Below are 55,149 nucleotides of genomic sequence, written 5' to 3'. Positions count from 1 at the left end.
ACCAGAACATCGCCCAGTACACGCACTCGGGTTCCAAGCCCTGCAACATGGCCTCGGCCGGCGAGTTCGTGGCCGGCATCTCGTTCGAGTACCGCGGCTACACCAACAAGGCCAAGGGCGCGCCCATCGAGCTGGTGTTCCCCAAGGAAGGCCTGGGCTGGGACCTGGAAGGCTTCGCCATCCACAAGGGCACGAAGAAGCTGGACGCGGCCAGGAAGCTGGCCGATTGGGCCTCGTCCAAGGACGCGATGCTGCTCTACGGCAAGAACTTCGCCGTCACCGCGCAGCCCGGCGTGGCGCCCAAGCTGGCCCACATCCCGGCCGACTACGAGGCGCGCCTGATCAAGATGGACTTCGACCAGTCCGCCGCCAGCCGCGACCGCGTGCTGACCGAGTGGACGAAGCGCTACGACGCCAAGAGCGAAGCGAAGAAGTGATGCACGCCGCCCGCGACGATGGGGCCGGCATCCGGCCCGCCGCCGTGCCCGCCCCCAAGGCGGCGGCCACCGGCGCCGCCTACCTGCGCCTGGAAGGCGTGCACAAGCGCTTCGGCGGCTTCACGGCGCTCCAGGCGATCGACCTGGACATCCCGCGTGGCGAATTCGTCTGCTTCCTCGGCCCCTCGGGCTGCGGCAAGACCACGCTGCTGCGCATCATCGCGGGCCTGGAGGTGCAGAGCGCCGGCCGCCTCCTGCAGGCCGGGCGCGACATCTCGGTGCTGCCGCCGGCGCAGCGCGACTACGGCATCGTGTTCCAGTCGTACGCGCTGTTCCCCAACCTCACCATCGCCGACAACGTGGCCTACGGCCTCGTCAACCGGCGCCAGCCGCGCGCGCAGATCGCCGCCCGCGTGCAGGAGCTGCTGGCGCTGGTCGGCCTGTCAGGCAGCGGTGCCAAGTACCCGGCGCAGATGTCGGGCGGCCAGCAGCAGCGCGTGGCGCTGGCGCGCGCGCTGGCCACCTCGCCCGGCCTGCTGCTGCTGGACGAGCCGCTGTCGGCGCTGGACGCCATCGTGCGCGTGCACCTGCGCAACGAGATCCGCGCGCTGCAGCGCGAACTCGGCGTGACCACGATCATGGTCACGCACGACCAGGAAGAGGCGCTGTCCGTGGCCGACCGCATCGTGGTGATGAACCACGGCGTGATCGAGCAGGTGGGCACGCCCACCGAGGTCTACCGCGAGCCGGCCACGCCCTTCGTGGCCGGCTTCATCGGCAAGGTCAACCGGCTCGACGCCGTGGCGGACGGCGGGCAATGGGTCCGCTGCGGCGACCAGCGCTGGCAATGCGCGCCGCAGCGGGGCCCCGCTGTCCGCCCCGGCCGCCCGGTGGCGCTGTACCTGCGGCCGGAAGACCGCGTCGTCGGCCCGCTGCGCGAGGATGACCCCGCGCTGTGCGAAGGCACGGTGCTGGGCATCGAGTTCCTGGGCGGCAATTGCCTGGCCGAGGTGGCGGTGGACGGCCTGGGCGGCCAGCGGCTGCAGCTGCAGTACTCGCTGAACCAGATGGACGAGTTCCACGTGCGCCATGGCGCGCGCATGCGCTTTGCGCTGCGCACCGACCGCCTGCGCGTGTTCGAAGCGCAGGAGGCCAGCGCATGAGCACCGCCGGGCCGCCCCAAGGTGCTCAGCACCGCAGCGCGCAGCGCGAAGGTATGTCATGAATACGTTGGCCGGCGCGTTGAACCCACCGGCGCCGCGGCTGCGCCAGGGCTGGAGCGACCGCCTGCCCCAGCTCGGCTTGCTGGCGATGGCGCTGCTGCTGGTGGTGGGCCTGCTGGCGCCGCTGGCCGCCATCCTGGCCCAGGCGCTGCGCGGCGATGCCGCCCTGGCCGCGTTCGCCGCGTACCTGGCCTCGCCGGCGCTGCTTGGCAGCCTGTGGAACAGCCTGTGGGTGTCGCTGCTGGTCACGGCCATCGTGGTGCCGCTGGCCTTCACCTTCGCCTACGCGCTCACGCGCAGCTGCATGCCGTGCAAGGGCCTGCTGCGCACCGCCATGCTGCTGCCGCTGCTGGCACCCTCGCTGCTGTCGGCCATCTCGATGATCTACTGGTTCGGCAACCAGGGCATCGCCAAGGCGTTCTGGCAGGCGCTGGGGTTCGAGAGCATCTACGGCGCCAGCGGCATCGTGCTGGCGCAGTGCTTCGCCACGTTCCCGCACGTGCTGATGATCCTGGTCACCGCGCTGGCGCTGGCCGACGCGCGGCTGTACGAGGCGGCCGACGCGCTCGGCACCTCCACCGTGCGCAAGTTCTTCACCATCACGCTGCCGGGCGCCAAGTACGGCCTGGTTTCGGCCGCGATGGTCTGCTTCACGCTGGTCATCACCGACTTCGGCATCCCCAAGGTGGTGGGCGGCAACTTCAACGTGCTGGCCACCGATGTGTTCAAGCTCGTCATCGGCCAGCAGGACTTCCAGCGCGGGGCCGTCGTGGCGCTGCTGCTGCTGGCGCCGGCCGTGCTGAGCTTCGGCATCGACGCGGCCGTGCAGCGCCGCCAGACCGCCACGCTCACGGCGCGCGCCGTGGCTCTGGTGCCGCGGCCCCGGCGCGGCTTCGATGTGGCGATGACGCTGTACTGCGGCCTCATCGTGGCGCTGGTGCTGGCCATGTTCGGCATGGCGGTGTTCGCCTCGTTCGCCAGCTTCTGGCCCTACAACCTCACGCCCAGCCTGAACCACTACGTCTCGGGCCTGCTCGATGCGGGCCTGGGCGGCGCCATGCGCAACAGCCTGCAGCTGGCGGCCTGCACCGCCGTGGTGGGCACGGCCATGGTGTTCATGGGCGCCTACCTGCTGGAGAAGACGCGCGGCCTCGGCCCGGTGCGGCCGGCGCTGCGCCTCATGGCCACGCTGCCCATGGCCGTGCCCGGGCTGGTGCTGGGCCTGGGCTACATCTTCTTCTTCAACGCGCCAGGCAACCCGCTGGGCGGGCTGTACCAGACGCTGGCGCTCATGGTGCTGTGCACCGTGGTGCACTTCTACACCACGGGCCACATCACCATGGTCACGGCGCTCAAGTCCATCGACGGCGAGTTCGAGGCCGTGTCGGCCTCGCTCAAGGTGCCGCTGCTCACCACGCTGCGGCGCGTCACGCTGCCGATCTGCCTGCCGGCGCTGCTGGACGTGTCGCGCTACTTCTTCATCAACGCCATGACCACCATCTCGGCCCTGGTGTTCCTGTACGCGCCCGACACGCGGGTGGCCTCGCTCGCCATCCTGAACCTGGACGAAGCCGGCGAGACCGGCCCCGCCGCCGCCATGGCCGTGCTGATCGCCGCCACCTCGGCCGTGGTCACGCTGTTCTACCTGGCGGTGGGCAAGCTGGTGGAGCGGCGCACGCAGGCATGGAAGACGCCTGCGCGATGACGTCACGGCTCGCCCTGTTCGACCTGGACAACACGCTGCTGACCGGCGACAGCGAGGTGCTGTGGCTCGACCACCTGCGCGCCCGCGGCCTGCTGGACGCGGCCATGGCCGCGCGCAACGCCGAGATGGACCGCCGCTACCACGCCGGCGAAGCCACGGCCGAGGAGTTCTGCGGCTTCTACGCCGCGCTGTTCGCGGGCCGCACGCCGCAGGAGTGGCAGCCGCTGCGCGACGACTACTTCGCCACCGTGCTGGCGCCGCGCCTGCCCGCCGCCGCGCACGCGCTGGTGCAGCAGCACCGCGCCGCCGGCGATCGGCTGGTGCTGACCACCGCCTCCAGCCGCATCCTGGCCGAGCCCAGCGCGCAGGCGCTGGACTTTCCGCACCTGATCGCCACGGAGCTGGAGACTGCGCCGGACGGCCGCTTCACCGGCCGCACCACCGGCACGCTGAACATGCGCGAGGGCAAGCTCGCGCGGCTGCGCGACTGGCTGGCCGCGCGCGGCGACGATGCCGACGCCGCACTCGCCAGCGCCGCCTTCTACAGCGATTCCATCAACGACCTGCCGCTGCTGCTGGCGGTGGGCCACCCCTGCGCCGTCGACCCCGACGCGCGGCTGCTGGCCCACGCGCAGCAGCGCCACTGGCCGGTTCTGCGCTTGCTGCGCACCACACCATGAGCACCTTGAACGCCTCCACCCATTTCGACCTGGTCGTGGTCGGCGCCGGCATCGTCGGCCTGGCCCATGCCTACACCGCCGCGCGCCGCGGCCTCAAGGTCTGCGTGGTCGAGCGCGACGCCGCCTGCGTCGGCGCCTCGATCCGCAACTTCGGCTTCATCACCGTCACCGGCCAGGGCGCTGGCGACACCTGGCGCCGCGCCCGGCGCGCGCGCGAGGTCTGGGGCGAGGTGGCGCCGCAGGCCGGCATCGCCACCGTGCACCAGGGGCTCTACCTCACGGCCTTCCGGCCGCTGGCCCGCACCGTGCTGGAGGCTTTCCTGCGCACGGAGATGGCCGCCGGCTGCGAGCTGCTGGACACCCAGGAGGCAGCACGCCGCGCCCCCGCGCTGCAGCTGGAGGGCGCGCAGGGCGTGCTCTACAGCCCGCACGAGATGCGCGTGGAGTCGCGCACCGCCATCGGCCTCATGGCGCGCTGGCTGGCCGAGGTGCATGGCGTGGTGTTCCGCTTTGGCGAGGCGGTGCTCGAAGTGGCCACGCCGCACGTGCGCACGGCGCGCACCGTGCTGCACGCCGAGCGTGTGGCCGTGTGTACCAACACCGAGCTGCACGGCCTGTTCGCCGAGCGGCTGGCCCCGCACGCGCTGCGCCTGTGCCAGCTGCAGATGCTGCGCGTGCAGCCCGAGCCCGGCTTCAAGCTGCCCGGCTCGGTGATGGCCGACCTGAGCCTGGTGCGCTACCACGGCTACAGCCAGCTGCCCGAGGCGGCGCCGCTCAAGGCGCAGATGCAGCGCGAGGAGGGCGAATCGCTGGCCCACGGCATCCACCTCATCGTGGTGCAGAGCGCCGACGGCTCGCTTGTCGTGGGCGATTCGCACCACTACGGCGCTGCGCCCGAGCCCTTCGCCGACCAGCGCGTGGAGACGCTGATCCTGCGCCACCTGCGCGAGACGCTCCGGCTGCGCAGCTGCGAAGTCACCCAGCGCTGGGTGGGCACCTACCCGTCGTCGGCCCAGGCCGACTGCCTGATCGACCGGCCCGACGACGCCACCCGCGTGGTGCTGGTCACCAGCGGCACCGGCGCCAGCACGGCCTTCGGCATCGCCGAGGATGTGTTCGCCGCCTGGTGAGCCTGCAGCCATCACACACACGCAAGACAGCACCATGCAACAGACATCCCCCGCACCGATCCCCGCACCGGTGTCCACCGCCCGCGACCGCCTGAGCGCCGTCGTCTTCGACTGGGCCGGCACCATCCTCGACTTCGGCTCCTGCGCGCCCATGGGCGCCTTCGTGCGGCTGTTCGAGCAGTTCGGCATCGCCCTCAGCATCGCGCAGGCGCGCGGCCCCATGGGCCTGGCCAAGTGGGACCACATCCAGGCCCTCACGCGGCTGCCCGATGTCGCCGCGCAATGGGAGACCAGATACGGCCACCTGCCCACCGACGCCGATGTCGACCGGCTGTACGAGGTCTTCACGCCGCTCAACGCCGCCGTGGTGCCCGACTTTGCCGCCTTCATCCCCGGCGCGCTGCAGGCCGTGGCCGCCGTGCGCGCGCGCGGCCTCAAGGTGGGCTCCACCACGGGCTACAACCGGCCCATCATGGAGGTGGTGACGGCCATCGCCGCCAAGGGTGGCTACGTGCCCGACAACCTGGTCTGCGCCGGCGACCAGGCCACCGGCCGGCCCACGCCGCTGATGATGTGGCGCTGCTTTGCCGACCTGGGCATCTGCTGGCCCGCCACCGTGGTCAAGGTGGACGACACCGAGGTCGGCATCGAAGAAGGCCTGCACGCCGGCACCTGGGCCGTGGGCGTGGCCGTGAGCGGCAATGCCATGGGGCTGCCGCTGGCCGATTGGCAGGCGCTGCCGCCGGCCGAGCACGACACCCGCCGCGCCGAAGCCACCGCCCGGCTGCGCGGCGCGGGCGCGCACTACGTGGTCGACTCCGTGGCCGACCTGCCGCCCGTGCTGGACGCGATCGCCGAGCGGCTGGCCCGCGGCGAGCTGCCGGGCTGATGGGACGGGCGCGGCGCGGTCTCCGGGGGCATACCTTCACGGCGGACTGGCAGGGCGCGTGCATGCAGGCGCGTCGCGCCCCGGAGCCGTCTGCCAATGCGCGGCACAACGCCCGCGTGCGGCTGTCGGCCTCTGCCGGCATGCGGATGCGCTGCATGCCGACCCGGCCATGCCCCGGCGCGCCATCCACTCAACGAGTTGGCAGGGCACATCCGGCCGCTGGCAGGGCCTGGCGCGCGGGCTGCGCAGGCCGCGCAACGGCATGCAATTGGAGGGCATCCCATGATCACCGTCACTGCCATGAAGTGGGCGCCGCCGTTCGCGGCCGGCCAGGTGCGCGACCACCGCGTGCGCTGGATCCTCAACGAGGTCGGCTGGCCGTACGACGTGCGGCTGGTCGACGCGCCCACGATGAAGTCGACCGGCTACCGGGGCAGCCTGCAGCCCTTTGGCCAGCTGCCCGTGCTGGAGGAAGAGGGCCGGCCGCCATTGTTCGAAAGCGGCGCCATCGTGCTCGACGTGGCCATGCGCGCGGGCCGCTGCATCGGCGCCGAAGGAACGCCCGAGCGCGCGGCTGCGCTCCAGTGGGTCGTCTGCGGCCTCAACTCCATCGAGCCCTTCCTCTTCAATGTGGCCGAGGTCGAGTACTTCATGGACGACGCGGCCGCCCAGGCCGCCCGGCGGCCCGTGGTCGTGGCGCAGGCCAAGGCGCGGCTGGCCATGCTGGAGCAGGCGCGCGGCGGGCGCCCATGGTTCGTGGGCTATGCCTTCTCGGTGGCCGATCTGTTGCTGGCCTCCATCCTCAAGATCGCGCAGCGGCTCGGCCTGCTGGACGATCTGCCAGCACTGGCCGCCTGGCAGCAGACGATGCTGGCGCGCCCGGCCCATCTGCAGGCCGAGCGCGACCAGATGGCCGAGATCGCGCGCCACTCGGCCGCCGACATGCGCTACGACGCCGTGCCGAAGTCCCCTGCGCCCTGAACGAGGCGGCCGCACCATGCGGCCTCCGGGCCTTGGCAGGCGGTGTCAGGCCGGCTGGGCGGCCGAGGCCGGCAGCCCGAACACCCGGTCGAAGCCCCAGTTGAAGACGAAGGTGTAGACCAGGAAGAACAGCAGCAGTGCGGCGTCGAACAGCAGGGCCTCGTACAGGCCGATGTCCAGCCACCACGCGAACAGCGGCACCAGGATGGCCGCCAGCCCGCCCTCGAAGCCCAGCGCATGCGCGATGCGCCGCTGCACTGAGCGCCCGCGCACGGGCTGGCGCTTTTCCCACGCCTCGAACAGCGTGTTGAACACCAGGTTCCAGATGACGGCGATCACGGAGCACACCGTGGCCAGCGCCGTGGACGTGCCCGCGCCCTGGCCGGACAGCAGGGCCAGCCCCACGCTGGCGCACAGGATGGCGATCCCTTCGTAAAGGGTGACGTAGACGATCTTGCGTTGAATGCCTTGCATGGACCGCACTGTATGAGCGGTGTGCTGAAAGAAAAAGTCAACTCATGTCAGCGTGGCTGATAGATTGGCGGCATGGCATTCACCTCCGACACCGTCCTGCTGTTCCTGGCCGTGCTCGACCAGGGCTCGTTTTCCGCTGCCGCGCGTTCGCTGGGCCGCGTGCCTTCGGCCGTGAGCATGGCCATCGCCAACCTGGAGGCCGAGCTGGCCATCCCGCTGTTCGACCGCAGCGGCCGCGAGCCCCAGCCCACCGCCGCCGCGCGCGCGCTGGAGCCGCAGGCCCGGCAGCTGGCGCAGCAGCTGCGCGCGCTGGACGCGCATGCGCTGGCCCTCACGCAGGGGCTGGAAGAGCGGCTCACGCTGGCCATCACGCCCGAGCTGCTGTCGTCGCGCTGGACAGGCCCGCTGGCGCAGCTGGCGGCCGAGCACCCGCTGCTGGACGTGGAGGTGCTGGTCTCGCCCCAGGCCGACGCGTTGGCCATGCTGCATACGGGCCGCGCGCAGCTGGCGCTGGTGTTCGAGCGCCCCCGGCTGGACGGGCGCGAGGCCTTCCGCCAGGTCGGCAACGAGACGCTGCTGGCCGTGGTGGCGCCCGGCCACGCGCTGCTGGACGAGGCCGGTCAACCCACCGGCCTGGGCGCCCTGCAACTGGCCAACACCCGCCAGGTGGTGATCGCCGGCCGCGACGGCGGCGTGGCCGACCCGCGCGTGGTGTTCGGCCGTCACGTGTGGCACACCGACAGCCCCGAGGCCGCGATGGGCCTGCTCGAAGCCGGCCTGGGCTGGGGCTGGCTGCCGACCAGCCTGGTGCAGGAGCGGCTGGACCGCGGGCGGCTGGTGGCCTTGCCGCTCAAGACGCTGGACAACGGGATGGCGCTCTGCGTGGACGTGGTGTGGTCGCGCGAGAGGCCGTTGGGGTTGGGGGGGAGGTATTTGGTGGAGGGGATGGAGAGGGCGCGGGCGGGGTGAAGGGAGTCAGCAGCCGCCGTAGTTTTTCTTGCCGCTACGGGTGATGGTGTAGGTGCCGCCGCGCGGGCCGACGAAGCAGGTTTGGCTGGAAGAGGTTGGTGCTGCGCGGGCTGAACTTGGCATGGCGGATTGGCCGCTGCCGATTGCCGCAAGCGGCTGCGATTTCCGCGGTTTCGAGGCGGCGCCTGCCGCGGCCTTCAGGCAATCGAGCCGCTTGCTTGCGGGCTCCAACTGGTTGCAGGCTTCCAGCAATATAGTTGGAACCTGTGCCGACGCGGAGGTGCCGATGAGCACCAAAAGGACTAAGGATTTTTTCATTCGCCGCGCTCGTTGTTGATGATTTCTGGCGCTGGATCTGCAGATCGAATATTTTGAATATCTTGAGATGAAATCCCGCTTTATTTGCTTCGCGCCCAAAGCGTGTGTATTTTGAAAGAGGCCCCCCAATGTCTGACTTCAGCGGCGCCGAAGGCGTCCGCTGGAATGAGGGTTAGGCGTCACGAGATCAGAGAATGAATGTCTTGACGAAAACATCCCCGAGCGCAGTTTCTTGTTTCCCGTCTAGGTCTGCCTTCAAGCCTGGCGCATTTGTTATAAGACTGTCCGATTAATAGACGACACACCAGAGTGTCTTGGATTCAGAACGCTTCCTGTAGTTTTCGATGTCGATAATAAGTTCATCGTCCACTCGCTTCGAATGCGCACGATCTCTGACGATTTTTATCTCTATCACCAGCTGATGTGCAGGCAAGAGAGAGTCCATGCGTGTACTTGATCCGGCATAGTTAGGAGTGAGTTCCTCCGGCCGGATATCGCTAATCCAGGGCCGTAGCAGCGCGTGCAAGAGATCTTGGACGCCGTACTCTTTGCCAAAGTAGAGCAGCTGGGATCCTTTGCGACGGTGTGTCAACGGATGCATAGCTTGCCGCAGCCCTCGGACGACGACTTCAAGAAGTTCCTCGATATTACTGGGCATCGCTGGCATCGCTGGCATCGCTGGCTGCGGTGCAACGGTGGTCATGCGTGCTGGAAGTTCCCTCTCTTCCGGCGTGTTGCCTTGGGGAAGAACGCGACCAAATCTAAAGTATCGAAGGCCGTTTTCTTCGAGCGCGGCGTCTACTCGCACGCGTTTTTTTCTCCATTCCGGTAGATACTCCGGATCCTTCGGCGGAAGATCCATGAACTCTTCGAGAAGATTTCCGAGCAACGTAAGACTTCCCAAATTCTGGTCTTGACCACAACGGATAACCAGCTCTTCCACGTTGAACGTCATAGAGGTTCGGTGGTTCGCCGGCTGCGCCCTACCATATGAACAGTTCTTCGAGAGACGCGTGTGAGCCGGTGCTCGCGAGCACCTCTCCAACAACTGCGCAGAGAGACTTTGATAGCCACATCAGGACTTTCTCTGATGCCCAACGTCGGAGGTCAGCCGCACACAACGGCAACGCGCCGCGAGGCGTACGACCACCCACACGCTCCGCACGCCTTGCCGTTGTGTGTCGGTCTCGACCGACTTGTTATGTCGCCAATTATGGTTGCACCTGCCAATCTTAGAACTATAAGGAATAGAGATCCAACCGCTTTTTGCTAAGATACTTTGACTGATTTCGCCGTTGCGGCGAGGTCAGGAAGAGACTTTGCAGTTAGCTTGACAATTCTGCTGTTGATCTTGCTATCGATCTTTGCAAGGAACTTGGAGGATCTCAGGGTACTCTTAAAAGACCCATATTGCTCGCGGTCATAACTGTCAACCGCCGCGTCGTAGAACATTTCAACCGCCTTCTTTACATACTTTCTAAGCGAATTCTCAAATTCGTTTGCGCGCATTCTTTGAACCGTAATCTGGGGCGACGATAGATCGGAAAGCTTTGCGAAAATTTTGAACGTACAGTACGTTATCCAGTAAGTGCTTGTGACGCCAAGCAGCGGCGCATTCTCGTCTTCCCCTAACCCTTCAAGGTGCTTCTGTCGCTCCTCGTCGGCAAATTGGCCCACGAGCCAAGCCAAATAGACGGATGGCGCACCAATGCCTTTCTTGAAAAGCTTCTGGTAAGGCTCGTCGAATAACTCGCTCTTGTTATCAATCGCTTGGATCAAGTATGCGGGCTCCGCTGAAGCAAGATACTGCGTTACCTTATCCAGTTCAATTGTGAGCGCGTCTCGCCTGCGGCGAGAGCCGGCCTGTTTAGGGGCGTAAGTGACCCCGACTTTCTGGAATTCTTTTCGCAGTTGCTCCTGAATTTCATCGGCAGCGCGCACCGTCCAAATCTTTACCGCGTTCTGTGAGTTGTTGTACCGGACAATCTCATTCTTCAAGCCGACTTTCGCCGCGATCACCCGAGCAAGTACTTTCGCCTTCTCCTTCGCGTCAGCGCGGACGAGACTTGAAGTGGTCTGGCAGCCATTAACTATGCTGAATCGCTTGAGCTGAAGGCCAGAACCCTTGGCCTTACCAATTGGAGAGGCGCTGTCCGCGACGATGGTGATGCCATTGTTCAAAGCCCAAAAGTTACCCGGCGACGTTTGGGCAGTTCTTATAATCTGCTCGTTGATTCCGCCCTTGCGTGCTCCAAGAAAAAGACGAATGTTGCCAGCGAAAAGTTTGTCTTGGTGGGCCGTGTGGAGCCGTTTCAACTCACCCGCACTTACTGATCCCACCCAAGCGCGCCCGTACTCTCCGGAATCTTCAAAGTAGTTTCCGGAGAACTGCAAATGGTCCTCGGGTATCCCAGCCTCCGCGTCCATGAGGCTTTGATACTTACCTAAGACTCCGTCTTGGGCATAGTGAAAAAAATTGATGCCTGCGCAGGCAGGATCCTTCGAATGAGCGGTTACAGACCGATCAATTTGGTCCGATTTCTTCCCAAGGGTAATCAAGCCAACGGTATACGTATAAGTTGGATTTGCCTTCTGGAGCGACTGGAGTTGCTCCGCCAAGTCAGGGCGACCAGCATCAGAAAGCAGCTTTGGCTTTCTAATGTAGGGAATCGCAGCTACAACAGCATCCCATTTGGCCTTTGGCGTGGTCTTGGTGAAGTTTTCAGGGCAGTGCGCTTGGAGAATCATAATTTCCTCGCTGCTCGCGTCAGCGAAGGCGATGTCGATTCCCTGATCATTCCCGCCATCCGCTGCAGCCGATTCGAGCGCATCATCCTCCTCGATATCGAAGAAGGTGATCGCGAACCAAGCTGCAAATGCGCGACTCCTGGTGAGTGATCCCCGGTGCGCCAATTCGTCGATCGAGTCAAGAATATCTTTCAAATCCGCCTGCATTTTTTCTCCTCAATTTAATGTTTTGAACAATAGAAAATCAGTAACGAGCGCTAACTTGCATATACGTCAAGTCCTCCATCGCAACTTCGCCCTGGGTCTCGGAGCAGACGGTGCTTTAAAAATCCAGGAAAAAGGGCTGGTTTCCGGATTTGGTGCGCTTCATTAAACACAAGCGACATAACGCTTAAATTAATACGTTCCGCGCGAAGCGGCGTCGGATTGAATGAATTGTTAGGCGTCACTATCGTATAGGTCCACCGCTTCTTCCTCTGTGACAACTATTTCGACGATACGCAGCAACCCACCCGATATTGCGGGTTGAAATTCTGCGAACAAACGAGAGAGTTGGCTTGGCCTCGCCTCTTCACCGGGTAGGTTCACAAGTACGAGGGACATGAAAACATTAGTCTTCTTTAACGCCTTGTAGTGACTTAGCTTGGTAAGCATCACGTATAAGCGATCCCTGATGAACGAGGCGTTAGCAAAGCGATTGCTGCTCTGAACCTCAATAAATATTTCGGCGTCCAGACTCGTGAGATAAGCATCAAATATTGGAGAAGACGTGCTAACTTGATCAATTATTTCAATCTGTGCAGTTAGCTTTGCTTCGTGAACAATCGGAAATTGAGATAAATCATTTTCCTTTAGAAAACGGTCAACCGCTAAATTCTCAAGTCTTCGCCGGTCGAGTCTTCGAGGGCGAGGCACTGGTTGTTCTTGCGCAGGTGCTTGATGATCTTCTGCTTGTTTCTCTTCTACTTCTGCCTCCCCAGCGGAGGTGATGGTGAACATCCTCGCGAGGTCTTGAGGCAGTCCGAGAATGTTTGTGCTTGTTTGTCTTTGGGAGACGTTGGTTGCGATGGAGATAACTTGTGATCTCAATTCGCGATTTTCTGTCTTTAGCTCAGAGACCTGTGCTTTCTTCTCGGCGACTTCCTTGCTCATGGAAAGCAAGGAGCCAAGCGAAAAGTTGTTAAAGCTTTCGCTCAAAACGAGGATAACAAGCAACGCAAGAACCACTAGAACCCCTGCGCCGAGGTCCTCGACCGGAGCAACGTATACGAATCGATAGAAAATTCCTACACCTAAGAACAAGCATAGCGCAATTATCAAGCTACGAACGAACCAATTCCCTATGCTCACGCGAGATCTCCACTGTGACGTCTAATGAGTTATATACGGGTTGTTAACGAATTTCGATCAAAGTTTGAGCATGTGTCGCCACGTGGACTAGGGTCATCAACGTCCGCGTGGTCGAGAGCGGAAGGAAAATTTCATTACAAAGCGCTCCAGCTTTTAATTCCTCGCACTCTGCTGTCATTCGATGTCCCGAGTTCCGCGACACCCGGTCGAATACGCTGAGCATCCCCAAAAACCTTTTCCCGTGGCCGCCCCTTTTTTTGCAACGCGCCGAACCATGGGTTTTGAACATCGTGGGCAGTTCGGGTTGCCCGTGGGTTCCGTAGACGAGTGGGGCTGCTCGCGTTGCGCAGCCGGGGTTTGCTGTCCATCGGAAGCCGGGTTGTTCGGCGAGCTACGTTCGGCGGTGCGGGCCTTTGCCGTTTGCTGACTGCGACCCTCCCGCAGCAACTGCGCCAACGCCCGGCCATCGAGCAGCTGGATATTCCGCCCGCTCGCAAACCCTGCCGCATCCTTTGTGAACTGTCCGGACGTGACAGCAAAACCACCGGCCACGCCCTCCGCCGCCATCACCCCGTACAACTCCCGCACCGTGGAGACGCCCACCTTGAACGCTTTCCACTGCTTGCACTGCACGAAGAACCTCTCGCCGCCCTTGGTCAGCACAAGGTCCACGCCACCGTCTGCGCCACCCCCACCCGTTTCGCGCACGGTGTAGCCGCGGCGCTTGAAGCCTTCGCCGACCAACATCTCGAACTCCTGCCATGACATGCCTTGCAGCGCGTCGGGACCCGAGGCCTGTGAAGCGGTGTCGAACAGCGCCTTGCGCTTGCGTCGGCGCAGGAACGACGCCAATGCGCCCAGCAGGCAGATGAAGGGAATGAGGTATTGGCCGCCCGTGGCGAACCCCTGCCAGAGCATGGTGGGCAGCGCCTCGCTGAGCTGTTTTCCTGTCTGCACGGTCGGCAAAGGGCGGGTGGCGACGGCATGCAGCAACCAATACGACACAGCCGCCAGCGCCACGCCGCCCCACCAGGGCAGCAGCGCTACCAGGTCCATCAGATCGTCCGCCGTGCTGGATCTGCGCCGTCTTCCCATCGTCTCCCTCTCTCGTACAGATGTCGATTCAGAAACCTTCTGAAACAATCCTATGAGGGATTCGCGCAGGCGTTGAAATTTAGGCGCGCGCGTCATCCACCAATTGGTGGAAGGGCTGCTTGCCAGCGCGTCAACGACGTCGCACGGGACGGTCTCACCTGAGAGTGAGCGTGGTGCCAGGACCGCGGGCTCGAGCTGCTGGTGTCAGAAACTCCCGAACACCGTCCCCAACCCAATCACCACCACCAGCGCCGTCACCGGAAACACCATCGTTACCGCCGCGATGTTGAGGTACGACTGCCGGTGCGTCAGCTTGCAGATCGCCAGCAGCGTGATGATGGCGCCGCAGTGCGGCAGCGTGTCCATGCCGCCGGCCGCCAGCACGGCCACGCGGTGCATGAGTTCGGCGCTGATACCGGCCTCCTGCGCCATGCGCAGGTAGTCGGCGCCCAGGGCCTCCAGCGCGATGCTGAGGCCGCCCGACGACGATCCCGTGATGCCGGCCAGGATGTTCATGGCGATGGCTTCGGAGATCAGCGGGTTGTTGGGCGATACGTTCAGCACTGCTTCCTTGATGATCGCGAAGCCCGCCAGGCTGGCCACCACCGCGCCGTAGCCCACCTCCGATGCGGTGTTGAACAGCGGCAGCATGAAGCCGAACACGCCCTTGTTCACGCTGGTCTTGAGGTCGGCCCAATGGCCCAGGCGCATGAGCACCAGCACCGTGCAGGCCACGGCCAGCGCCACGATCAGCGACCACAGGCCGGTGCTGGTGGCGGTGTTCAGGTTGGGGAAGGCCTCGCGCATGAAGCCCAGGTCCATGTGGGGGAACACGGCGTAGGTGAACAGGGCGTTCACGCCCACCACCAGCAGCAGCGGCAGCAGGGCCTGCCAGACCGGCATGGCGCCGGCCGTGTGCACGGGGGCGGCTTCGGCGGGGGCGGGCGCTTCGTCCTCGTGTTCGCCATAGCCTTCGCCGGCACGGCGCGCCGCGGCCACGCGCGATTGCAGCCACCACAGGCCGCCGCTCAGCATGATGGCGGCGGCGATCAGGCCCAGGCCCGGCGCGGCAAAGCCGTTGGTGCCGAAATACTTGATCGGGATGGCGTTGATGATGGCCGGCGTGCCGGGCAGGGCCGTCATCGTGAAGGTGAACGAGCCCAGCGCGATGGCGGCCGGCACCAGCCGCTTGGGGATCTGCGCGGCGCGGAACAAATCCTTGGCGATGGGGTACACCGCGAACGCCACGACGAACAGCGACACGCCGCCATACGTCAGCAGCGCGCAAGCCGCCACCACGACGACCACGGCATGGCGCTGGCCCACCACGCGCACGATCCAGTTCGACAGCGTGTGCGCCGCGCCCGAATCGGCGATGAGCTGGCCGAACAGAGCGCCGAGCAGGAAGATCGGCAGGAAGGCCATGGCGTAGTTGGCCAGCGCGGGCATGAAGGTGCTGGTGTAGATGGGCAGCAGCAGCGCCGCGTCGCCCGACAGCAGCACGGCCAGCGCGGCCATCAGCGGGGCCAGCAGCAGCACGGTGACACCGCGGTACGCGAAGTACATCAACAACAACAGCGACACCACGATTGCCAGCATTCCCGCCATGCCCAGTCCTCCCTTGCCAAAAATGCGGCGGACTCTAGCAAGCACCAGGGTTTACACCGATCTGGCAAGGGGATAGCGCAGGGTGGCTGGGCCCCGGCCACGGCAAGGCGCTGGCCGACACCGGCCCCGGGCGCAGGCCGCCAGCCGCAAGGCCTGCCGGCGGTGGGGCACTGGCCCCGTGTCCCACGGCGCAAGGGTGCGCCAGCCGGCGCCGGCTGCGCGGCGCGCCGCCTACAACAGTGGCACGCGGGCTGCCAGGCTGCCCTGGGCCCGGCCCCCCGCAAACCAACCAGGAGAACACTGATGCAACACCCCGAAACCCCGACCCCCATCACCCCGCCCGCAGACGGCGACCTCGCCGCGCAGGCCCGCCCGGGCTACGGCGTCCCCTCGCAAGACCCGCGGCCCGGCGCGCAGCAGCCGCTGTCGCCCGCCGAGGCCGAGCGCGAGGCCGGCAGCGCCTTCACGGCCGGCGGCGTGCTGGCGGGCGCTGCGGCGGGCGCGGCCGTCGGCGCTGCCGTGGGCGGCCCGGTGGGCGTGGTGGTGGGCGGCGCCGTCGGCGGCGTGGCCGGTGCGGTTGGCGGCGCGGCGGCCGGCAAGGCCACGGCCGGCGACAGCGTCGACCTGCACATCGAGGACACCGGCGGCAACGGCCGGCCCGTGGTGCTGATCCACGGCTGGCCGCTGTCGGCGCAGGCCTGGGAGGCGCAGGTGCCGCTGCTGGCGGCGGCCGGCTACCGCGTGGTGGCCTACGACCGGCGCGGCTTCGGCCGCTCGGCCAAGCCTGCCAGCGGCTATGGCTACGACCAGCTGGCCGACGACCTGGCGCATGTGCTGGAGACCTGTGGCCTGCAGCAGGACGTGACGCTCGTGGGCTTCTCCATGGGCGGCGGCGAGGTGGCCCGCTACATCGCCCGCCATGGCGAGGCGCGGCTGCGCAGCGTGGTGTTCGCCGCGGCGGTGCCGCCTTTCATGATGAAGGGCCCCGACAACCCCGAAGGCCCCCTCACGCCCGAGAAGGCGCAGGAGATGAAGCAGGGCCTGGAGCAGGACCGTGAGGCCTTCTTCGAGCAGTTCACGCGCGACTTCTTCTCGGCCAACGGCGAGCTCAAGGTCAGCGAGCAGCAGCGTGCCGACGCCGTGGCGCTGTGCCGCCAGTCCGACCAGAAGGCGGCGCTGGCCTGCATGGAATCGTTCGGCACCACCGACTTCCGCGACGACCTGAAGAAGGTGAAGGTGCCCACGCTGGTGCTGCATGGCGACGCCGACGGCATCGTGCCTGTCGAGGGCTCGGGCCTGCGCACGCACCGCGCCGTGCCGCACAGCAAGCTGGTGACGGTGCCCGGTGCGCCGCACGGGCTCAACGTCTCGCATGCGCGCGAGTTCAACGACGCGCTGATCGCCTTTCTGCGCAACGGCTGAGGCCGGCCAATCTGGCAAGGGCCGTGGGGCCATGGCCCCATGTGCCGCCACGGGCCGCCGTGCGCATCTAGACTGCGCGCCCATGCCTTCCTGCCACCACGTCCGCCCGCACGCACGCCAGCACGCCGAAAGGCCGTGCTGCGCGCGCCGCGTGCCGGCCCGGTGCGCCGCTCCGCGCCGAACCGCCGGCCATTCCTGAGCCCGGCGGTCCGCACACGAAGCTTTCCCCTTCCTCGCTGCCGATCTCCGGGCCCATGTCCTCCAAGGCCCCGTTGCGCCCTGTGCGCCGGGGATGGTCGTTGCGTTCGCATCCGATGCGATGAAGGAGTTCCCATGCAATTGCGGCACATCGTGGCCGTTGTCGATTCGTCCGCTGCCAGCGTGCAGGCGGCCTGGCGCGCTGCGCGCCTCGCGTGGGCGCATGGCGCCGCGCTGAGCCTGGTGGCGCCGATGGCCGTGCCCGGGCGGCACCCCAGCGCGCGCCACGGGCCGAGCGCGCCGCCGGTGCGCATGCGGGCCGCGCTGGCCGACATGGCCGACACGATGGCGGCGGCCATCGGCATCCGGCCGGCGGTGGCGGTCGATCTGGAAGGCGAGGACGGTGCGGTACTGCGCCGGCACGCGCAGGTGGCCGACCTCGTGGTCGTCCCGGCCGCGCTGGCCCCGGGCGGGCCGGCGCCCTGGTGGCGCGGCAGCCTGGCGGGCCGGCTGCTGCACGAGGCGGGTGTCGCCGTGCTCATCGCGCGCCGCCCGCCCGGCACGGCGCACCGCTGCGCGCTGGTGGCCACGGGGCTCGATGCCGAAGCCGCCGGGTTGCTGCTGCGCGCGGCCGGCTGGCTCTGCCAGCCCCGTGCGGTGCTGGCCTGCCATGTGCTCGACCCGGCCATCCAGCGCCACCTGCACGCGGCCGACCTGCCCTTGCCGGCCGTGCAATCGTGGCTGGAGACGGCCACCCGCCGCGCGGAGCTGGCGCTGGGCGAGCAGCTCGTGCGCGCCGGCCTGCCGGCCGGCCAGGCCATGGTGCTGCGCGGGCCGGCGCCGGCCCGGCTGCTACAGGCGCTGCAATCGCGCGGCGCCTCGCTGCTGGTGGTGGGCAAGCCGCGGCGCGGGCCCTGGGCCGAACGGTGGCGCCCATCGCTCGCGCAGCGCCTGGCCGCGGCCACCCGCTGCGATGTGCTGTGGCTGCCCACGCCGCCCACCAGCGCGCAGGCGGCGCGCCAGCGCCTGGGCTGGCTGGACGCCGCGGCGCCCTGATCGCCCCGGGTGCCGCGGCGCCGGCGCAGCGCAGGGCCCACAAGCGCACCGCACTGTTCCCATCGGAGCCGGGGGCCCTGATGCGCACCGTACGGTGCCGGTCGCAGGCCCGGGCCCGCGCATGCACGGCACGGTGTTGCGCATCAGCCGGTGGCGGTGCCGGGCGCGCCGCTCGGCGCCACGCGGCGCGTGCGGCTGGCTGCAGGTTGGGCCGCGCCGCTTTCTTCCATCGGCTGGAGGACGCCGCAGGCGCGTTGCAGCAGTACCCTGTGCGCAGCCCATCCGGGCGGCCACGGGAGGAACCATGGTGCAACGTCTTCGCTCCGCCTGCGCGCGGCGGTTCTTGCAGCTTCTTTGTGCAGGCGCATGGGCGCTGGCCGCGTTGGCTGCCGCTGCCGACGCGCCCGCGCCAGTGCCCGAGCCGCCCGCCTGCCAGGCCTCGGCGCCGCGGCCGCCAGTGCGGCCCGGGCCCAGGGCCGTGGCGATCCCCGAGCCCAGGGGCATCCCGATGCTGCTGCAGAACTACGTGTATTGCAGCCCGGCGCCTGTGCCTGTGGCTATGGCTGCAGCCAGCGCCGCTGCGCCACCGGCCACCGTGGCACCGCCGGCTTGCCCGGCACCCGCACCGCCGCAGGAATGCAAGGTCGATCCTTCGATGGTGCCCACGTCGATGGAGATCAACCTGGGCAAGGGCATCGGCGTGAAGTTCCAGTCTGCCGGCGTGCTGGCCTGGGTGCTGGCCATCGCGTGCGTCGCTGCAGTGGGCGTGGTGCTCTACCGTCTCGTGAGGTCCGCCGCCAGCGCGGCCGCCGACACGGGTTCGCCGGACACCACGCGGTCGTGGCTTGCTGTCGCGCTGGCGCTGGTGGCGGGTCTGGTCATCGGTTTCCTCGTCGCGCCGGGGCCGCAGCTGTCCGACGCGCAGTTGCGCGAGCTGCGTGACTCTGCGCAGTTCAAGGCGGCCGTGGTCGAGCTGGTGGAGGCCAAGGCCGAGGCAGCCCGCCTGCGCGAACGCGTGGCCGCGCTGGAGCTGGCGGCCCGGCCCGCCGTGCCCGTGGCGCCCGTGTCCGTGCCCGTACCCGTGCCGGTTCCGGACATCTCCCGGCCGGGCGGCATCGACCTGGTCAGCCTGTTGCTGGGCGCGGCGCTGGCCTTGGCCGCTGGCCTGGCTGCGTTCACGCGCTGGATGCGGGACCTTGCGCAGATGCGCGGAGTGCTGCGCGCCATCGGCGCTGCGCTGGCGGCCACCGGGCTGCAACGGCCGCCCGCTGCCAAGCCGGAGTCACCGCCGCCCTCGCCCGAGGCGATTGCCTTGCAGATGGTGCGCGAGCTGCTGCCCTTGCGCTGGAGCATGCCGTACGACCTCTGAGGCCACCCGCACCGCGCACCGTGTGCCGCGCGGCGGGTGCTGGGTGCTGGGCCGGGGCGACTGCGCGGCGCAGCCCCTCAGGCGTGCAGCGCCGTCTCCAGCGCCCGCACCACGCCGGCCAGCGCATCGCCCAGCGCGCGTATGCGCGCGGCCGGCAGCGGCTGCGGCGCAAGCACGCCGCAGTTCATGACGAAGCGCACGGCATCCACCGGCTGCGCGAAGGGCACGGCCACGGCCTCGATCTCCGGCCTGAAGTCGCGCGAGCTGCAGTGGCCGTCGCGCCGGAGCTGGGCCAGCGCCTGTTCGGCCGCCCCCTCGAAGCGCTGCGCCGCGGCCGGGTCGTGCACGCGGATCTGGTTCAGCACCGTCCTGCGCTCGGCCGCGCTGGCGCTGGCCAGCCAGGCGCGGCCGATGGCTGTGGCCAGCATGGGCATCACGGCGCCGGTGTCGGGCGGCAGCAGCCGGCCATCGGTGCGCCACGCGGTCTCCACGTAGACCATGCCCAGTTGGTGGCGCAGGCCCAGCGAGACCGCTGCGCCCAGCTGCTGCGACAGTGCCAGCATGGCCGGCCGCGCCAGGCTGCGCACGCGCAGCCCGGCCAGCATGGGGTGGGCGATGGCAACGGCGCCGGCGCCCAGTCGGTAGCCCGCGCCCTGCGCATCGCGCCGCAGCAGGCCCAGCTGCGTGAGCGTGTAGGTGAGCCGCACCACGGTCTGCGGCGACAGGCCCAGGCGCCGCGCCAGCTCGCGGTTGCCCAGCAGGTCGTCGCCGGGCGCGAAGCAGTGCAGCAGGTCCAGGCCGCGCGCCAGCGTCTGCGCGGCGGCGCTGGCGGGCTCGTCGCCCGCGCGGCCGCGGCGCGCCGGGGCGGGCGCTGGCGCAGGCCAGGGCGGCGCAGGCTGCTCGGCCTGCCATTCCTGCTCGATGCGGCGCGCCAGCGTGCGCAGCAGCGGGCCCACGCGCGTGACCAGCGCGCCGGGCGCCAGGTCGCGCGCGGCCAGCCCGCAATTGAGAACCAGGCGTTCGCCGCCGAGCCGGACGTCCAGCGGCACGGCCACGGCGTGCACGTCGGCCATCCAGTGGCCCGGCGACATGCAGAAGCCGTGGCGCGCCAGGTCGCGCAGGGCCTGGGCCAGCGCGGGTGTCCAGGCCGCGTGCTGGGGCGCGGCCTGGTGGCGCAGGTGGGCAAGCACGGCGCGGCGTTCGGCCGGCGCGGCGCTGGCCAGCCAGGCCCGGCCGGCAGCGCTCTGCAGCATGGGCAGCGCGGCGCCCAGGTCGGGCCGGAAGGCCAGCCGCAGGTGGCCGCGGCAGGTCTCCACGTAGACCATGCGGCCGCGCTCGCGCATGGCCAGCGACACGGTGCCGCCCAGCGCCTCGGCCAGCTCGGTCATGGGCAGGCGGGCCAGCCGCCGCACGCCCAGGCTGGCCAGCAGCGGGTAGCCCAGCGTGAGCGCGCTGCTGCCCAGGCGGTAGCGGCGCGTCTGCGTGTCGAACAGCAGCAGCCCGCGCGCCACCAGCGTGGTGGACAGGCGCGAGATGCTGGGCCTGGACAAGCCGGTGCGTTCGGCCAGCTGGCCGTTCGTCAGGCCCGCGGGCGCATCGGCGAAGGCGTCGAGCAGGGCCAGCCCGTGCGCCAGGCTGGTGGCAAAGCGGGGGTCGGGCATCTGTTCAATATACCGAAACAAGCCTGGCCGGCGCGGGGTGCGCTTTCTAAGCTGCGCACCGGATCGACAGGAGACCCGATGACCGACACACCCGTGGCGCCCGATGCGCCGCACCGTGCGATGAGCACCGCACCCACCGGCCCGGCCGGCCCGCTGGCCGGCCTGCGCATCCTGGACATGGCCACCGTGGTGGCCGCACCCTTTGCCGCCACGTTGTGCGCCGACGCCGGCGCCGAGGTGGTCAAGCTCGAGCTGCCCGAGGGCAACGACCCGCTGCGCGGCCTGGCGCCCACGGGCCTGTACTGGAAGGTGCTCAACCGCGGCAAGGCCGGCATCTCGCTGGACGTGCGCCAGCCCGAGGGCCGCGCGTTGTTCCTGCGGCTCATCGCCGGCTTCGACATCCTGGTGGAGAACTTCCGCCCCGGCACGCTGGACCGCTGGGGCCTGGACTGGGCCACGCTGCGCTCGGCCAACCCGCGCCTGTCGGTGCTGCGGCTCACGGGTTTCGGCCAGACCGGGCCCTATGCCGGCCGGCCCGGCTTCGCGCGCATCTTCGAGGCCATGGGGGGGCTGGCCCACCTGACGGGCGAGGCCGGCGGCAACCCGCTGCACATCAACTTCCCGGTGGGCGATTCGATCGCGGGCCTGTTCGGCGCGTTCGCGCTGGCCAGCCTGGCGGCAGAGCGGGCGCGCGACCCGCAGGCGCCGGGCCGCGAGGTGGACCTGTCGGCCACCGAGGCGCTGCTGCGCGTGCTGGAACCGCTGGCGGCCGAGCACGAATTCCTGGGCGAGGTGCGCGGGCGCAGCGGTGCGCGCGCCAGCTACACCGCGCCATCCAACATCTACCGTACGCAGGACGGCCAGTGGATCACGCTGGTGGGGTCGTCGGACGGCATCTTCCGCCGGCTCTGCGCGGCGATGGACACGCCGGCGCTGGCCGACGATCCGCGCTTTGCCACCAACCCCGCGCGCGTGCGGAACCTGGACGAGGTCGACGGCGCCATCGCCGCGTGGTTCGCCGCGCACGGCTTCGACGCGCTGGCCGGGCGGTTGCAGGCGCATGGCGTGCCGTTCAGCAAGATCTACTCGATCGCCGACGCGCTGGACGACCCGCACCTGCGCGCGCGCGGCGCCTTCGTGCGCCTGCCCGATGCCGAGCTGGGCTCTGTGCCCGCGCCGGCCGCGGTGCCGCGCTTCGGCGGCCACGCACCGCCGCCACCGCGCACCGGGCCGGCCTGCGGCGAGCACAACGCCGCCGTCTACGGCGCGCTGGGCCTCACGCCCGCGGATCTGGCCGCGCTGCGCGCCACCCACGTCATCTGAACCCAGGAGCCAACCCATGATCCGCGATCCCCAGGCCTTCGACGAGCTGCTGGCCAACGTGCGCCGCCAGGTGCGCGAGAAGATGATCCCGCGCGAGGCGGAGGTCGAGCGGCTGGACGCAGTGCCCGACGACCTCGTCGCCCAGCTGGCCGCTGGCGGCTACTTCGGCTGGTCCATCCCCGAGGCCTACGGCGGCGCCGGCATGACCACCGAGGAACTGGTGCTGGCGGCGATGGAACTCTCGCAGGCCAGCGTGGCCTTCCGCGCCCGCGTGGGCACCAACACCGGCATCGGCTCCGAGGCGCTGGTGGCCGACGGCACGCCGGCGCAGAAAGACCGCTACCTGCCGCGCATGGCGCGTGGCGAGCTGACGGGCTGCTTCGCGCTGACGGAGCCCGAGGCAGGCTCGGACGCCGTGGCGCTCAGCACCAGCGCCGTGCGCGAAGGCGAGCACTACGTGCTGAACGGCAGCAAGTGCTTCATCACCAACGCGCCCCTCGCCGGTCTGTTCACGGTGATGGCGCGCACCGACCCTGCGGACCGGTCCGCCCGCGGCATCACCGCCTTCCTGGTCGAGCGCGGGACGCCGGGCCTCAGCACCGGGGTGCCCTACGACAAGATGGGCCAGGCCGGCTCGCCGGTGTCGGAGGTGCACTTCGACCACTGCCGCGTGCACGCGGACCAGATCGTGGGCGGCGCCGGCAACACCGGCCAGGGTTTCCGCACCGCGATGAAGGTGCTGAACAAGCAGCGCATCCACCTGGCCGCACTGTGCACGGGGCCGGCCATCCGCATGCTGGACGAGGCCGTGGACCATACCGCGCAGCGCCGGCAGTTCGGCCAGGCGGTGGCGGGCTTCCAACTGGTGCAGGCGCTGATCGCCGACTGCCAGACCGAGATCCACGCCGCGCGCGCGCTGATCCTGGAGACGGCGCGTGCGCGCGATGCCGGCGAGGACGTGACCATGCAGGCCTCCATGTGCAAGTACTTCGCTTCCGAGATGTGCGGCCGGGTGGCCGACCGCTGCGTGCAGATGCTGGGCGGCGGCGGCTTCATCCGTGGCCATGCCATCGAGCGCTTCTACCGCGACGTGCGGCTGTTCCGGCTGTACGAGGGCACGAGCCAGATCCACCAACTCAACATCGCCAAGCGCACGCTGGCGCGCGCCGGGCACGAACCGCGCTGACCCGCCAGACCACCACCCAGAGGAGACACGACACCATGCACGCCTGGACCACCACTGCCCCGCGCGCGGCCTGCATGCGCCGCGCCCTGCCTGCGCTGCTCGCCGCGCTGCTCACGTTCGGCGGCCTGCTGCCCGCCGCCCGGGCCGCCGACTACCCGGACAAGCCAGTCCGCATCATCGTGCCCTACGCGCCCGGCGGCGGCGCAGACACGGCGGCGCGCGCCATCGGGCAGCGCCTGTCCGAGGTGTTCGGCCAGAGCTTCATCGTCGAGAACAAGGCCGGTGCCGCCACGCAAACCGGCACGCTGGCCGTGGCCCGCGCCGCGCCCGACGGCTACACGTTGCTGCTGGGCACAGCCAACCTGGCGACCAACGCGGTGCTGTTCGACAAGCTGCCCTACGACGCCCAGCGCGACCTGGCGCCCATCTCGCTCATCACCAAGGCGCCGGTCTACGTGCTGGTGCATGCCGATTCGCCGGTCAAGGACTTCAAGCAACTCGTGGCGCAGGCGCGCAGCAGCAGGAACGGCCTGAGCTATGGCACGGCAGGCAACGGCAGCATCCCGCACCTGGCGGGCGAACTGTTCCGCACCGACACTGGCGTGCAACTGCTGCACGTGCCCTACAAGGGCAGTTCGGAGGCGGTGGCCGCGCTGGTGGGAAAGCAGCTGGACCTGAGCTTCGACAACCTGCCGCCGACCAACGCCATGATCAAGGGCGGCAAGCTGCGCCCGCTGGCCGTGGCGGCAGGCCGGCGCAGTGCGCTGATGCCCGACGTGCCCACCATGGCGGAGCAGGGCGTGCCGGTGGAGGCCTCGTCGTGGTGGGGCCTGCTGGCACCGGCGGGCACCCCGCCGGCCGTGATCGCCAAGCTCCACAAGGCCATGGTGGAGGCGCTGGCCACGCCGCAGATGCACGAACACCTGGCGCGGCTGGGAATCGAGCCCGAAAGCTGCTCGCCGGCCGAGTTCACGGCCCACATCCAGGCCGAGACGCTCAAGTGGGGCAAGGTGGCCAAGGCCGCCGGCATCAAGGCGGACTGACGATGGCCTCTCCTGAACGGTTCCGTGCCTTCCGGCTGCACCAGGACGCGCCCGGCGCGCCGGTGGCGGGCCGCTTCGTGACGCAGGCACACGATGAACTGCCGCCCGGCGAGCTGCTGGTGCGCGTGGCCTATACCAGCATCAACTACAAGGACGCCCTGGCCGCGGCCGGCCTGAACCAGATCGTGCGGCAGTACCCACGCACCGGCGGCATCGACTTCTCGGGCCGCGTGGAGCATTCGAGCGACCCGCGCTTCGCGCCCGGCGACGCGGTGGTGGTGCACGGCTTCGGCGTCGGGGTGGACCACGACGGCGGCCATGCCGAGTTCGCCCGCGTGCGTGCCGACTGGGCGCTGGCGCTGCCCGAAGGCCTCACCCTGCTGGAGGCGGCCACGCTCGGCGCGGCCGGCTACACCGCCGCGCTGTGCGTGCACTGGATGGAGCACAACGGCCTGGCGCCGGGCGGCCTGCCCGTGGTGGTGACGGGCGCCACCGGCGGCGTGGCCAGCGTGGCCATCGACATCCTGGCCGGGCGCGGCCACGAGGTGGTGGCCGTGAGCGGCAAGGGCGACGCAGACGGCTACCTGCGTGCGCTGGGCGCCGCCACGGTGCTGGACACGTCTGTCGCCGTGCCCTCGGGCCGGCCGCTGGACAAGGGCCAGTGGGCCGGCGCGGTGGATTCGGTGGGCGGCGAGATGCTGGCCTGGCTGCTGCGCAGCGCCGCGCCGGATGCGGTGCTCACGAGCTTGGGCAACGCCGGCGGTGCCGAGTTGCACACCACCGTGCTGCCGCTGATCCTGCGCGGCGTGCGGCTGATCGGCATCAACGCGAACAGCCCCATGGCGCTGCGCCGCACCGTCTGGGCCCGGCTGGCCGGCGACCTGCGGCCACGCCACCTGGCGCGCATCGCCCGGATGACGGCCTTCGACCAGCTGCCCGAGGCCATGGCACGCATGCGCGAGCGCGCCACGCGCGGGCGCCTGGTGGTGGCGATGGCCTGAACTGCTGCGCGGGCATCCCCCGCGCCTGTACTACCATGGCCGGCCGCTGAACCCGCCACCACGATGCCCATGCGCCCCATTCCCGCGCTGGCCTGCTCGGCCTTGCTGCTGTTGTTGCCGGGCCTCTCGCAGGCCCAGAAGATCACGGTCGACCGCGAGGCCTACATGGCGCGCTGCACCGCGCTGATCTATCCACTGGACGAGACGCTGCTCAACCGCCTGGCCACGCGCGACGGCTTCGCGCAGCAGTCTTTGGGCTACCTGCGTGCCACGCGCGATGTCTGCGGCTGCGGGTTCGAGCAGGCGCAGGGCGCGCTCAACGCGCGCCGGCTGCTGCTGTTCGCCCACCGTGGCTTCGAGCCGCTCGAAGAGGGCATCGGCCAGGTGTTCGAGGCGGCCGACCGCGACGCCGTGGGCAAGTTCGAGAAGGAGCACAAGGGCTACCGCCAGTGCGCCGAGACCTTCGAGCGCCGCGTGCGCGAGGCGTCCGAGGCCACGAAGTAGCGGCCGGCGCCGGCTTGTAACCGCGGGCCGGCGTGGCAGCATCGCGCGGTCCATCTTCAGGAGCACCGCAGTGATCCACATCGTCCACGACACGCACGACAGCGTCGTCGCCATCCCGCCCTCCACCACCAGCCTGTGGCTGGACGCCAGCCAGGTCCACGCCGCCACCGGCTGGGAGTGGAAGCCCCAGGGGCTGTGCCGCGGCGCGGCCTGCATGCCGATTCCCCCAGCGGGGCACGGCGGCGGCCAGGCGCTGGTGGACGGCGCGCGGCTCGACCTCGCCGCGTTCTGGCGGCACCTGGGCTGGCCGGCCGTGCACGACGACGCCGGTGCGCTGTGGGTGCTGGGCGAGGGCGCCGACAGCCAGGCCGCGGCGTGGGAAAGCCTGCAGGCGCCCGACTTCGAACTGCCCGACCTGGCCGGCCGCATGCACCGGCTGTCGGACCTGCGCGGGCAGCGCGTGTTCATGGCCACCTGGGCGTCGTGGTGCGGCTGCCGGGTCGACCTGGCGCTGTGGCAGGCGCTGCAGGCATCGGCGGGCGCCCACGGCTTCACGGTGCTGGCGATCGCGCTGGACGATGCAGCCTCGGCGCGGCCGTGGATCGAAGCCGCGGCGCCGACCTTCCCGTGCCTGATCGATGCGGAGCACCTGGTCGCGCAGCGCTACAACCTGGTCAACGTGCCGCAGGCCGTGTGGATCGACGAGGAAGGCCGCATCGTGCGCCCGCCCGAGAGCGCCGGCTCGACCGACGGCCTGCGCGAGCGCGACCGCCAGACCAACGCCATGCCCGAGGCGGTGGTGGCCCGGCGCGCCGCCATCAAGGCCACCTACCTCGACGCCGTGCGCGACTGGGCGGAGCACGGCGCCGCCAGCCGCCACGCGCTGGCGCCGCAGGAAGTGCGCCGGCGGCTGCAGCGGCCCGATGCGGCCATCGCCGAGGCGCATGCGCGCTTCCGGCTCGGGCAGTCCTTGCTGCGCGCCGGCCAGGAGGCGCAGGGCCGGGCGCAGCTCGACATGGCCTCGCGCCTGCATCCCGATTCATGGGCCATCTGGCGCCAGCACGCCGAACGCGATGCGCGCGGCCTGGCGGTGAGCCCGGCGTTCTGGGAGCGCGTGGACGCGCTGGGCGACAAGCCCTACTACCCGCCCGCGCAGCTCTGAAGCCGGCGGGCGTTCCGGCGCGACGTGGAAAGAGCGCCCCCGCTCAGGCCGCGGGCTTGTCGGCCAGCCGCTTGACCTGGATGGCGCGCCCCGTCCACACGCCGCCGGGCGGCAGCGCGCGGATGGCCGCCTTCTGCGCGGCGCTGAGATCTTTCTCGTTGTCGATGTAGCTGGCACTGACCTGGATGCTGCGCGGGCGTGGGTCGTGCGGGTCGGGCAGGATCAGGCTGATCTCGTAGGTGGTCGTCATGCGGCGATTTTCGGCGATGGCCGGGGCCGGCCCGCCACGGCCCGCAACTGCAGCCGCGGCGCGTGCACCAGCCCGATGCTGGCCCAGACGCCCACGCTGAAGTACAGCGTCATCCACACCACCTCGGTCTTCCAGTCTTCCCACTGCGTGGAGACGTGCACACGGCCTGCCACGTCGGCCACGCCGGCGCCCAGGCCCAGGTAGGCACGGCCGGCGGCCTCGTCGGCCAGCCAGCGGTGCCAGTACATGGGCACGTCCACCGCGAACATGTACAGCGCATACGCGCCCGCGGCCACCACCCACAGCGCCAGCACCGGGCGCTGGTGCGCAGCCACGCGCGGCCACAGCGCGAGCAGGCAGGCCGCGACGAGCGCGGCGCAGGTGCCCCACAGGCTTTCCTCGATGGTGTGGCCCAGGTTGGAGGTGGTGAGCACCGAGTACCACGAGCACAGCTCGGCCACGAGGATCAGCGGCACGATCTGCAGCGCCGCCAGCCGCGCGAGCGGCCGGTCGCCGCCGCGCGTGGTGTCCTTGAGCATCAGCGCCCACTGCGCGGCGAAGCACAGCTCGGCCACGGTGGCGACCGAGCGGCCCACCAGCACGCTGGACCACGGCGCGTCGACCATCACCAGGCGCGGGATGTCATACACCGGCACGACCGAGCGGAAGGCGCAGCCGAACACGTAGCCGGCCGACAGCCACAGCTGCAGCCGGCGCAGGCCGTGCCAGTTGGCATCGCAGGGCAGGTCGGCCCGGTGCACGCGCCAGGCCGTCCAGCACCAGGCGGCGATGTTGAGCAGGGCGACCGTCCACAGGGCGGTGCGCCAGAGGTGGAGCGGTTCAGCCACGGCGGGCCGGCTGCGGACGGCGGTGGTTTCGGTGTTGTCGTTGCATGGCCTGTGGATGCCTGGACGGTGGTGCGCCAGCACGCTACGCCGCGCGCGCGCCGGCGTCTGTAGGACATGCCCGGATGGCGCGCGCTCAGGTGCTCGCCAGCTCCGGCGTGGCGCTGTCGGCCGCAGCGGCCGAGGCTGTGGCTGCGGCGGCGGCCGGCGTCGGCATCCAGCGCAGCAGGGTCTGGTACAGCGCCAGCGGGCTGACGGGCTTGGTCAGGTGGTCCACCATGCCGGCGTGCAGGCTGTCGCTGCGGTCCTCGGCCATCGCGTGCGCGGTCATGGCGACGATGGGCACGTCATGGCCGCGCGCACGCAGGCTGCGCGCGGCCTCCAGGCCGTCGGTGCCGGGCATCTGCATGTCCATGAGCACCACCGCGTAGTCGCCCTGGCTGGCCATGGCGATGGCCTCGCGGCCGTCGTGCGCCACGTCCACCTGCAGCCCGGCCAGCTGCAGCAGCTCGCGCGCCACCTCCTGGTTGATGGGGTTGTCCTCGGCCAGCAGCACGCGGCGCCCGCCGTGCAGGTCGCGCAGCACCTCCAGCCACTGCTGCAGGTCCTGCTCGTCGCGCCCGGGCATGCCGGCCCGCGTGCGGCCGGCCTGCTGGCGGTCGAACCAGGCCGTCACCGTGAAGCGGCTGCCGACGCCGGGCGTGCTGTGCACGGCCACCTCGCCGCCCATGGCCTGGGCCAGCTGGCGCGTGAGGGCCAGGCCCAGTCCGGTGCCGCCGAAGCGGCGCGTGGTCGAGGTGTCGGCCTGCTCGAAGCTCTCGAAGATGCCGGCCTGGCGCGCCGGCGGGATGCCGACGCCGGTGTCCACCACCTCGAACTGCACCTGCACGCGCCGGGGCGTCTGCTGCAGCGTGCGGCCATGCACCTCCACCGTGCCCTGTTCCGTGAACTTGATGGCGTTGGAGACCAGGTTCAGCAGCATCTGCGAGACGCGCGTGGCGTCGCCGTGCACGGCGTCGGGCAGGTCGGCCATGTCCAGCGTGAAGCCCAGGCCCTTGCGGCGGGCCGAGCTGGAGAGCATCTCCACGGCCGAACGCACCGAGGCGCGCAGCGCGAACGGGCGGTCTTCCAGTTCCAGCTTGCCGGCCTCGATCTTGGACAGGTCCAGCACGTCGTTGAGGATGCGCAGCAGGTGCTGGGCCGCGTCGTCGATCTTCTCCAGCCGGTCGCGCTGCTTGGGTTCCAGCTCGCCGCGCTTCATGAGGTGGGCCATGCCCAGCACGGCGTTCATGGGCGTGCGGATCTCGTGGCTCATGTTGGCCAGGAAGGCGCTCTTGGCGCGGCTGGCGGACTCGGCCCGGTCGCAGGCCACGGCCAGCTGGGCATTGCTGTCGCGCAGGGCCTGCTCGGCGGTCTTGAGGTCGGTGATGTCGAACGACATGACCAGCACGCCGCGGATGGCGCCCGCATCGTCGGTGTCGGGCACCAGCAGCACGCGGAACAGGGCCTGCCCACCGTCGGGCCGGACGATCTCGCGCAGGTAGCGCTGCGTCTCGCCGCGCATGGCGGCGTCCATGTGGTGCTTGATCTCGGCGTAGGCCACGCCCAGCACCTCGGCCTCGTGGCGGCCCAGGATGCTGTCCGGCGTGTAGCCGAAGCGCGCGGCGTAGCCGGCGTTGGCAAAACTGCAGGTGCGGTCGGCGGACCAGTACGAGACATGGCCGGGGATGGCGTTGGTCACGGTGCGGTTGAAGCGCGCCGCCTCCTGCAGCGCGCTGTTGGCCACCTGCAGTTCGTCCGTGCGCTCGGCCACGCGCCGTTCGAGCTGGTCGCGGCTGTGCTGCAGGTCCTGCTCCAGCAGGCGGCGGCGCGTCACGTCCACGAACGATGTCACCACCGACAGCAGCCGGCCCGTGGCCTCGTCGTGCACCGGCACGGCGTTGACGTTGAAGAAGGTGCGCTGGCCCGTGGGCGCGAGCAACGCGACCAGCACGTCGTGCTGCGCGGGCGCGCCGGCGGCGACGCGCGCCGGCGGCGTGGCGTCGGGCAGCAGGGGCCGGCCGTCGGCATCGAACAAGAACCAGCCGGGCGGCATCAGCGGGCCGCCCTGCCAGGCGATCTGGGTGCAGCCCAGGATGCGTTCGGCGGCCGCGTTGCAGCTGGTGACCTTGCCTTGCGGGTCGCTCACGACCACGCCTTCGCTGAGCGCGGAGACCACGCTGCGGTAGTGCGCGTCGCGCTCGCCGAGGGCCTGCTGGGCCTGGCGCGCCTCGGTCACGTCGCGGGCGATGTTGAGCAGGCCGATCAGCTGGCCGTCGGCATCGCGCAGCGGCGACTTGGTGTGCTGCAGCACGCGGTCGCCATCGGCCGTGGCCGTCACCTCTTCGAACTGCATGGGCTCCTGCGTGCGCAGCACCAGGGCGTCGCGCGGGGCGCGCAGCGCGGCCTGCTCGGCGCCGATGAGGTCGGCCACCGTGCGGCCCACCATCTCTTCCTTGGACTTGCCGAACAGCCTGGCGCAGGCCGCGTTGTAGAAGATGAAGCGGCCCTGCGGGTCCTTGGCGAAGATCAGGTCGGAGCAGCTGTCGGTGATGGCCTCGAGCAGGTTCAGCGCCTCCAGGCGCTTGCGCTGCTCGGCCAGCTCGCGCCGGTCCTGCGCCGAGCGCAGGCGCTGCGACCACCAGCGCACCGTCAGCGCCATGCCCGCCAGGCCCAGGCCCAGGCCGACCAGCAGCCACAGCATGTGCTCCCAGTTCTCGTCGTCGATCTCGGCCAGGTCGATCTTGGCCACCAGCCACCAGTCGGTGCCGGGCACCGGCTGCACGGAGGCCATGACCTCGGCCCCGCGGTAGTCGGGGCCGATGAAGATCTGCGGCGCCGTGGTGTCCGCGCGCGGCCCCCGGGTGGCCAGCGGGCCGACGGCGGGGCGGGGGCGCGAGAGCACGCCGGCGGCGTCGGGGTTCCAGCGCGCGTCGCTCAGGGCGACCAGCCGGTCGCCGCTTTCGGCCCACAGCATGGCCTCGCCCGTGCGCGTGGGCACGGGCCAGCTGGACAGCAGCGGGTACAGCGCGCGCCGCGGGTCGATGCGCAGCACCATGGCGCCGCGTGGCGCGGTGCCGGTGGCCAGCAGCGGGATCACCACGTCCATGCGCACCGGCATGGCCGAGCTTTCGCTGCGGTAGATGGCGGTGTGCACGGAGGTGCGCCGCGCGAGCGCCTGCTGCAGCGCGGCCTGCAGTTCGGGGCGCTCGGCATCGGCCGGGTGCTCGCTGCCGAGCACCGTGCCCCGCGCATCGACCACGAACACGCTGTCGGCATCGTTGGAGCGGCGGAACTTGACGGCGCGCGCCAGCAGGCGCTCGCCGGCCGCCGCGTCGGCCTGGTCTTGCCAGCGCACGAACAGCTCGCCCAGGTAGCTGCTGTCGACGAGGAACTCGGCCAGGCCCATCTGGCGCTCCACCCAGTCCTGGGCCTGGCTCACGCGCAGGTCGGCGACCGATTGCACGCGGGCGCGGGCCTGCGCACGGCCGTCTGCCAGGTCCTGCTGGATGTGCCAGACGAACAGCGCGCTGGCCAGCATGCCGATGGCGATGGCCGGCACGAGCCAGTTGCGCCGCGATTCGGGCAGGCGGGCCAACCACCGGGAGACGGATTCCATGACGCACTCCCTACAGGGACGAAGGGCGGATGGATGGGGCCCCGCCGTCCGGCCCGCACCGGGCGCTGTGCATGCAGGTGGCCCGGGCTGGTGCGGATTGTTGAGCGCGCCCCGGGGCCGATTGCGTCACGACTGTGAACGCAGCGGGGCGGCGTTGCCCCTCGCGTGGATTAATCCGCGGCGGAGCGCGCCTGGGCGATCCAGCCGTCGAAGGTCTTCTGGTGCGCCTTGATCCAGGCGTCGGTGTGCCGCGCGATGTCGGCGGCCTTGTTCTCGCCGTTGCGCATGCGCAGGTTCTGGGCGTTGATGTCGCCCACCGGCAGCTGCATCACCGCGAACAGCTTCGCCGCGGCCGGGTTGGCTTCGGCGAAGGCCTTGTTGGCCACGATGTGCTGCGTGTTGGGGATGAAGCCATAGTTCTGGCCATTGGGCAGCCGGGTCTCGACGCCCTTCTGCGCGCCGGGCAGCGAGGAGAACGGCACCTGCAGCCAGACCACGTCGCTGCCGGGCTTGAGCACGCCGCTGACCCAGTAGGGCGTCCAGGTGTAGTACAGGATGGGCTTGCCTTCCTTGTGGCGCGTGATGGTGTCGGCCATCAGCGCCGCGTAGCTGCCCTGCACGTGCTTGATGGCGCCCGACAGCCCGTAGGCCTGCAGGTGGTGGTTGATGACGGCCTCGCAGCCCCAGCCGGGGTTGCAGCCGGTCAGGTCGGCCTGGCCGTCGCCGTCGGTGTCGAACAGCTTGGCGATGGCCGGGTCCTTGAGCTGGTCGATGCTGCGGATCTTGTGGGCGTCGGCCGTCTTCTTGTCGATCAGGTAGCCCTGCAGCGCGTTGGTGGAGTAGGTGCCCTGGCGCCAGAGCTTGGCCTGGCCGCCGGCGTTCTTGTAGAAGTCGTCGTGCAGCGGGTTCCAGTTGGCGGCGATCAGCGTGGCGTCGCCGTTGGCGATCGCCACATAGGCCGTGGCGTACTCGATCTCGCGGATCGGCTGCACGTCGTAGCCGAGCTTTTCCAGCGCGCGGCTGACCAGCAGGGTCTGGAAGGTCTCCTCGGCGATGGAGCTTTGCAGCGGCTGCACCTTGATGCCCTTGCCGGGCAGGTCCTGGGCGATGGCGGTTGCACAGACGGCCAGCAGGCCGGCCGCGAACGCGGTGCGAAGGGGTTGGAAGTTCATGGGGATGCTCCTTTCAGTGGATTCAATGGATGCGCACGGCCAGGGCGGCGGTGGCTTGGGTGTGGTCCGACGTGGCGGCAGCGGCCGGTTGCGGCTTGCGCTGCAGCGCCCGCACGACCAACCCGGCCGGGCCGGTCTGCCACCAGTGGCGTGCGCCGCGGCTGGGCTGGCCCATGGCCTGGGTGATGCGGTCCAGCGTGATGGCCAGCAGCACGATGCCCAGGCCGCCCACGGTGGCCAGACCCATGTCGAGCCGGCCGATGCCGCGCAGCACCATCTGGCCCAGGCCGCCCACGGCGATCATGGAAGCGATGACGACCATCGACAGCGACAGCATCAGCGCCTGGTTGATGCCGGCCATGATGGACGGCATGGCCAGCGGCAACTGCACCTTGGTCAGCAGCTGCCAGGGCGAGGCGCCGTAGGCACGCGCGGCCTCGATCAGGTCGGGCCGCACCTGGCGGATGCCCAGCGTGGTTAGGCGCACCAGCGGCGGCAGCGCGAACACGATGGTCACGATCACGCCGGGCACGTTGCCGATGCCGAACAGCATGACCACGGGCACCAGGTAGACGAAGGCCGGGGTGGTCTGCATCGCGTCCAGCACCGGCCGCGCGAAGCGGTTGGCGCGGTCGCTGGAAGCCAGCAGGATGCCCAGCGGCAGGCCCAGCACCAGGCAGAAGGCCAGCGAGGTGAGCACCAGCGACAGCGTGACCATGGCCTCGGGCCAGATGCCCAGCATGGCCACCAGCAGCAGCGACACCACGCCGCCGATGGCGACGGCGCGGCCGGCGAACTGCCAGGCCAACAGGCCCAGCAGCGCGACCATGGCCAGGGTGGGCACGGACTGCAGCAGGCCTTCGACGCTGGACAGCGTGGCGTCGATGGGGCCGCGCACGGTCTGGAAGAACGGGCGGAAGTGCTCGACCGCCCAGGCCAGGCCCTGGTTGATCCAGGACTCCACGGGCAGGCTGCCGTCCCACAGTTGGGTGAGCGAGAAACCGTCGGGCGTGGCGGGCACGGCGTCGGTGGCCGCGCCGAGCCAGTCGCTGCCGTCGGCGGCGCCGGCGCCCGCATCGGTGGCGGTGGACCAGGCGTCGGTGGCAGGGGCGTCGGCCGCGGGTGCGGGCGTGGCTTCGGTGCCGGACCAGGGGTCGCCGGCCGGTGCCGATTCCGCGGCGGGCGCGGCATCGGGTGCCGAGGTCGCCCAGGGATCGGTTTCGGCCATGGCGTTGCTTTGGGCGAGGTTGGTGTTGTCGTTCATTTGGTGTCCTCCTCGGGTGTCAATCGCTGTTCTTGTCCATGAAGCGCAGCAAGGTGGTCTTGCTGATCGCGCCGACGTAGCGGCCCTGGTCGTCGACCACGGGCAGCGGCCAGGGCGACTGCGCGACCTGGCCGAACAATTCGTTCACGGGATGGATGGCGGCCACGGTCTGCACGTCCGGCAGGAAGGCGCGCTGCAGGCCCAGCGTGCCCTCGTGGTCCTTGAGCGCGGCGCGCAGCGAGTCGGCCGAGACCATGCCCAGAAAGCGCTGCTGCGGGTCGACCACGTAGGCGAACTCGCGGTCCTGGTCTTCCAGCATCTTCAGCGCGGGGCGCGAGCCGCGTGCGGGGTGTTCGGACACCACGACCTGGCTGCGCCGCGCGATGTCGCCGGCCTTGAAGACCTTGGCCGCGTCCACGCCGCGCACGAAGCTGCGCACGTAGTCGTCGGCCGGGTTGCGCAGGATCTCCTCGGGCGTGCCGACCTGCACCACCTGGCCATCCTTCATGATGGCGATGCGGTCGCCGATGCGCATGGCCTCGTCCAGGTCGTGCGAGATGAACACGATGGTGCGGCGTTTGACCTGCTGCAGGCGCAGCAGCTCGCTCTGCATGTCGGTGCGGATGATCGGGTCCAGGGCCGAGAAGGCCTCGTCCATGAGCAGGATCGACGGGTCGGACGCCAGCGCGCGCGCCAGGCCCACGCGCTGCTGCATGCCGCCCGAGAGCTCGTCGGGGTAGCTGTCGCCCCAGCCGGCCAGGCCCACCTGGGCCAGCGCGTCGTCGGCCGCTGCCAGGCGCTGTGCCTTGTCGGTGCCGGCCAGCTCCAGGCCGAAGGCAGTGTTGTCGCGTACGGTCATGTGCGGCATCAGCGCGAACGACTGGAACACCATGCTGATGTCCTTGCGGCGCAGCGCGCGCAGCTGGCGGCCGCCGTGCTGGAAGATGTCCTCGCCATCGACCACCACGCGGCCGGCGCTGGGCTCGATCAGCCGGTTCAGCAGCCGCACCAGCGTGGACTTGCCCGAGCCCGACAGGCCCATGATCACGAAGATCTCGCCGGCCTGGATGTCGAAGTGGGCGTCGAACACGCCGATGGACTGGCCGGTCTCGGCCAGGATCTCCTGCTTGCTCTTGCCTTGGCGCACGAGCGTCAGGGCGGCGTCGGGATCGTCTCCGAACACCTTGAAGACGTGTTCGATCTGGATGTCTTTTGCCATTGCGGCGGGCCTCCTGGGGATGGGGCTGGGCAATGGCCGCCTGCATGCGTGGGCGGCCGCGGTCCGCAGCCGCACGGCAGGCACTGAAGACGACGAAGCAACGACGCAGCCAGCGCCCGTCACGCAAAGCGGAGCCGGTCAGCGGGCCTGGTCGAAGGGGCTGAACGGAGCGATGCGACGCGGCGTCGGTTGGCTGGAGAACCAGCCGGTTGCCGGGCAAGCCCGGCAGGGGATGTCTGGCGCCGCGACGGGAGGCAAGGTGCTCCGCGAGTAGCGCTCAGACCGTCAACATATCGTGTTGACTGTTAGAACGGGGCGCATTGTAACTTTTGGGTCTAAGTCATGTCAAGGAATGACAGATTCCCGGCTAGTTCTCCAAGGCCGGTGCATGGTCATCCGCGTGACCACAACAGATATTTGTCAATACAATTTGCGTCATGCGGATTGCGTTCGACGCGGCCAAGAACGACAGGAACATCGCCGAGCGCGGGCTGTCGTTCGAGGCTGCCGCGGAACTCGACTTCAGCACCGCTGTCGTTCAGGTGGACGACCGCAAGGTCTACACGGAAGTGCGGTACGTTGCAGTTGGCCTTCTCCGCGGGCGCCTGCACGTGCTGTGCTTCACGCCCATCGATGAAGGCATCCGAGTCATCAGCTTTCGCAAGGCGAACAGCCGGGAGATCAAAGCCTATGAGCAAGCGCGCACCACTGACTGACGCGGACGGAGAGGTCCGCGAACTGGCGGCCGAGGACCTGGCTGGGTTCCGGCCGGCTCAGGAGGTTCTGCCGCCCGCCCTGCAGGCGACGCTCGGCGTACGCCGCCGCGGACCGCAGAAGACGCCGACCAAGGTGGTGACGACCATCCGCATCGATCCGGACATCCTGGAGGCGCTGAAGGCAACAGGTCCTGGCTGGCAGACCCGTGTCAATGACGCACTGCGCGCCGACATCCGGGCCGGCCGGATCAAGACTGCATAGCCTCACGGCAGGCGGCGCGGCGTGGGCCGTCCAGGACGGCGGACGTCCGATGGCGGCACGCCGTGCGCTTCACTCCGCCTGGATGTTTCCCTTGCGGATGACCGCGGTCCATTTGGCGACCTCCTCGCCGATGCGCTGGCCGAACTCCGCCGGCGTGCTGCCCACCGGCTCGAATCCCATGGCCTGGAGCCGCGCGTGCATCTCGCCCTGGCGCACGGACTGGCGCAGCGCGGCGCTGAGCTGCTCGACGATGGCCGCCGGCACGCCGGCCGGCGCGATGAGCCCAAACAGCGGCATGGTGTCCACGCCGGGCAGGCCGGCCTCGGTGAAGGTGGGCACGTCGGGCAGCTGCGGCACGCGCTGGCGTGGCGTGACGGCCAGCGCGCGCAGCCGGCCGGCCTTGATGTGCTCGGCCAGCGTCGGCACGGTGGCGAAGGCGAACTGGAACTGTCCGCCCAGCAGGTCGGTGATGACCGTGCCGCCGCCTTTGTACGGGATGTGCTGCACGGAAATGCCGGCCTGCTGCGCCAGCAGCTCGCCCGCCAGGTGCGGGCCGCTGCCCACGCCGGCCGAACCGTAGGCCAGCGTACCCGGTGCCGCCTTGGCGCGCGTGATGAACGCCGCGAGGTCGCTGGCCGGCACCGAGGGATACGTGACCAGCACGAAGGGCGCGGTGGCCACGAGCGAGACCGGGGCGAAGTCCTTCAGCGTGTCGTAGGGCAGGCGCTCGCGCAGCAGCCCGGGGTTGATGGTGAAGCTGCTGTCCACCATGCCCAGCGTGTAGCCGTCGGGCGCCGATTGCGCGATCGCGCGCGTGCCGATGGTGGTGCCGCCCCCGCCGCGGTTGTCGGCGATGAAGGACTAGCCCAGCGCCGCCTGCAGCGTCTGCCCCGACAGCCGGCCCAGGTTGTCGGTGGCGCCGCCGGCCGGGTAGGGGATGACGATGCGCACGGTCTTGTCGGGGTACGCGGCGGCACGGGCGCCGTGCAGCGGCAGCATGGCGCCCAGGCCCAGGGCGGTGGCGTGGTGCAGGAGTCGGCGGCGTGTGGTGGGCAGGGGCATCGGCATGGGGAGGTCTCCAGTCGTCGTGGTTCAGTTCGCGTAGCGGCCTTCGGCGAGCGCCGGCTCGGGGTCGGCGCCCAGGCCGGGGGCATCGGGCACTTGCAGCCAGCCGTGCTCGATGGGCACGGTGCGCGCGTAGGGCACGTGGGCCAGTTCGACATACAGCCGCTCCAGCGAGACCTCGGCCTGCTGCGCGGCGATCAGGTGCAGGCTGGCCAGGAAGCCGGGGCCGAAGAACGCGACCTGCGGGGCGCAGACCACGCCCGTGGCGGCGCAGGCGCTGGCGATGTCCAGCGCGGCCGTCAGCCCGAGCTTGATCACGCTGGGCTGCAGGTATTGCACCGTCGCCTGCTCCGCCATGCGGCGCAGCGCCAGCGCGCTGGCAGCGTTCTCGCCCACGGCCAGCGGCACCGGGCAGCGCTGGCGCAGGGCGGCCAGCGCCTCGCCGTCCTCGGGCGGCCAGACCGGCTCCTCGATCCAGAACGGGGCGTGCGGCAGCATGGCGGCGATGGCGGCCTGCGCCTCGTGCGGCAGCCAGGCGCAGTTGGTGTCGACCATGATGGGCACGCCGGGGCCGGTGGTGCGGCGCACGGCAGCCAGGGCCGGGGCCGTGCGCTCGTGCAGCTTGATCTCGGTGTAGCCCTCGGCCAGCGCACGGTCCGTCACCTGCGCGAGCAGGCTCTCGTCGGCGTAGTACTGCAGCAGCGAGGCGTAGACGCGCACCTGGTCGCGGCGTTTGCCGCCCAGCAGTGCATGCAGCGGCAGGCCGGCACGCTTGGCACGCAGGTCCCACAGCGCGATGTCCAGGCCGGCCAGCGCGTGCACCACGGGGCCGGAACGCCCCAGGTTGTGCAGCGCGCGCTGCATGCCGGGCAGCAGGCTCTCGTCGTCGGCCTGACGGCCGCAGGCCAGGGGTGCGATCAGCGTCTCGAAGACCGCCTGCAGCGCGCGCGGCTCCACGCAATACGACTCGCCCCAGGCCACGGTGCCGTCCTGCGTCTCCAGCCGCACCAGGGCGCTGTCGAGCTTGTTGCGCGGCCGGCCGGCGAACAGTGGCGGCTGGCTCCAGTGGTGGAAGGGCAGCCGCATGGGAATGCAGTGGACCGAAGCGATGGTGTTGGCGGGCATCCGGGATTCTTGGGCGCCAGCCCACCGATGGTCAAATAGATGAACTGGCTGACTTCATATGAAATCCTGATGCTGAACCGTCGTGAACTCGCCCTGCTGCGCGCGATGTACCTGCATCCGACCGTGACAGCGGCAGCCGACAGCGTGCACATGAGCCAGCCTGCGGCCAGCGCCGTGCTGCGGGGCCTGGAGACGCGGTTGGGCTTCGCGCTGTTCAGCCGCAACCAGCGCCGGTTGCAGCTGACCAGCCAGGCGCGCGCGCTGATCCCCGAGGTGTTGACCGCGCTGTCGGCGATGGACGCGGTGGAGCGCTTGGCCCGCGACATCCGCCAGGGCGCCACGGCGCGGCTGAACGTGGGCGCCGTGGCGGTGGCGGCCACCATGCTGCTGCCGCAGGCGCTGGTGCCGGTGCGGCGCGCGCATCCGCAGGTGGCGGTCACCGTGCGCGCGGGCACGGCGCTGGAGATCATGGACATGGCGGCAGACCACCGGATCGACCTGGGCCTCGTCATCACCGGCCCGGCCACGGCCGGCGAGCGCATCGCGCGGGAGCGGCTGGCCCGGCTGAGCCTGCATGCGGTGTTCCACCCCGACCATCCGCGGGTGCGCAGCGACACGGCGCTCAGCCTGGCCGAAGCCGCGGCGCTGGACCTGATCGTGCTGTCGCCGGCCCTGCCGGCAGGCCTGGCGACGCAGCAGGCGATGGCGGCCGCGGGGCTGGCGTTGCGGCCGGTGATGGAGGTGTCGCAGTCGTTCGCCGCCTGCGCGTTCGCGGCCGAGCAGCTGGGTGTGGCGATCGTGGAGACGCTGGGCGCACGCTATGCCCAGCGGCAGGGCCTGGTGGCCCGGCCACTGCTCGCGCTCGACGATGCGGAGCTGGCGCTGGTGTTCCCGCGTGACAAGCCGCTGGAGGGCGCCGCGCTGGGCCTGCGCGATGCCCTGGTCGAGGCCGTGGGTCGGCAGCGACCGGCATGACGCCACCGGCCCGCCGGCCGGATCTCAGTGCCTGCCGCTGGCCGTGGACGACATCAGCTTGTCGGTGTAGGCGATGGCCATGGCCGACAGCAGGAAGGCGATGTGGATCGCGGTCTGCGCGATCAGCACCTTGTCGGTGTAGTTGTCGGCATTGATGAAGGTCTTGAGCAGGTGGATCGAGCTGATGCCGATGATGGACATCGCCAGCTTGACCTTGAGCACCGAGGCGTTCACGTGGCTCAGCCACTCGGGCTGGTCTTCGTGGCCTTCCAGGTTCATGCGGCTCACGAAGGTTTCGTAGCCGCCCACGATCACCATGATCAGCAGGTTGGAGATCATGACCACGTCGATGAGCGCGAGCACGACCAGCATGATCACGGTCTCGTTGAGCGTCGTGATCGGAGCGTCGGTCTTGTAGCCGATGCTGTTGATCAGCGCCTGCAGGGCCGTCTGGTTGCCGAAGGCGGCCTCGACCAGGTGCAGCAGTTCCACCAGGAAGTGCACCACATACACGCCCTGCGCGACGATCAGGCCCAAATACAGCGGCAGTTGCAGCCAGCGGCTGGCGAAGATCATCTTGGCCAATGGGCGCATCGGCGAGGTTTTGGCGGGTTGCAGCGGGTCGGACATGTGTGTCGGCGTTGGTGGGGGCGCCGGATTGTAGGGCTGTGCTGCGGTGCAGCAACGGGCCGCCGAGGGCCGATGGCATGGCGGCCGCGCGCCCCGTGGCGCGCCAGGGGCCTGGGGCCGGCTCAGCGCTTGGGCAGGGCGTAGGCGATGACCGAATCGCCCGGCGTGGTGCCCAGCGATCCATGCCCGCCGGCCACCACCAGCACGAACTGCCGGCCGTCGTCGGCCGTGTAGGTCATCGGCGTGGCCTGGCCGCCGGCCGGCAGCCGGCTCTCCCAGAGCTGCTTGCCGCTGGTGACGTCGTAGGCGCGCACGTAGTTGTCCAGCGAGCCCGAGAGGAAGGCGACACCGCCAGCGGTGACGATGGGGCCGCCGAGGTTGGGCACACCCATGCGGATCGGCACCGGGATGGGCGACAGGTCGCGCACCGTGCCGTTGCGGTGCTGCCAGACGATCTTGCCGGAGGTCAGGTCGGCACCGGCCACGTAGCCCCATGGCGGCGCGACGCACGGGACGCCGAGCGGCGACAGAAAAGGCCCGAGCTTGACCGCGAACGGCGCGCCGAAGTTCTCGTTGAGCGCCGGCAGGGCGCCCGCGGGAGGGCCGTCCTTCTGCACCATCAGGGCCGTGTCGTCGGGCCGCGGCACCAGTGTCGACACGAAAGGCAGGTAGGTCGGCGTGGTGAACGCGATCTGGCGCCGCGGGTCGACCGCCACGCCGCCCCAGTTGAAGACGCCGAAGTTGCCGGGATGGATCAACGAGCCCTGGGTGGAGGGCGGGGTGAAGCGGCCTTCGTAGCGCAGGCGCTTGAACGCGATGCGGCACGCCAGCTGGTCGAACATGGTCACGCCCCACATGCTGCGTTCGCGCAGCATGGGCGGGTCGAAGGAGATCGCGGCCCGGGGTTGCGTGGCGGCGGTCCGGTCGCCCTGCGCGGCGCCCTGCGGCGCGGGCGTGTCGGCCTGCGGGCGGATGGGCACGCCCGTGCGGCGGTCGAGCACGAACAGTTCGCCCTGCTTGGTGGGCTGCACCAGCGCCGGGACGGTGGCACCGTCGATGTTCAGGTCCACGAGCGAGGGCTGGGCCGGCACGTCGTAGTCCCACAGGTCGTGGTGCACGGTCTGGAAGACCCACCGCACCTGGCCGGTGGCGAGGTCCAGCGCCACCACCGACGACGAATACTTCTCCACCGCCGCGCTGCGGTTGCCGCCCCACTGGTCGGGCGGCTGGTTGCCCATGGGCACATAGACCATGCCGAGCGCCTCGTCCACGCTGGAGATCGACCAGCTGTTGGGCGAGTTGACCGTGTAGCGCGCGCCCTCTGCGATGGGCGTGGTCGTGTCGGGATTGCCGGAATCCCAGTTCCAGACCAGGGCGCCGGTCTCGATGTCGAAAGCGCGGATCACGCCGGATTGCTCGGCGGTCGAGACGTTGTCGAGCACCGTGCCGCCGACGATCACGAGCCGCGCGGTCACGACGACCGGCGAGGTCGAGTAGTAGGCCCCGGGGCGGTGGTTGGGCATGTGCTGCCACAGGTCGATCTCGCCCTTGCCGCCGCCGAATGCGGTGCAGGGGCCGCCGCGTTCGGGATCGAGCGCCAGCAGCCGGCCGTCGGCGGTGGGCATGAACAGCTTGCCGTTGGGGCATGCCGCCGCCGTGGCGTCGGGGGCGGGGCTGGCGGGCGTCGCCGGCGATGCAGGGGCAGCAGCAGCTGCGGGTGCATCGGCCGACGCGCTGGCGGGCGCGTCTGCGACGCCTGCGGCCGCGGCCGCTGCGTCGGTTTCCGCGGTTTCAGCGGTGCCGGCCGGTGCCGGTGCAGCGGCTGGCGGTTGGTACGACAGGCCGCGGCAGGTCAGGTGCTGCAGTGCGAGGTTGCGGCTGACCTTCGCGTCGTGGCGCCAGATCTCCTGCCCCGTGGTGGCGTCCAGCGCCATCACGGTCTGGTGCGGCGTGCACAGGTACAGGCGGTTGCCGATCTTCAGCGGCGTCGCCTGGAAGGTGGTTTCCTCGGGGTCGCCCGGCTGCCCGCGCAGGTCGCCGGTGTGGGCGTGCCAGACAACCTGCAGGTCCGCGACATTGGAAGGGGTGATGTCGGCGAGCGGCGAATACCGCTGGCCGAAGCCGGTGCGGCCATAGGCATGCCACTCGCCTGGCGGCACGCCGCGCACGGCCGAGCCCTGGTCGACCAGCGCACCCTGCGAGGGCGGCAGCGCGCCCTCCAGCGCATGCACGTCGCGGATCCAGGTCACCGCCGACAGCAGCGCGAAGCAGGCCATGGCCAGGCTCAGCGCCATGCCGCCGCCGCGGCGCCAGGAGGCAGCGCGGGGCGCCCGGTGGGCGCGGTGGTTGCGGGTGAAGAGTTCGAAGCGCGAAGGCCGCACCGGCTCTGGCTGGCCGCCGGTGGGCGGGGTGCCAGGAGGGGTTATGGGGGCTTCGATGGGCGGCTGCACGCGGCCCCCGTCGAGCCGGCGCAGCGTCCAGGGCAGCAGCATCAGCACGCCGAGCATGAACAGCACGCCCATGCGCGCGGCCAGCGGCCACCAGTCCAGGCCGGACTCCCACACGGCCCAGGCCAGCGATCCGGCGAACAGCACCGCGAACGCCCACACGGCGGACGGCGCCCGCCGGTGCACCAGCGACCCGGTCAGCGCCAGCAACAGGCCGGCCACGGCGTAGTAGATGCTGCCGCCCAGCACCATCAACCAGGCACCTCCCGCGAACAGCAGGGCGCCAGGCAGCCACATCAGGAAACCGAGGATCGTCGTGTAAAGGCTGCGCGGGTTGTTTTGCATCGTCTGGCTTGGCTGGGGGCGGACTCGCCTGGGCGGCCCATGCTGGCGCCCTGCGGCCGGCGTGGCTGTAGGCCGGCATGCCTGATCGGCCAGAGGCGATGTCCATGACGGCGTGCCGGGCCGCGGCCGACACACCGTCCTACCGGTCAGCCATCAGCGGCGTTCCGGGATCGGCCCATCCAGCTCGAACGCGCGCGCTGCCGCCGGGCGGCCGCGGTGCAGCTCGACGAAGCGCGTGAAGGCTGGCAGCGCCGGCAGCAGCTGGAACTGCAGATACCAGCCGATGTAGGAGGAGACCAGCAGATCGGCCGCCGTGAAGCTGTCGCCCGCCAGGTGGTCGCGGTCCTGCACGGCGCCTGCCAGCGTCTGCACCAGGTCGTCCTCGGTGCCGAAGCCGGCCATGCCCGGATCGGGCATCTTGCCGCCGGTGGACTTGGTCACCATCAGCTGCTCCAGCGGCCCCATGAAGCTGATCCAGCGGTAGTAGGGGCCGCGCGCGGGGCTGCCTGCGGGCGGTGCGAGCTTCTTCTCGGGCACCAGGTCGGCCAGGTACATGCAGATGGCGGCGTTCTCGGTCACCACGGTGTCGCCGTGCCGGATCGCGGGCACCTTGCCCATGGGGTTGATGGCGCGGTAGGCCGGTGCCTTCATGCCGGTGCCGTAGTCCAGGATCTCGGTCTGGTAGGGCAGGCCGGTTTCCTCGAGCATCCAGCGCGTCACGCGGGCACGCGACATGGGGTTGGTGTAGAAGGTCAGAGCAGCGGTCATGGTGCGGTCCTTTCGTCGTTGGGGGGGGAGCACCAGTGTCGCGGGGGCCAGTGTCAGCTTCTGTCAGCAGTCTGCGCATGGTGCGCGTGGCCCATGCGCACGCTCCAGCGGCGGATCAGCAGGTGGCGGCGCTCGGGATAGCGCTCGCCCGTGTCGGTCAGGTCCAGCACGCGGTCGGCGCGGAAATGCCGGAAGTCCTGCCGCAGCTCGCACCAGGCGGCCATCAGCCGGGCCTGCTCGAAGAAGGCCATCGCGAACGGCCACACGCGCCGCCGCGTGGTCTGGCCGGCCTCGTCCAGGTAGTCCAGCCACACGGCGTGCTCTGCCCGCACGGCCTGGCGCAGCGCCGGCAGCCAGGGGGTGGCGGGCCGCGGGTCGGACCGCGGGGGAACGAACAGGCCGCTGGTCTGCACCGCCATGCGCAGCGCCTCGGGCAGCGTGGCGCCGATGCGGTTCATCACGCCCTGGGCCGCCTGCACCAGCGCGGGGTCGGCCGACTGGCTGGCCACCCAGCGCGCACCCAGCACCAAGGCCTCCAGTTCCTCCTCGCTGAACATCAGCGGCGGCAGCGTGAAGCCCGGCCGCAAGACATAGCCCACGCCCGGGTCGCCTTCGATCCGCGCGCCCTGTTCGCGCAAGGTGGCGATGTCGCGGTACAGCGTGCGCAGGCTGATGCCGGCTCGGTCCGCCAGCTGCGGGCCGGGAAGCGGCCGGCGCTGGGCGCGCAGATGTTCCAGCAGGTGCAGCAGGCGGGCGGCTCTCGACATGGCCGCAGTGTAGGAGCGCGCGCCCACAAAAAAGCCCGCTGCGCGGCGGGCTTGCTGTCGGGTGGGAGCCCGTGGGCGCCAGGTTCAGCTGAGCCCCATCACCCAGGCCGCCAGCTTCTTGGCATCGGCCTCGTTGACCTGCGGGTTCGCGGGCATGGGCACCGGGCCCCAGACGCCCGAGCCGCCCTTCTGGATCTTGACGGCCAGCTTGTCGACGGCGCTGCCGTCGCCCTTGTATTTGGCGGCGATGTCCTTGTAGGCGGGGCCGACCAGCTTCTTGTCGACGGAATGGCAGGCCATGCAGTTCTTGGACTTGGCCAGTGCCTCGTCGGCCCAGCTCGGCAAGGCCAGCACACTGCCTGCAAGCAGGACGGTGCCAAGCAACACTTGTTTCATCGTTCTTCCTCTTGGGGGTTGGGGTACAGTCTTTCGACCCATTCTAGGGAACGGGGTTCCCCCGGCCCGGATGGGCTGCGCCAGAGGAGGACAAGATGTATCTGCTGGGTTTGGGCCTGGTTCTGCTGCTGCTCAAGTGGGCAGAGTTCGGCCCGGTCGCCAACTGGGCCTGGTGGGTCGTGCTGGCCCCGTTCGGCCTGGCCATCCTGTGGTGGGCCTGGGCCGACGCGACGGGCTACACCAAGCGCCGCGCGATGGAACGCGACGAGGCGCGCAAGGCCGCCCGCGTCGAACGCCAGCGCGACGCCCTGGGGCTGAACCCCAGGAAGCGGCGCTGACGCCGCGCGCCCTGGATCAGTAGTCGTCCAGCACCGCGCCCTTGCTGGCGGTGCTCGCGTTGAACGCGAACTTGGCCTGCACGCCGCGCGTGTAGCGCGGGGCAGGGGGTGTCCAGCCTTCGCGGCGCTTGGCGATCTCGGCCTCGGGCACGTTGAGTTCCAGCTTGAGCTCGTGTGCATCGATGGTGATGGAGTCGCCCTCCTGCACGAACGCGATGGTGCCGCCGGCTGCGGCCTCGGGCGCCACGTGGCCCACCACCATGCCCCAGGTGCCGCCGGAGAAGCGGCCGTCGGTGATCAGGCCCACGCTCTCGCCCAGGCCGGCGCCGATCAGCGCGCCCGTGGGCGCCAGCATCTCGGGCATGCCGGGGCCGCCCTTGGGGCCCAGGTAGCGCAGCACCATCACGTCGCCTGCGACGATCTTGCCGTCCAGGATGGCCTTGAGCGCCGATTGCTCGTCGTCGAACACGCGGGCCGGGCCGGTGATGACGGGGTTCTTCAGGCCCGTGATCTTGGCCACAGCGCCTTCGGGCGAGAGGTTGCCCTTGAGGATGGCCAGGTGGCCTTCGTCGTACATGGGCTTGTCGATCGGGCGGATCACGTCCTGGTCGGCGCGCAGCGCAGGCACGTCGGCCAGCGTCTCGGCGATCGTCTTGCCCGTGATCGTGATGCAGTCGCCGTGCAACAGGCCTGCGTCCAGCAGCACCTTCATCACTTGCGGGATGCCGCCGGCCTGGTGCAGGTCCACGGCCAGGTACTTGCCGCTGGGCTTCAAGTCGCAGATCACCGGCACCTTCTTGCGCATGCGCTCGAAGTCGTCGATGGTCCACTCCACGCCGGCCGTGTGGGCGATGGCCAGGAAGTGCAGCACCGCGTTGGTCGAGCCGCCCGTGGCCATGATCACGGCGACGGCGTTCTCGATGGCCTTCTTGGTCACGATGTCGCGCGGCTTGAGGTCGTTCTTGATGGCCTCGATGAGCACCTTGGCCGATTCCCGGGCCGAGTTCTCCTTCTCGTCGTGCGGGTTCGCCATCGTGGACGAGTAGGGCAGGCTCATGCCCAGGGCCTCGAAGGCGCTGGACATGGTGTTGGCCGTGTACATGCCGCCGCACGAGCCCGTGCCGGGGATGGCGCGGCGTTCGATCTCGGTCAGGTCTTCGTCGCTGAGGTTGCCGGCAGCGTTCTGGCCCACGGCCTCGAACACGCTGACGATGTTCAGGTCCTGGCCCTTGTAGCGGCCCGGCAGGATGGTGCCGCCGTAGACGTAGATGGCCGGCACGTTGGCGCGCAGCATGCCCATCATGCCGCCGGGCATGTTCTTGTCGCAGCCGCCCACCACCAGCACGCCGTCCATCCACTGGCCACCGACGCAGGTCTCGATGCAGTCGCTGATGACCTCGCGGCTGACGAGCGAGTACTTCATGCCCTCGGTGCCCATGGCCATGCCGTCGGAGATGGTGGGCGTGCCGAACACCTGGGCGTTGCCGCCGGCTGCCTCGATGCCGGCGATCGCCGCGTCGGCCAGCTTCTGCAGGCCGCTGTTGCACGGCGTGATGGTGCTGTGCCCGTTGGCCACGCCGACCATGGGCTTGCGAAAGTCGCCTTCCTCGTAGCCCATGGCGTAGAACATGGAGCGGTTGGGCGCGCGCGATTTGCCTTCGGTGATGTTGGCCGAGCGGCGGTTGATCTGGATGGTCTTGGTTTCCATGGTGGGGCGTCTGTGTTGTGCGTGGGGAACGGAGCGCAGTATGCCAACGAAGCCTGATTGCTTCCAATCGCTTTTGCCGCGCCGATTGATATGCTTGGTGTATGAAGAACGCTTCGTCACCGGACCTGCGGGTGTGGCGCCAGTTCGCCGTGCTGGCCGAAGAGCTGCACTTCGGCCGCGCCGCCAGGCGCCTGCACATGACGCAGCCGCCGCTGACCCAGGCCATCGCCCAGCTGGAGCGCGGGCTGTCGGTCGCGCTGTTCGAGCGCACGCGCCGCCATGTGGCGCTGACACCGGCCGGCGCTGCGCTGCTGCCCGAGGTGCACGAGCTGCTGGCGCGCGCCGAGGCGCTGCCGGCGCGTGCGCGGGCTGCTGCGGCCGGCGAGCGCGGCCGCGTGCGGCTGGCCTTCGTCTCCACCGTCGGCTTCGCGCAGCTGCCGCTGTGGGTGCGCGACTTCCACGCGCAGAGCCCGGGTGTGGCGCTGGAACTGGTGGAGGCCACGGGCGACGTGCAGCTCGACGCGTTCGCGCGCGGCAGCATCGACGCCGGCCTCATGCTGCACGCACCCGGCCAGGCGCCCGCCGGGCTCGAGCGGCTGGCCGTGGGCCAGGAATCGCTGGTGCTGGCGCTGGGCGCGCGCCATGCGCTGGCGCGGCGCGATCCGCTGCCGCTGGCCGAGGTGCTGGCCGAGCCTCTGGTGCTGTTTCCGCGCCGCATCCTGCCCTCGCTGCACGACGCGGTCGTCGCGCTGTACCGCGCGCACGGCGCCGTGCCGCAGGTGGCGCAGGAGGCGATCCAGATGCAGACCATCGTCAACCTGGTCTGGGGCGGCAACGGCCTGGCCTGGGTGCCGGCCAGCGTGATGCAGTTCCGCCGTGCCGGCGTGGTCTACCGCGAGGCGCCGCAGCTGGCCGTGGGCCGCAAGCGGCCGGTGCTGCCGGTCTGCGAGACCAGCCTGGTCTGGCCGGCCGAGGCCATGTCGCCCGCGCTGGCGCGCTTCGTGGACTTCGTGCGCGAACGCGTGGCCGCCGCGGCGGGCTAGCGCGGCATCCTGCGCACCGGGCGCCGCCCGGCCTCGGCCGCCCCGGCAGTGGTGGCCTTCTGCTAAGGTCGCCCCCGCTCTGATGGGGGAAATGCGATGGCAATCGAGGGGAGTGGCAGCGACCTGGTCAAGGTCGTGAGCCTGTTGGGGGCGGCGGTGGTGGCCGTGCCCTTGTTCAAGAGGATCGGCCTGGGCTCGGTGCTGGGCTACCTGGCCGCCGGCCTGGCCATCGGGCCGTTCGGGCTCAGGCTGTTCGACGATCCGCAGGCCATCCTGCACGTGGCAGAGCTGGGCGTGGTGATGTTCCTGTTCGTGATCGGGCTGGAGATGCAGCCCTCGCACCTGTGGAGCCTGCGCAAGCAGATCTTCGGCCTGGGCAGCCTGCAGTGCCTGGTGTGCGGCCTGCTGCTGACGCTGGTGGGCATCGCGTTCGGCTTCTCGTGGGCGGTGTCCTTCGTCAGCGCGATGGGCTTCGTGCTCACCTCCACGGCCATCGTCATGCAGCTGCTCGGCGAGCGCGGCGACATCGCCGCGCCGCGCGGCCAGCGCATCGTCTCCATCCTGCTGTTCGAAGACCTGCTGATCGTGCCGCTGCTGGCCGTCGTCGCCTTCATCGCACCGCCGGCGCTGGATGCCGCCGCCGTCGCGCCCTCGCGCTGGGGCGTGGTCGGGCTGGCGCTGGGTGCGCTGGCCGCGCTGGTGGCGGCCGGCACGTGGCTGCTCAACCCCTTCTTCCGCGTGCTGGCCAATGCCAAGGCAAGAGAGGTCATGACGGCCGCCGCGCTGCTGGTGGTGCTGGGCGCGGCGCTGCTCATGCAGCTGGGCGGGCTGTCCATGGCCATGGGGGCCTTCCTGGCCGGCGTGCTGCTCTCCGAGTCCACGTTCCGCCACCAGCTGGAGGCCGACATCGAGCCCTTCCGCGGCCTGCTGCTGGGCCTGTTCTTCCTGGGCGTGGGCATGTCGCTGGACCTGGGCGTGGTGGCCACCAACTGGCGGATCATCGTGGCCGGCGTGCTGGCGCTGATGGCGACCAAGGCCTTGTGCATCTATGCCGTGGCGCGCTTCGCCAGGAGTTCGCACGCCGATGCGCTGGACCGCGCCGTGCTGATGGCCCAGGGCGGCGAGTTCGCCTTCGTGCTGTTCGCCGCTGCACTGGGCGCGCGCGTGATCGACGCCACCGTCAACGCCAACATGACGGCCATCGTGGTGCTGTCGATGGCGCTCACGCCGCTGGTGGTGCTGCTGCATGGCCGCTTCGGGCCGCGCGCCACGGTGTCCATGGAGGGGGCCGAGGCGGCGCACGACCGGCAGGCCAGCGTGCTGGTGATCGGCTTCGGCCGCGTCGGCCAGATCGCCAGCCAGGGCGTGGTGGCGCGCGGCGCCTCGCTGACCGTGATCGACAACGACACCCAGGTCATCCGCGACGCGCAGTCCTACCTGGGCTTCAAGGTCTACTACGGCGATGGCGCCCGGGCCGACGTGCTGCACGCGGCCGGCGCGCACAGCGCCAGCGCCATCCTGGTCTGCGTGGACGACAAGGCCGCGGCCACGCGCATCGCCGAGAACGCCCGGGCCGAATGCCCCCACGCGCGCGTGCTGGTCCGGGCCTTCGACCGCGAGCACGCCTTGGCCCTGGTCAAGACCGGCGGGGCCGATTTCGTCGTGCGCGAGACCTTCGAGTCGGCCATGCTGCTGGGCCGCGAGGCGGTGCTGGCCACAGGCGCCACGCCCGAGGAGGCCGATGCGGTCATGGCCGACCTGCGGCGCCTGGACGGCGAACGCTTCGACCTGGAGGTGGCCGGCGACGCCTTCGCCGGCCGCGCCCTGGTGCTGGGCCACCTGCGCCACAAGGAGAACGGCGATGCCGCGCAAACCCAGCCCGTCTGAGGGCGCTGCCGTGCCAGTCGCCGAAGCCGCGGCGGTGGTGGCGTTCTGGCGCGACGCCGGAGCGGCGCGCTGGTTCGCCAAGGACGCGGACTTCGACCGCCAGTTCCGCGAAGGCTTCCACGACCTGCACTTCGCCGCGGCCGCGCGCCGCTGCGATGCCTGGGCCGCGACGGCCGAAGGGGCGCTGGCCCTGCTGCTGTTGCTCGACCAGTACCCGCGCAACAGCTTCCGCGGCAGCGCCCACATGTACGCGACCGACCCGCTGGCGCGCATGTTCTGCCGCCAGGCGCTGGACGCCGGCCTGGACCGGCAGGTGGCGCAGGCGCTGCGGCTGTTCTTCTACCTGCCGCTCTCGCATTCCGAGGACATGCCCGACCAGGAGCGCGCGCTGCTGCTGCACGAGGCCCTGGGCGAGCCGGCCCGCAGCCACGCGCAGGAGCACCGGGACGTCGTGGCGCGCTTCGGGCGGTTTCCGCACCGCAACGCGATGCTGGGGCGCGAGACGACCACGGCCGAGCGCGCGTTCCTGGCAGAGGGCGGCTTCTCGGGCTGACGCCGGCCTGTCGGGCACGGCAGGCAAAATGCCCGGATGCTCATGTACCCCCAGATCGATCCGGTCGCGCTGCAGATCGGTCCTGTCGCCATCCACTGGTATGGCATCACCTACCTCGTCGCCTTCGGCCTGTTCATGTTCCTGGGCAACCTGCGGCTGCGCCATGAACCCTTCGCCTCGCTGGTGCCTCCCTGGACGCGCAAGGACGTGGAGGACATCCTGTTCCTGGGCGTGGTGGGCGTGGTGGTGGGCGGCCGGCTGGGCTACTGCCTGTTCTACAAGCCCGGCCACTACCTCACGCACCCGCTGGAGATCTTCTACGTCTGGCAGGGCGGCATGGCCTTCCATGGCGGCATGCTGGGCGTGATCGCGGCGATGGTCTGGTTCGCGCGCTCGCGCCAGCGGCCCTGGATGCAGGTGGCCGACTTCGTGGCGCCCTGCGTGCCCACGGGCCTGGCGGCCGGCCGTGTCGGCAACTTCATCAACGGCGAGCTGTGGGGCCGCTTCTCCAGCCCGGACCTGCCCTGGGGCATGGTGTTCCCGCAAAGCGGATCGATGCTGCCGCGCCATCCCTCGCAGGTCTACCAGTTCCTGCTCGAAGGCCTGCTGCTGTTCGTGCTGCTGTGGCTGTATGCGCGCAAGCGCCGCGCCGAAGGCCAGGTAGCCGCGGCCTTCCTGATCGGCTACGGGCTGCTGCGCTTCACGGCCGAGTTCTTCCGCGAGCCCGATGCCTTCCTGGGCCTGCTGTCGCTGGGCATGAGCATGGGCCAGTGGCTGTGCGTGCCGATGGTGCTGGCCGGCGTGGCGATGTGGGTCTGGTGCGGGCGGCGGGCAACCGCATTGCCGGCAGGGGCCTGACGGGCGCCGTCGATCCGCTGCGGGCGCGCTGCAGGCGCCCCGTTCAGCCCGCCTGGGCCAGCAGGGCCCTGGCGTCCTTGCACCACCACACCACGGCGCCCAGGTAGCCTTCCCAGACACAGCCGTTGCAGCCGCGGCCGCAGCAGGTGGTCGGCTCGGGCGGGGGCGCGCGCATGCCGGCGATGCCCTGCGTGGCCAGCTCTGCGGCGAGCATGGCGATCGCCGTGCGCGCCGAGGCTGCGTCGGTCGGCAGCGGGCCGGTCACGCTGCGTCGGCCAGCACTTCGTCGAACAGCGCCAGCAGCTGGCGCGCAAACAGCTCCATGTTGGCGGCGCGTGCGGTGCTGCCCGTCAGCACGGTGCGGCTGCGTTCCACGGCGCCGGCCACGGCCAGGCAGGCGCGGCCGGCCGGGTCGCCCGCCGGGCTGTCGGACGGGCCGGCCGCGCCGGTCTCGCCCAGGCCCCAGCTGGCGCGGTGGTTGCCGCGCACCTTGCCGGCCAGCAGCAGGGCATAGGGCTCGGTCTCGGCGCGCAGGCCTTCCATGTCGGCCGGCACCAGGCCCAGCAACGCCTTGCCGGCACGGCGCGAATAGACCACGGCGCCACCCAGGAAGTAGCGCGACGCACCCGGCACGGCCAGCAGGGCGGCCGCGACCAGGCCGCCGGCCGAGGACTCGGCCACGGCCACGGTCTCGCCGCGAGCGCGCAGGCGCTCGGCCACGCGGGCCGCCAGGTCGGGCAGTGCAGGGAGTTCGGCCGGTTCGGAGTGCGTGGACATGGGATGGGTGGACATGGGGTGCGATTGTGACGGCGGTGACCGGCCGCCCGTCCTCGCCCGTGCGCGGAGTGCAGTACCGTAGGCGCACATGCACCCCGAGGACAACCTGCCATGAACGCCACCGACTGGATTGCCCGCAGCCTGGCGCTGCTCAAGCCGGCCGCCAAACCGCCCAACGCCAAACCGGACGCACCGCGCCCCATGGCCGAGCGCCTGCGCGCCACGCTGCGCCGCGACCCCGAGGCGCTGACACCCAGCGCGCTGCGCCGCTTGCTGGCGCAGCTGCAGGCCGTGGTCGATCCCCACGTCAGCGAAGCCGAGGCCGGCCGCCGTGCCCAGCAGGTCACGGCCTGGTATGCCGGTGCCCAGCCCGCCGAGCGCCGCGACCTGTGGCTGCTGCTGGTCGAGCAGTTCTCGCCCGATGCCGACGAGGTGCGCGCCGCGCGCGATCACTACGACGCCGTGCACGGCACGCCCGAGCAGGCGGCCGCCGAGATCCGGCTGCGCAGCGTCTTCGTGTCGCCGCGCACGCGCATGCTGCAGCGCTTCGCGGTCGATCCGCAGGGCCTGCGCTTCCTGGTCGACCTGCGGGCCGAACTGCTGCCGCACCTGAAGGCCGAGCGCCGGCTGCAGCCGCTGGACGCCGAACTGGCCGCGCTGTTCTCGACCTGGTTCGACCTGCCGTTCCTGGAGTTGCGCCGCATCAGCTGGGATTCGCCGGCCTCGCTGATCGAAAAGCTCATCCGGTACGAGGCCGTGCACGACATCCGCAGCTGGGCCGACGTGAAGAACCGGCTCGACAGCGACCGGCGCTGCTACGGCTTCTTCCACCCGCGGCTGCCGAACGAGCCGCTGATCTTCGTCGAGGTGGCGCTGATCGACCACCTGGCCGGCGGCATCGGGCCGCTGCTGGACGAGCAGGCGGCCGTGCACGACATCGGCAAGGCCACGACGGCGGTCTTCTACTCCATCAGCAACACGCAGGCCGGGCTGCGCGGCGTGTCGTTCGGCGACTCGCTGATCAAGCGCGTGGTGGAGACGCTGCGCGAGGAATTCCCCAAGCTCAAGCAGTTCGCCACGCTCTCGCCGATCCCGGGCTTTCGCGCCTGGCTGGCGAAGAACGCGGACGGCATGCTGCAGCGCCTGCCCGACAAGGCGCGTGCCGAGCTCGGCCGCGCGCTGGGCGCCAAGGCACCCGAGGCCGAGCACGTGATGGCCGCCACCGAGCGCGTGCTGGCGCTGGACGAGAAATCGGCTGCGCGCCAGTTCCTGCTGCGCTGCGCGGCCGAGTACCTGTGCCGCGAACTCGACCAGGGCCGCCCGCTCGACCCGGTGGCGCGCTTCCACCTGGGCAACGGCGCGCGCGTGGAGCGGCTCAACTGGGCCGGCGACCCCTCGCCCAAGGGCCTCAAGCAGTCCTGCGGGCTCATGGTCAACTATCTGTACGATCTGCGCCGGCTCGACAAGCACCGGGCGATGACGGTGGCAGGCAACATCCCGCTGTCGTCCGAGGTCGAGCGCCTGCTGATCTGAGGCCAGCCGCGGCGCCGCGGCCCAGGCCTGCGGCCCAGAACTCGAACGAGACAACCCTTACCGTCACCATGACCACCGCCACCGAGAACCACAACCTCTACGCCGCCCTGCGCGCGGCGTTCCCCGCCGACCTGGACGCCACCGCGATCGACGCCACCGAGCCCGGCGGCCAGCCGCTGCGTTACAGCTGGCGCGACCTGGAGCGCGCCAGCGGCATGCTGGCCAACCTGCTGGAATCGCTGGACCTGCCGCCGGCCTCGCGCATCGCCGTGCAGGTCGAGAAATCGGTCGAGGCCGTGCTGCTGTACCTGGCCACGCTGCGCGCGGGCCACGTGTTCCTGCCGCTCAACACCGCCTACCAGAGCGCCGAGATCGCCTACTTCGTCGGCAACGCCGAGCCGGCCGTGGTGGTCTGCAGCCCGGCCAACCATGGCTGGGTCAGCAAGATCGCGTTCCAGGCCGGCACGCGGTACGTGTTCACGCTGGGCGAAGACCGCGGCGGCACGCTGCTCGAGCGGGCCTCGCACTGCAGCGACCAGCATGTGCCCGTGCAGCGCGCGGCCGACGACCTGGCCGCCATCCTCTACACCAGCGGCACCACGGGCCGCAGCAAGGGCGCCATGCTGAGCCATGGCAACCTGCTCAGCAACGCGCGCGTGCTCAAGGACTACTGGGGCTGGAAAGAGGGCGACGTGCTGCTGCACGCGCTGCCCATCTTCCACGTGCACGGCCTGTTCGTGGCGCTGCACGGCGCGCTGCTCAACGGCAGCAAGATGCTGTGGATGGCGAGGTTCGACCCCAAGGTGGCGATCGCCAAACTGCCCGAGGCCACCGTGTTCATGGGCGTGCCCACGCTGTACGTGCGCATGCTGGCCGAGCCGGCGCTGACCGCGCAGGCGGTACGCAACATGCGCCTGTTCATCTCGGGCTCGGCGCCGCTGTTGATCGAGACCTTCAAGGACTGGCAGGCGCGCACGGGCCACACCATCCTGGAGCGCTACGGCATGAGCGAGACC

General features: G+C 70.0%; 52 protein-coding genes (2 of these 52 only partly in view). 27 read left to right on the top strand and 25 right to left on the bottom strand.

Features of this window, described 5'->3' with window-relative positions:
- The 7 genes from ASF44_RS11705 to ASF44_RS11675 form a co-directional block, all read left to right on the top strand.
- Window positions 1–437 carry the final stretch of a putative 2-aminoethylphosphonate ABC transporter substrate-binding protein gene (locus tag ASF44_RS11705; RefSeq protein WP_056899400.1) on the top strand. Its footprint begins 607 nt before the window's first position, so only the last 437 of its 1,044 coding nucleotides appear in the window; its start codon lies beyond the left edge, outside the window; it ends in the stop codon at window positions 435–437.
- Entirely contained in the window at window positions 437–1,600 is a 1,164-nt protein-coding gene (locus ASF44_RS11700; protein WP_082524703.1) for a putative 2-aminoethylphosphonate ABC transporter ATP-binding protein, read from the top strand. The genes ASF44_RS11705 and ASF44_RS11700 overlap by 1 nt, the downstream gene beginning before the upstream one ends.
- A 58-nt stretch (window positions 1,601–1,658) precedes the next feature.
- Window positions 1,659–3,365, top strand: coding sequence for a putative 2-aminoethylphosphonate ABC transporter permease subunit (locus ASF44_RS11695; protein ID WP_056899399.1), 1,707 nt, complete (start codon window positions 1,659–1,661; stop codon window positions 3,363–3,365).
- Window positions 3,362–4,045, top strand: coding sequence for an HAD family phosphatase (locus ASF44_RS11690; RefSeq protein WP_056899398.1), 684 nt, complete (start codon window positions 3,362–3,364; stop codon window positions 4,043–4,045). The genes ASF44_RS11695 and ASF44_RS11690 overlap by 4 nt, the downstream gene beginning before the upstream one ends.
- The gene (locus ASF44_RS11685) at window positions 4,042–5,175 is read left to right on the top strand and encodes a TIGR03364 family FAD-dependent oxidoreductase (RefSeq protein ID WP_056899397.1); all 1,134 of its coding nucleotides are present in this window, start codon (window positions 4,042–4,044) and stop codon (window positions 5,173–5,175) included. The genes ASF44_RS11690 and ASF44_RS11685 overlap by 4 nt, the downstream gene beginning before the upstream one ends.
- A 34-nt stretch (window positions 5,176–5,209) precedes the next feature.
- A complete protein-coding gene (phnX, locus tag ASF44_RS11680; RefSeq protein ID WP_056899396.1) occupies window positions 5,210–6,064 on the top strand; it encodes a phosphonoacetaldehyde hydrolase in 855 nt (284 codons plus the stop codon).
- A 282-nt stretch (window positions 6,065–6,346) separates the two neighbouring features.
- A complete protein-coding gene (locus ASF44_RS11675) occupies window positions 6,347–7,045 on the top strand; it encodes a glutathione S-transferase family protein (RefSeq protein WP_056899395.1) in 699 nt (232 codons plus the stop codon).
- 45 nt (window positions 7,046–7,090) lie between these two features.
- Here ASF44_RS11675 and ASF44_RS11670 read toward each other — a convergent pair whose 3' ends face one another.
- Complete coding sequence (locus ASF44_RS11670; RefSeq protein WP_056899455.1) at window positions 7,091–7,519, bottom strand: PACE efflux transporter; 429 nt, start codon at window positions 7,517–7,519, stop codon at window positions 7,091–7,093.
- Between the two features lie 72 nt (window positions 7,520–7,591).
- Between ASF44_RS11670 and ASF44_RS11665 the strand changes: the two genes are divergently transcribed.
- The gene (locus ASF44_RS11665; protein ID WP_056899394.1) at window positions 7,592–8,488 is read left to right on the top strand and encodes a LysR family transcriptional regulator; all 897 of its coding nucleotides are present in this window, start codon (window positions 7,592–7,594) and stop codon (window positions 8,486–8,488) included.
- Between the two features lie 6 nt (window positions 8,489–8,494).
- Here the strand turns inward: ASF44_RS11665 and ASF44_RS31715 are convergent, their stop codons facing one another.
- The 6 genes from ASF44_RS31715 to ASF44_RS11655 form a co-directional block, all read right to left on the bottom strand.
- Complete coding sequence (locus ASF44_RS31715) at window positions 8,495–8,806, bottom strand: hypothetical protein (protein ID WP_156374462.1); 312 nt, start codon at window positions 8,804–8,806, stop codon at window positions 8,495–8,497.
- A 289-nt stretch (window positions 8,807–9,095) separates the two neighbouring features.
- Window positions 9,096–9,761, bottom strand: a complete 666-nt coding sequence (locus ASF44_RS30960) for a hypothetical protein (RefSeq protein ID WP_200930592.1) — start codon at window positions 9,759–9,761, stop codon at window positions 9,096–9,098.
- Between the two features lie 314 nt (window positions 9,762–10,075).
- A complete protein-coding gene (locus ASF44_RS30955; protein WP_082524702.1) occupies window positions 10,076–11,761 on the bottom strand; it encodes an AIPR family protein in 1,686 nt (561 codons plus the stop codon).
- A 231-nt stretch (window positions 11,762–11,992) separates the two neighbouring features.
- Entirely contained in the window at window positions 11,993–12,706 is a 714-nt protein-coding gene (locus tag ASF44_RS31710; RefSeq protein ID WP_156374461.1) for a hypothetical protein, read from the bottom strand.
- Window positions 12,707–13,078: 372 nt separating this feature from the next.
- A complete protein-coding gene (locus ASF44_RS11660; RefSeq protein ID WP_056899393.1) occupies window positions 13,079–13,999 on the bottom strand; it encodes a restriction endonuclease in 921 nt (306 codons plus the stop codon).
- Between the two features lie 204 nt (window positions 14,000–14,203).
- Window positions 14,204–15,607, bottom strand: coding sequence for a GntP family permease (locus ASF44_RS11655; protein WP_056899392.1), 1,404 nt, complete (start codon window positions 15,605–15,607; stop codon window positions 14,204–14,206).
- A 303-nt stretch (window positions 15,608–15,910) separates the two neighbouring features.
- Between ASF44_RS11655 and ASF44_RS11650 the strand changes: the two genes are divergently transcribed.
- The 3 genes from ASF44_RS11650 (at window position 15,911) to ASF44_RS11640 (ending at window position 19,652) form a co-directional block, all read left to right on the top strand.
- Window positions 15,911–17,029, top strand: coding sequence for an alpha/beta fold hydrolase (locus ASF44_RS11650; RefSeq protein ID WP_082524701.1), 1,119 nt, complete (start codon window positions 15,911–15,913; stop codon window positions 17,027–17,029).
- A gap of 333 nt (window positions 17,030–17,362) precedes the next feature.
- Window positions 17,363–18,283 (top strand): universal stress protein, encoded by a 921-nt coding sequence (locus tag ASF44_RS11645; RefSeq protein WP_056899391.1) that lies wholly within the window; start codon window positions 17,363–17,365, stop codon window positions 18,281–18,283.
- 508 nt (window positions 18,284–18,791) lie between these two features.
- The gene (locus ASF44_RS11640; RefSeq protein WP_156374460.1) at window positions 18,792–19,652 is read left to right on the top strand and encodes a hypothetical protein; all 861 of its coding nucleotides are present in this window, start codon (window positions 18,792–18,794) and stop codon (window positions 19,650–19,652) included.
- Between the two features lie 77 nt (window positions 19,653–19,729).
- Here ASF44_RS11640 and ASF44_RS33265 read toward each other — a convergent pair whose 3' ends face one another.
- Window positions 19,730–21,313 carry an IclR family transcriptional regulator gene (locus tag ASF44_RS33265; protein ID WP_162243802.1) on the bottom strand — a complete coding sequence of 528 codons (1,584 nt, stop codon included), beginning with the start codon at window positions 21,311–21,313 and terminating at the stop codon, window positions 19,730–19,732.
- A 78-nt stretch (window positions 21,314–21,391) separates the two neighbouring features.
- Here ASF44_RS33265 and ASF44_RS11625 point away from each other — a divergent pair, with 78 nt between their 5' ends.
- The 6 genes from ASF44_RS11625 to ASF44_RS11600 all read left to right on the top strand — a co-directional run bounded on the left by ASF44_RS11625 (window position 21,392) and on the right by ASF44_RS11600 (window position 27,532).
- Window positions 21,392–22,636, top strand: a complete 1,245-nt coding sequence (locus ASF44_RS11625) for a CoA transferase (protein ID WP_156374459.1) — start codon at window positions 21,392–21,394, stop codon at window positions 22,634–22,636.
- A 16-nt stretch (window positions 22,637–22,652) separates the two neighbouring features.
- On the top strand, window positions 22,653–23,822 hold the full coding sequence (locus ASF44_RS11620; protein WP_056899389.1) for an acyl-CoA dehydrogenase family protein: 1,170 nt from the start codon (window positions 22,653–22,655) through the stop codon (window positions 23,820–23,822).
- Between the two features lie 35 nt (window positions 23,823–23,857).
- A complete protein-coding gene (locus ASF44_RS11615; RefSeq protein WP_235579198.1) occupies window positions 23,858–24,865 on the top strand; it encodes a tripartite tricarboxylate transporter substrate binding protein in 1,008 nt (335 codons plus the stop codon).
- Between the two features lie 2 nt (window positions 24,866–24,867).
- The gene (locus ASF44_RS11610; RefSeq protein WP_056899387.1) at window positions 24,868–25,866 is read left to right on the top strand and encodes an acryloyl-CoA reductase; all 999 of its coding nucleotides are present in this window, start codon (window positions 24,868–24,870) and stop codon (window positions 25,864–25,866) included.
- Window positions 25,867–25,929: 63 nt separating this feature from the next.
- Window positions 25,930–26,370 (top strand): hypothetical protein, encoded by a 441-nt coding sequence (locus ASF44_RS31705; protein WP_056899386.1) that lies wholly within the window; start codon window positions 25,930–25,932, stop codon window positions 26,368–26,370.
- Between the two features lie 70 nt (window positions 26,371–26,440).
- Complete coding sequence (locus tag ASF44_RS11600; protein ID WP_056899385.1) at window positions 26,441–27,532, top strand: TlpA disulfide reductase family protein; 1,092 nt, start codon at window positions 26,441–26,443, stop codon at window positions 27,530–27,532.
- 43 nt (window positions 27,533–27,575) lie between these two features.
- On the opposite strand, the gene ASF44_RS11595 is transcribed toward ASF44_RS11600, so the two are convergent.
- The 6 genes from ASF44_RS11595 to proV form a co-directional block, all read right to left on the bottom strand.
- Complete coding sequence (locus ASF44_RS11595; protein WP_056899384.1) at window positions 27,576–27,782, bottom strand: hypothetical protein; 207 nt, start codon at window positions 27,780–27,782, stop codon at window positions 27,576–27,578.
- Window positions 27,779–28,630 (bottom strand): hypothetical protein, encoded by an 852-nt coding sequence (locus tag ASF44_RS11590; RefSeq protein ID WP_156374458.1) that lies wholly within the window; start codon window positions 28,628–28,630, stop codon window positions 27,779–27,781. Before ASF44_RS11590 ends, ASF44_RS11595 begins: the two co-directional genes overlap by 4 nt.
- Before the next feature lie 133 nt (window positions 28,631–28,763).
- The gene (locus ASF44_RS11585; RefSeq protein WP_156374457.1) at window positions 28,764–32,285 is read right to left on the bottom strand and encodes a PAS domain-containing protein; all 3,522 of its coding nucleotides are present in this window, start codon (window positions 32,283–32,285) and stop codon (window positions 28,764–28,766) included.
- Window positions 32,286–32,455: 170 nt separating this feature from the next.
- Window positions 32,456–33,457 carry a glycine betaine/L-proline ABC transporter substrate-binding protein ProX gene (gene proX / locus ASF44_RS11580; protein ID WP_056899381.1) on the bottom strand — a complete coding sequence of 334 codons (1,002 nt, stop codon included), beginning with the start codon at window positions 33,455–33,457 and terminating at the stop codon, window positions 32,456–32,458.
- Between the two features lie 22 nt (window positions 33,458–33,479).
- Entirely contained in the window at window positions 33,480–34,721 is a 1,242-nt protein-coding gene (proW, locus tag ASF44_RS11575) for a glycine betaine/L-proline ABC transporter permease ProW (RefSeq protein WP_056899380.1), read from the bottom strand.
- Between the two features lie 19 nt (window positions 34,722–34,740).
- A complete protein-coding gene (proV, locus tag ASF44_RS11570) occupies window positions 34,741–35,940 on the bottom strand; it encodes a glycine betaine/L-proline ABC transporter ATP-binding protein ProV (protein ID WP_056899379.1) in 1,200 nt (399 codons plus the stop codon).
- 437 nt (window positions 35,941–36,377) lie between these two features.
- Between proV and ASF44_RS11565 the strand changes: the two genes are divergently transcribed.
- Together ASF44_RS11565 and ASF44_RS11560 are read left to right on the top strand one after the other, a co-directional pair.
- Window positions 36,378–36,656, top strand: a complete 279-nt coding sequence (locus ASF44_RS11565; protein WP_056899378.1) for a BrnT family toxin — start codon at window positions 36,378–36,380, stop codon at window positions 36,654–36,656.
- Window positions 36,631–36,918, top strand: a complete 288-nt coding sequence (locus tag ASF44_RS11560) for a BrnA antitoxin family protein (protein ID WP_056899377.1) — start codon at window positions 36,631–36,633, stop codon at window positions 36,916–36,918. Before ASF44_RS11565 ends, ASF44_RS11560 begins: the two co-directional genes overlap by 26 nt.
- A 69-nt stretch (window positions 36,919–36,987) precedes the next feature.
- On the opposite strand, the gene ASF44_RS11555 is transcribed toward ASF44_RS11560, so the two are convergent.
- Genes ASF44_RS11555 through ASF44_RS11550 form a run of 3 tightly spaced genes read right to left on the bottom strand, consistent with a single transcriptional unit; the run spans window position 36,988 to window position 39,108 of the window.
- Complete coding sequence (locus tag ASF44_RS11555) at window positions 36,988–37,773, bottom strand: tripartite tricarboxylate transporter substrate-binding protein (protein ID WP_255358197.1); 786 nt, start codon at window positions 37,771–37,773, stop codon at window positions 36,988–36,990.
- 6 nt (window positions 37,774–37,779) lie between these two features.
- Window positions 37,780–37,986, bottom strand: a complete 207-nt coding sequence (locus tag ASF44_RS32845) for a hypothetical protein (protein ID WP_235579197.1) — start codon at window positions 37,984–37,986, stop codon at window positions 37,780–37,782.
- 24 nt (window positions 37,987–38,010) lie between these two features.
- Window positions 38,011–39,108 carry a mandelate racemase/muconate lactonizing enzyme family protein gene (locus tag ASF44_RS11550; RefSeq protein ID WP_056899376.1) on the bottom strand — a complete coding sequence of 366 codons (1,098 nt, stop codon included), beginning with the start codon at window positions 39,106–39,108 and terminating at the stop codon, window positions 38,011–38,013.
- Window positions 39,109–39,177: 69 nt separating this feature from the next.
- On the opposite strand from ASF44_RS11550, the gene ASF44_RS11545 reads away from it, so the two are divergent.
- Window positions 39,178–40,083: a LysR family transcriptional regulator gene (locus ASF44_RS11545; protein WP_056899375.1), complete on the top strand. Its 906-nt coding sequence runs from the start codon at window positions 39,178–39,180 to the stop codon at window positions 40,081–40,083.
- A gap of 24 nt (window positions 40,084–40,107) precedes the next feature.
- Here ASF44_RS11545 and ASF44_RS11540 read toward each other — a convergent pair whose 3' ends face one another.
- From ASF44_RS11540 to ASF44_RS11520, 5 genes are all read right to left on the bottom strand, one after another.
- Entirely contained in the window at window positions 40,108–40,713 is a 606-nt protein-coding gene (locus tag ASF44_RS11540) for a YqhA family protein (RefSeq protein WP_056899374.1), read from the bottom strand.
- A gap of 122 nt (window positions 40,714–40,835) precedes the next feature.
- On the bottom strand, window positions 40,836–43,505 hold the full coding sequence (locus ASF44_RS11535) for a membrane-bound PQQ-dependent dehydrogenase, glucose/quinate/shikimate family (protein WP_056899373.1): 2,670 nt from the start codon (window positions 43,503–43,505) through the stop codon (window positions 40,836–40,838).
- 153 nt (window positions 43,506–43,658) lie between these two features.
- Entirely contained in the window at window positions 43,659–44,273 is a 615-nt protein-coding gene (locus ASF44_RS11530; RefSeq protein WP_056899372.1) for a glutathione S-transferase family protein, read from the bottom strand.
- 53 nt (window positions 44,274–44,326) lie between these two features.
- A complete protein-coding gene (locus tag ASF44_RS11525) occupies window positions 44,327–45,040 on the bottom strand; it encodes a YafY family protein (protein WP_056899371.1) in 714 nt (237 codons plus the stop codon).
- An 84-nt stretch (window positions 45,041–45,124) separates the two neighbouring features.
- Entirely contained in the window at window positions 45,125–45,436 is a 312-nt protein-coding gene (locus ASF44_RS11520; protein ID WP_056899370.1) for a c-type cytochrome, read from the bottom strand.
- A 95-nt stretch (window positions 45,437–45,531) separates the two neighbouring features.
- Here ASF44_RS11520 and ASF44_RS11515 point away from each other — a divergent pair, with 95 nt between their 5' ends.
- Complete coding sequence (locus ASF44_RS11515) at window positions 45,532–45,774, top strand: TIGR04438 family Trp-rich protein (RefSeq protein WP_056899369.1); 243 nt, start codon at window positions 45,532–45,534, stop codon at window positions 45,772–45,774.
- Window positions 45,775–45,790: 16 nt separating this feature from the next.
- Here the strand turns inward: ASF44_RS11515 and ilvD are convergent, their stop codons facing one another.
- Window positions 45,791–47,482 (bottom strand): dihydroxy-acid dehydratase, encoded by a 1,692-nt coding sequence (gene ilvD / locus ASF44_RS11510; protein ID WP_056899368.1) that lies wholly within the window; start codon window positions 47,480–47,482, stop codon window positions 45,791–45,793.
- Window positions 47,483–47,583: 101 nt separating this feature from the next.
- Between ilvD and ASF44_RS11505 the strand changes: the two genes are divergently transcribed.
- The 4 genes from ASF44_RS11505 to lgt all read left to right on the top strand — a co-directional run bounded on the left by ASF44_RS11505 (window position 47,584) and on the right by lgt (window position 51,823).
- On the top strand, window positions 47,584–48,525 hold the full coding sequence (locus ASF44_RS11505) for a LysR family transcriptional regulator (protein ID WP_056899367.1): 942 nt from the start codon (window positions 47,584–47,586) through the stop codon (window positions 48,523–48,525).
- Window positions 48,526–48,621: 96 nt separating this feature from the next.
- Entirely contained in the window at window positions 48,622–50,412 is a 1,791-nt protein-coding gene (locus tag ASF44_RS11500; protein ID WP_056899366.1) for a monovalent cation:proton antiporter-2 (CPA2) family protein, read from the top strand.
- Window positions 50,387–50,965: a DUF924 family protein gene (locus ASF44_RS11495; RefSeq protein WP_056899365.1), complete on the top strand. Its 579-nt coding sequence runs from the start codon at window positions 50,387–50,389 to the stop codon at window positions 50,963–50,965. Before ASF44_RS11500 ends, ASF44_RS11495 begins: the two co-directional genes overlap by 26 nt.
- A 36-nt stretch (window positions 50,966–51,001) precedes the next feature.
- A complete protein-coding gene (gene lgt / locus ASF44_RS11490) occupies window positions 51,002–51,823 on the top strand; it encodes a prolipoprotein diacylglyceryl transferase (protein WP_056899364.1) in 822 nt (273 codons plus the stop codon).
- Between the two features lie 43 nt (window positions 51,824–51,866).
- Here lgt and ASF44_RS11485 read toward each other — a convergent pair whose 3' ends face one another.
- On the bottom strand, window positions 51,867–52,088 hold the full coding sequence (locus ASF44_RS11485; RefSeq protein ID WP_056899363.1) for an oxidoreductase-like domain-containing protein: 222 nt from the start codon (window positions 52,086–52,088) through the stop codon (window positions 51,867–51,869).
- Entirely contained in the window at window positions 52,085–52,615 is a 531-nt protein-coding gene (locus ASF44_RS11480) for a CinA family protein (RefSeq protein ID WP_235579195.1), read from the bottom strand. The genes ASF44_RS11485 and ASF44_RS11480 overlap by 4 nt, the downstream gene beginning before the upstream one ends.
- Before the next feature lie 96 nt (window positions 52,616–52,711).
- Here ASF44_RS11480 and ASF44_RS11475 point away from each other — a divergent pair, with 96 nt between their 5' ends.
- Both ASF44_RS11475 and ASF44_RS11470 read left to right on the top strand, forming a co-directional pair.
- Window positions 52,712–54,133, top strand: coding sequence for a malonyl-CoA decarboxylase (locus tag ASF44_RS11475; RefSeq protein ID WP_056899362.1), 1,422 nt, complete (start codon window positions 52,712–52,714; stop codon window positions 54,131–54,133).
- A 68-nt stretch (window positions 54,134–54,201) separates the two neighbouring features.
- Window positions 54,202–55,149 carry the 5' portion of a malonyl-CoA synthase gene (locus ASF44_RS11470; protein WP_056899361.1) on the top strand. The gene runs 603 nt beyond the window's last position, so the window shows 948 of its 1,551 coding nt (coding positions 1–948); the start codon lies at window positions 54,202–54,204; the stop codon falls past the right edge of the window.

The sequence above is a fragment of the Pseudorhodoferax sp. Leaf274 genome, from assembly GCF_001422445.1.
Lineage (GTDB): Bacteria > Pseudomonadota > Gammaproteobacteria > Burkholderiales > Burkholderiaceae_C > Pseudorhodoferax.
This window is presented reverse-complemented; position numbering and strand designations above follow the sequence as displayed.

What these genes read in the sequence shown, in the direction of transcription:
- ASF44_RS11495 (WP_056899365.1), top strand. Translation starts at nt 50,387, where the DNA reads ATGCCGCGCAAACCCAGCCCGTCTGAGGGCGCTGCCGTGCCAGTCGCC.
- ASF44_RS11595 (WP_056899384.1), bottom strand. Translation starts at nt 27,782, where the DNA reads ATGACGACCACCTACGAGATCAGCCTGATCCTGCCCGACCCGCACGAC.
- ASF44_RS11670 (WP_056899455.1), bottom strand. Translation starts at nt 7,519, where the DNA reads ATGCAAGGCATTCAACGCAAGATCGTCTACGTCACCCTTTACGAAGGG.
- ASF44_RS11660 (WP_056899393.1), bottom strand. Translation starts at nt 13,999, where the DNA reads ATGGGAAGACGGCGCAGATCCAGCACGGCGGACGATCTGATGGACCTG.
- ASF44_RS11520 (WP_056899370.1), bottom strand. Translation starts at nt 45,436, where the DNA reads ATGAAACAAGTGTTGCTTGGCACCGTCCTGCTTGCAGGCAGTGTGCTG.
- ASF44_RS11585 (WP_156374457.1), bottom strand. Translation starts at nt 32,285, where the DNA reads ATGGAATCCGTCTCCCGGTGGTTGGCCCGCCTGCCCGAATCGCGGCGC.
- ilvD (WP_056899368.1), bottom strand. Translation starts at nt 47,482, where the DNA reads ATGGAAACCAAGACCATCCAGATCAACCGCCGCTCGGCCAACATCACC.
- ASF44_RS11620 (WP_056899389.1), top strand. Translation starts at nt 22,653, where the DNA reads ATGATCCGCGATCCCCAGGCCTTCGACGAGCTGCTGGCCAACGTGCGC.
- ASF44_RS11545 (WP_056899375.1), top strand. Translation starts at nt 39,178, where the DNA reads ATGCTGAACCGTCGTGAACTCGCCCTGCTGCGCGCGATGTACCTGCAT.
- ASF44_RS11530 (WP_056899372.1), bottom strand. Translation starts at nt 44,273, where the DNA reads ATGACCGCTGCTCTGACCTTCTACACCAACCCCATGTCGCGTGCCCGC.
- ASF44_RS31710 (WP_156374461.1), bottom strand. Translation starts at nt 12,706, where the DNA reads ATGAGCAAGGAAGTCGCCGAGAAGAAAGCACAGGTCTCTGAGCTAAAG.
- ASF44_RS30955 (WP_082524702.1), bottom strand. Translation starts at nt 11,761, where the DNA reads ATGCAGGCGGATTTGAAAGATATTCTTGACTCGATCGACGAATTGGCG.
- ASF44_RS11610 (WP_056899387.1), top strand. Translation starts at nt 24,868, where the DNA reads ATGGCCTCTCCTGAACGGTTCCGTGCCTTCCGGCTGCACCAGGACGCG.
- ASF44_RS11675 (WP_056899395.1), top strand. Translation starts at nt 6,347, where the DNA reads ATGATCACCGTCACTGCCATGAAGTGGGCGCCGCCGTTCGCGGCCGGC.
- ASF44_RS11550 (WP_056899376.1), bottom strand. Translation starts at nt 39,108, where the DNA reads ATGCCCGCCAACACCATCGCTTCGGTCCACTGCATTCCCATGCGGCTG.
- ASF44_RS11505 (WP_056899367.1), top strand. Translation starts at nt 47,584, where the DNA reads ATGAAGAACGCTTCGTCACCGGACCTGCGGGTGTGGCGCCAGTTCGCC.
- ASF44_RS33265 (WP_162243802.1), bottom strand. Translation starts at nt 21,313, where the DNA reads ATGCCCGACCCCCGCTTTGCCACCAGCCTGGCGCACGGGCTGGCCCTG.
- ASF44_RS11525 (WP_056899371.1), bottom strand. Translation starts at nt 45,040, where the DNA reads ATGTCGAGAGCCGCCCGCCTGCTGCACCTGCTGGAACATCTGCGCGCC.
- ASF44_RS31715 (WP_156374462.1), bottom strand. Translation starts at nt 8,806, where the DNA reads ATGAAAAAATCCTTAGTCCTTTTGGTGCTCATCGGCACCTCCGCGTCG.
- ASF44_RS11480 (WP_235579195.1), bottom strand. Translation starts at nt 52,615, where the DNA reads ATGTCCACCCATCCCATGTCCACGCACTCCGAACCGGCCGAACTCCCT.
- ASF44_RS11535 (WP_056899373.1), bottom strand. Translation starts at nt 43,505, where the DNA reads ATGCAAAACAACCCGCGCAGCCTTTACACGACGATCCTCGGTTTCCTG.
- proW (WP_056899380.1), bottom strand. Translation starts at nt 34,721, where the DNA reads ATGAACGACAACACCAACCTCGCCCAAAGCAACGCCATGGCCGAAACC.
- ASF44_RS11625 (WP_156374459.1), top strand. Translation starts at nt 21,392, where the DNA reads ATGACCGACACACCCGTGGCGCCCGATGCGCCGCACCGTGCGATGAGC.
- phnX (WP_056899396.1), top strand. Translation starts at nt 5,210, where the DNA reads ATGCAACAGACATCCCCCGCACCGATCCCCGCACCGGTGTCCACCGCC.
- ASF44_RS11695 (WP_056899399.1), top strand. Translation starts at nt 1,659, where the DNA reads ATGAATACGTTGGCCGGCGCGTTGAACCCACCGGCGCCGCGGCTGCGC.
- ASF44_RS11665 (WP_056899394.1), top strand. Translation starts at nt 7,592, where the DNA reads ATGGCATTCACCTCCGACACCGTCCTGCTGTTCCTGGCCGTGCTCGAC.
- ASF44_RS11645 (WP_056899391.1), top strand. Translation starts at nt 17,363, where the DNA reads ATGCAATTGCGGCACATCGTGGCCGTTGTCGATTCGTCCGCTGCCAGC.
- proX (WP_056899381.1), bottom strand. Translation starts at nt 33,457, where the DNA reads ATGAACTTCCAACCCCTTCGCACCGCGTTCGCGGCCGGCCTGCTGGCC.
- ASF44_RS11655 (WP_056899392.1), bottom strand. Translation starts at nt 15,607, where the DNA reads ATGGCGGGAATGCTGGCAATCGTGGTGTCGCTGTTGTTGTTGATGTAC.
- ASF44_RS11690 (WP_056899398.1), top strand. Translation starts at nt 3,362, where the DNA reads ATGACGTCACGGCTCGCCCTGTTCGACCTGGACAACACGCTGCTGACC.
- ASF44_RS11560 (WP_056899377.1), top strand. Translation starts at nt 36,631, where the DNA reads ATGAGCAAGCGCGCACCACTGACTGACGCGGACGGAGAGGTCCGCGAA.
- ASF44_RS11700 (WP_082524703.1), top strand. Translation starts at nt 437, where the DNA reads ATGCACGCCGCCCGCGACGATGGGGCCGGCATCCGGCCCGCCGCCGTG.
- ASF44_RS11500 (WP_056899366.1), top strand. Translation starts at nt 48,622, where the DNA reads ATGGCAATCGAGGGGAGTGGCAGCGACCTGGTCAAGGTCGTGAGCCTG.
- ASF44_RS31705 (WP_056899386.1), top strand. Translation starts at nt 25,930, where the DNA reads ATGCCCATGCGCCCCATTCCCGCGCTGGCCTGCTCGGCCTTGCTGCTG.
- ASF44_RS30960 (WP_200930592.1), bottom strand. Translation starts at nt 9,761, where the DNA reads ATGACGTTCAACGTGGAAGAGCTGGTTATCCGTTGTGGTCAAGACCAG.
- ASF44_RS32845 (WP_235579197.1), bottom strand. Translation starts at nt 37,986, where the DNA reads ATGCCGATGCCCCTGCCCACCACACGCCGCCGACTCCTGCACCACGCC.
- ASF44_RS11650 (WP_082524701.1), top strand. Translation starts at nt 15,911, where the DNA reads ATGCAACACCCCGAAACCCCGACCCCCATCACCCCGCCCGCAGACGGC.
- proV (WP_056899379.1), bottom strand. Translation starts at nt 35,940, where the DNA reads ATGGCAAAAGACATCCAGATCGAACACGTCTTCAAGGTGTTCGGAGAC.
- ASF44_RS11640 (WP_156374460.1), top strand. Translation starts at nt 18,792, where the DNA reads ATGCTGCTGCAGAACTACGTGTATTGCAGCCCGGCGCCTGTGCCTGTG.
- ASF44_RS11565 (WP_056899378.1), top strand. Translation starts at nt 36,378, where the DNA reads ATGCGGATTGCGTTCGACGCGGCCAAGAACGACAGGAACATCGCCGAG.
- ASF44_RS11685 (WP_056899397.1), top strand. Translation starts at nt 4,042, where the DNA reads ATGAGCACCTTGAACGCCTCCACCCATTTCGACCTGGTCGTGGTCGGC.
- ASF44_RS11540 (WP_056899374.1), bottom strand. Translation starts at nt 40,713, where the DNA reads ATGTCCGACCCGCTGCAACCCGCCAAAACCTCGCCGATGCGCCCATTG.
- ASF44_RS11615 (WP_235579198.1), top strand. Translation starts at nt 23,858, where the DNA reads ATGCACGCCTGGACCACCACTGCCCCGCGCGCGGCCTGCATGCGCCGC.
- ASF44_RS11475 (WP_056899362.1), top strand. Translation starts at nt 52,712, where the DNA reads ATGAACGCCACCGACTGGATTGCCCGCAGCCTGGCGCTGCTCAAGCCG.
- lgt (WP_056899364.1), top strand. Translation starts at nt 51,002, where the DNA reads ATGCTCATGTACCCCCAGATCGATCCGGTCGCGCTGCAGATCGGTCCT.
- ASF44_RS11515 (WP_056899369.1), top strand. Translation starts at nt 45,532, where the DNA reads ATGTATCTGCTGGGTTTGGGCCTGGTTCTGCTGCTGCTCAAGTGGGCA.